This is a genomic window from Microbacterium sp. F2, from assembly GCF_052274505.1.
Lineage (GTDB): Bacteria > Actinomycetota > Actinomycetes > Actinomycetales > Microbacteriaceae > Microbacterium.
This window is the reverse complement of the sequence record NZ_JBNVBV010000006.1, coordinates 57322-114992: the sequence shown is the minus strand read 5'-3', so window position 1 is coordinate 114992 and position 57671 is coordinate 57322. Positions and strand designations below refer to the sequence as shown.

General features: G+C 65.4%; 51 protein-coding genes and 1 pseudogene (2 of these 52 only partly in view). 27 read left to right on the top strand and 25 right to left on the bottom strand.

Going from position 1 to position 57671, the window contains the following annotated elements; genetic code table 11:
• The 4 genes from ACQVDU_RS11780 to ACQVDU_RS11765 form a co-directional block, all read left to right on the top strand.
• Positions 1-247 carry the final stretch of an ABC transporter permease gene (locus ACQVDU_RS11780; protein ID WP_443477210.1) on the top strand. It extends 1055 nt beyond the left edge of the window, so 247 of the gene's 1302 nt are visible here — the last part of the coding sequence; its start codon lies off the left edge, out of view; its stop codon occupies positions 245-247.
• A 62-nt stretch (positions 248-309) separates the two neighbouring features.
• On the top strand, positions 310-711 hold the full coding sequence (locus ACQVDU_RS11775) for a cytidine deaminase (RefSeq protein ID WP_443477209.1): 402 nt from the start codon (positions 310-312) through the stop codon (positions 709-711).
• Positions 708-2006, top strand: coding sequence for a thymidine phosphorylase (locus tag ACQVDU_RS11770; protein ID WP_443477208.1), 1299 nt, complete (start codon positions 708-710; stop codon positions 2004-2006). Before ACQVDU_RS11775 ends, ACQVDU_RS11770 begins: the two co-directional genes overlap by 4 nt.
• A gap of 52 nt (positions 2007-2058) precedes the next feature.
• On the top strand, positions 2059-3174 hold the full coding sequence (locus ACQVDU_RS11765) for an adenosine deaminase (protein ID WP_443477207.1): 1116 nt from the start codon (positions 2059-2061) through the stop codon (positions 3172-3174).
• Positions 3175-3457: 283 nt separating this feature from the next.
• Here ACQVDU_RS11765 and ACQVDU_RS11760 read toward each other — a convergent pair whose 3' ends face one another.
• Together ACQVDU_RS11760 and ACQVDU_RS11755 are read right to left on the bottom strand one after the other, a co-directional pair.
• Complete coding sequence (locus ACQVDU_RS11760) at positions 3458-4315, bottom strand: type IV toxin-antitoxin system AbiEi family antitoxin domain-containing protein (RefSeq protein ID WP_443477206.1); 858 nt, start codon at positions 4313-4315, stop codon at positions 3458-3460.
• A gap of 383 nt (positions 4316-4698) precedes the next feature.
• A pseudogene (locus tag ACQVDU_RS11755) lies at positions 4699-5232 on the bottom strand (alpha/beta hydrolase); the annotation flags it as partial.
• Between ACQVDU_RS11755 and ACQVDU_RS11750 the strand changes: the two are divergent.
• A complete protein-coding gene (locus tag ACQVDU_RS11750; RefSeq protein ID WP_443477205.1) occupies positions 5233-5694 on the top strand; it encodes a hypothetical protein in 462 nt (153 codons plus the stop codon).
• Between the two features lie 97 nt (positions 5695-5791).
• On the opposite strand, the gene ACQVDU_RS11745 is transcribed toward ACQVDU_RS11750, so the two are convergent.
• On the bottom strand, positions 5792-7456 hold the full coding sequence (locus ACQVDU_RS11745; RefSeq protein ID WP_443477269.1) for a phospho-sugar mutase: 1665 nt from the start codon (positions 7454-7456) through the stop codon (positions 5792-5794).
• Entirely contained in the window at positions 7456-8289 is an 834-nt protein-coding gene (locus ACQVDU_RS11740) for a purine-nucleoside phosphorylase (RefSeq protein ID WP_443477204.1), read from the bottom strand. Before ACQVDU_RS11740 ends, ACQVDU_RS11745 begins: the two co-directional genes overlap by 1 nt.
• Before the next feature lie 62 nt (positions 8290-8351).
• On the opposite strand from ACQVDU_RS11740, the gene ACQVDU_RS11735 reads away from it, so the two are divergent.
• Positions 8352-9800 carry an NAD(P)H-quinone dehydrogenase gene (locus ACQVDU_RS11735; RefSeq protein ID WP_292711689.1) on the top strand — a complete coding sequence of 483 codons (1449 nt, stop codon included), beginning with the start codon at positions 8352-8354 and terminating at the stop codon, positions 9798-9800.
• A 20-nt stretch (positions 9801-9820) separates the two neighbouring features.
• Here ACQVDU_RS11735 and ACQVDU_RS11730 read toward each other — a convergent pair whose 3' ends face one another.
• Complete coding sequence (locus ACQVDU_RS11730; protein ID WP_443477203.1) at positions 9821-11587, bottom strand: acetyl/propionyl/methylcrotonyl-CoA carboxylase subunit alpha; 1767 nt, start codon at positions 11585-11587, stop codon at positions 9821-9823.
• A 78-nt stretch (positions 11588-11665) separates the two neighbouring features.
• Positions 11666-12334 (bottom strand): Maf family protein, encoded by a 669-nt coding sequence (locus ACQVDU_RS11725; protein WP_443477202.1) that lies wholly within the window; start codon positions 12332-12334, stop codon positions 11666-11668.
• A gap of 35 nt (positions 12335-12369) precedes the next feature.
• Here ACQVDU_RS11725 and ACQVDU_RS11720 point away from each other — a divergent pair, with 35 nt between their 5' ends.
• The 4 genes from ACQVDU_RS11720 to ACQVDU_RS11705 are packed head-to-tail and all read left to right on the top strand — an operon-like array spanning position 12370 to position 16675.
• On the top strand, positions 12370-13662 hold the full coding sequence (locus ACQVDU_RS11720) for a class I SAM-dependent RNA methyltransferase (RefSeq protein WP_443477201.1): 1293 nt from the start codon (positions 12370-12372) through the stop codon (positions 13660-13662).
• A 9-nt stretch (positions 13663-13671) separates the two neighbouring features.
• Entirely contained in the window at positions 13672-14346 is a 675-nt protein-coding gene (locus tag ACQVDU_RS11715) for a LuxR C-terminal-related transcriptional regulator (protein WP_443477200.1), read from the top strand.
• A complete protein-coding gene (locus ACQVDU_RS11710) occupies positions 14343-15602 on the top strand; it encodes a sensor histidine kinase (protein WP_443477199.1) in 1260 nt (419 codons plus the stop codon). The genes ACQVDU_RS11715 and ACQVDU_RS11710 overlap by 4 nt, the downstream gene beginning before the upstream one ends.
• Positions 15599-16675 carry a hypothetical protein gene (locus ACQVDU_RS11705; protein WP_443477198.1) on the top strand — a complete coding sequence of 359 codons (1077 nt, stop codon included), beginning with the start codon at positions 15599-15601 and terminating at the stop codon, positions 16673-16675. The genes ACQVDU_RS11710 and ACQVDU_RS11705 overlap by 4 nt, the downstream gene beginning before the upstream one ends.
• Before the next feature lie 243 nt (positions 16676-16918).
• Here ACQVDU_RS11705 and ACQVDU_RS11700 read toward each other — a convergent pair whose 3' ends face one another.
• Together ACQVDU_RS11700 and ACQVDU_RS11695 are read right to left on the bottom strand one after the other, a co-directional pair.
• Entirely contained in the window at positions 16919-17158 is a 240-nt protein-coding gene (locus ACQVDU_RS11700) for an acyl-CoA carboxylase epsilon subunit (protein ID WP_292711702.1), read from the bottom strand.
• Positions 17159-17164: 6 nt separating this feature from the next.
• Positions 17165-18754: an acyl-CoA carboxylase subunit beta gene (locus ACQVDU_RS11695; protein WP_443477197.1), complete on the bottom strand. Its 1590-nt coding sequence runs from the start codon at positions 18752-18754 to the stop codon at positions 17165-17167.
• A 229-nt stretch (positions 18755-18983) separates the two neighbouring features.
• On the opposite strand from ACQVDU_RS11695, the gene ACQVDU_RS11690 reads away from it, so the two are divergent.
• From ACQVDU_RS11690 to ACQVDU_RS11680, 3 genes are read left to right on the top strand one after another with little or no spacing between them, the layout of a single operon-like run.
• Positions 18984-19775 (top strand): biotin--[acetyl-CoA-carboxylase] ligase, encoded by a 792-nt coding sequence (locus ACQVDU_RS11690; RefSeq protein ID WP_443477196.1) that lies wholly within the window; start codon positions 18984-18986, stop codon positions 19773-19775.
• 18 nt (positions 19776-19793) lie between these two features.
• The gene (locus ACQVDU_RS11685; RefSeq protein WP_331790523.1) at positions 19794-20369 is read left to right on the top strand and encodes a PH domain-containing protein; all 576 of its coding nucleotides are present in this window, start codon (positions 19794-19796) and stop codon (positions 20367-20369) included.
• Between the two features lie 33 nt (positions 20370-20402).
• Positions 20403-21584 (top strand): 5-(carboxyamino)imidazole ribonucleotide synthase, encoded by a 1182-nt coding sequence (locus ACQVDU_RS11680; RefSeq protein ID WP_443477268.1) that lies wholly within the window; start codon positions 20403-20405, stop codon positions 21582-21584.
• Positions 21585-21611: 27 nt separating this feature from the next.
• Here ACQVDU_RS11680 and ACQVDU_RS11675 read toward each other — a convergent pair whose 3' ends face one another.
• A complete protein-coding gene (locus ACQVDU_RS11675; RefSeq protein ID WP_443477195.1) occupies positions 21612-22457 on the bottom strand; it encodes a nitroreductase family protein in 846 nt (281 codons plus the stop codon).
• 80 nt (positions 22458-22537) lie between these two features.
• Here ACQVDU_RS11675 and ACQVDU_RS11670 point away from each other — a divergent pair, with 80 nt between their 5' ends.
• The 5 genes from ACQVDU_RS11670 (at position 22538) to ACQVDU_RS11650 (ending at position 26332) form a co-directional block, all read left to right on the top strand.
• Positions 22538-22786: a ribbon-helix-helix domain-containing protein gene (locus ACQVDU_RS11670; RefSeq protein ID WP_341577856.1), complete on the top strand. Its 249-nt coding sequence runs from the start codon at positions 22538-22540 to the stop codon at positions 22784-22786.
• On the top strand, positions 22783-23205 hold the full coding sequence (locus ACQVDU_RS11665; RefSeq protein ID WP_341577857.1) for a TA system VapC family ribonuclease toxin: 423 nt from the start codon (positions 22783-22785) through the stop codon (positions 23203-23205). Before ACQVDU_RS11670 ends, ACQVDU_RS11665 begins: the two co-directional genes overlap by 4 nt.
• 111 nt (positions 23206-23316) lie before the next feature.
• On the top strand, positions 23317-23784 hold the full coding sequence (gene purE / locus ACQVDU_RS11660; protein ID WP_292712144.1) for a 5-(carboxyamino)imidazole ribonucleotide mutase: 468 nt from the start codon (positions 23317-23319) through the stop codon (positions 23782-23784).
• On the top strand, positions 23781-25250 hold the full coding sequence (locus tag ACQVDU_RS11655; protein WP_443477194.1) for an LCP family protein: 1470 nt from the start codon (positions 23781-23783) through the stop codon (positions 25248-25250). Before purE ends, ACQVDU_RS11655 begins: the two co-directional genes overlap by 4 nt.
• Positions 25247-26332, top strand: a complete 1086-nt coding sequence (locus ACQVDU_RS11650; protein ID WP_292732981.1) for a glycosyltransferase — start codon at positions 25247-25249, stop codon at positions 26330-26332. Before ACQVDU_RS11655 ends, ACQVDU_RS11650 begins: the two co-directional genes overlap by 4 nt.
• Before the next feature lie 61 nt (positions 26333-26393).
• Here the strand turns inward: ACQVDU_RS11650 and rfbD are convergent, their stop codons facing one another.
• Together rfbD and rfbB are read right to left on the bottom strand one after the other, a co-directional pair.
• On the bottom strand, positions 26394-27806 hold the full coding sequence (gene rfbD / locus ACQVDU_RS11645; protein WP_292732983.1) for a dTDP-4-dehydrorhamnose reductase: 1413 nt from the start codon (positions 27804-27806) through the stop codon (positions 26394-26396).
• Positions 27803-28801, bottom strand: a complete 999-nt coding sequence (gene rfbB / locus ACQVDU_RS11640; RefSeq protein ID WP_292732985.1) for a dTDP-glucose 4,6-dehydratase — start codon at positions 28799-28801, stop codon at positions 27803-27805. Before rfbB ends, rfbD begins: the two co-directional genes overlap by 4 nt.
• Positions 28802-28858: 57 nt before the next feature.
• Between rfbB and rfbA the strand changes: the two genes are divergently transcribed.
• Positions 28859-29731 carry a glucose-1-phosphate thymidylyltransferase RfbA gene (rfbA, locus tag ACQVDU_RS11635; RefSeq protein WP_292732987.1) on the top strand — a complete coding sequence of 291 codons (873 nt, stop codon included), beginning with the start codon at positions 28859-28861 and terminating at the stop codon, positions 29729-29731.
• Between the two features lie 78 nt (positions 29732-29809).
• Positions 29810-30727, top strand: a complete 918-nt coding sequence (locus ACQVDU_RS11630; RefSeq protein ID WP_292732989.1) for a glycosyltransferase family 2 protein — start codon at positions 29810-29812, stop codon at positions 30725-30727.
• Between the two features lie 19 nt (positions 30728-30746).
• On the opposite strand, the gene ACQVDU_RS11625 is transcribed toward ACQVDU_RS11630, so the two are convergent.
• Together ACQVDU_RS11625 and ACQVDU_RS11620 are read right to left on the bottom strand one after the other, a co-directional pair.
• Positions 30747-31490, bottom strand: a complete 744-nt coding sequence (locus tag ACQVDU_RS11625) for an ABC transporter ATP-binding protein (protein WP_292732991.1) — start codon at positions 31488-31490, stop codon at positions 30747-30749.
• Entirely contained in the window at positions 31474-32340 is an 867-nt protein-coding gene (locus ACQVDU_RS11620) for an ABC transporter permease (protein WP_292732993.1), read from the bottom strand. The genes ACQVDU_RS11625 and ACQVDU_RS11620 overlap by 17 nt, the downstream gene beginning before the upstream one ends.
• A 103-nt stretch (positions 32341-32443) precedes the next feature.
• Between ACQVDU_RS11620 and ACQVDU_RS11615 the strand changes: the two genes are divergently transcribed.
• Positions 32444-34594, top strand: coding sequence for a glycosyltransferase (locus tag ACQVDU_RS11615; RefSeq protein ID WP_292732995.1), 2151 nt, complete (start codon positions 32444-32446; stop codon positions 34592-34594).
• Positions 34595-34596: 2 nt separating this feature from the next.
• On the opposite strand, the gene ACQVDU_RS11610 is transcribed toward ACQVDU_RS11615, so the two are convergent.
• A complete protein-coding gene (locus ACQVDU_RS11610; RefSeq protein ID WP_292732997.1) occupies positions 34597-36846 on the bottom strand; it encodes a glycosyltransferase in 2250 nt (749 codons plus the stop codon).
• Between the two features lie 199 nt (positions 36847-37045).
• Here ACQVDU_RS11610 and ACQVDU_RS11605 point away from each other — a divergent pair, with 199 nt between their 5' ends.
• From ACQVDU_RS11605 to ACQVDU_RS11590, 4 genes are all read left to right on the top strand, one after another.
• Positions 37046-38422 carry a polysaccharide biosynthesis protein gene (locus tag ACQVDU_RS11605; protein WP_292732999.1) on the top strand — a complete coding sequence of 459 codons (1377 nt, stop codon included), beginning with the start codon at positions 37046-37048 and terminating at the stop codon, positions 38420-38422.
• Positions 38419-39249 (top strand): NAD-dependent epimerase/dehydratase family protein, encoded by an 831-nt coding sequence (locus ACQVDU_RS11600; protein WP_292733001.1) that lies wholly within the window; start codon positions 38419-38421, stop codon positions 39247-39249. The genes ACQVDU_RS11605 and ACQVDU_RS11600 overlap by 4 nt, the downstream gene beginning before the upstream one ends.
• A gap of 95 nt (positions 39250-39344) precedes the next feature.
• A complete protein-coding gene (locus ACQVDU_RS11595) occupies positions 39345-40007 on the top strand; it encodes a GtrA family protein (protein ID WP_292733002.1) in 663 nt (220 codons plus the stop codon).
• Positions 40008-40250: 243 nt separating this feature from the next.
• Positions 40251-41915, top strand: coding sequence for an ArnT family glycosyltransferase (locus ACQVDU_RS11590; RefSeq protein ID WP_292733004.1), 1665 nt, complete (start codon positions 40251-40253; stop codon positions 41913-41915).
• Positions 41916-42010: 95 nt separating this feature from the next.
• Here ACQVDU_RS11590 and ACQVDU_RS11585 read toward each other — a convergent pair whose 3' ends face one another.
• A complete protein-coding gene (locus ACQVDU_RS11585; protein WP_443477193.1) occupies positions 42011-44020 on the bottom strand; it encodes an LGFP repeat-containing protein in 2010 nt (669 codons plus the stop codon).
• Positions 44021-44564: 544 nt separating this feature from the next.
• Between ACQVDU_RS11585 and ACQVDU_RS11580 the strand changes: the two genes are divergently transcribed.
• Positions 44565-45503: a glycosyltransferase gene (locus ACQVDU_RS11580; protein ID WP_292733006.1), complete on the top strand. Its 939-nt coding sequence runs from the start codon at positions 44565-44567 to the stop codon at positions 45501-45503.
• A 37-nt stretch (positions 45504-45540) separates the two neighbouring features.
• Here ACQVDU_RS11580 and ACQVDU_RS11575 read toward each other — a convergent pair whose 3' ends face one another.
• Genes ACQVDU_RS11575 through ACQVDU_RS11540 form a run of 8 tightly spaced genes read right to left on the bottom strand, consistent with a single transcriptional unit; the run spans position 45541 to position 55025 of the window.
• Positions 45541-46479 (bottom strand): UDP-glucuronic acid decarboxylase family protein, encoded by a 939-nt coding sequence (locus ACQVDU_RS11575; RefSeq protein WP_292733008.1) that lies wholly within the window; start codon positions 46477-46479, stop codon positions 45541-45543.
• Between the two features lie 30 nt (positions 46480-46509).
• The gene (locus ACQVDU_RS11570; protein WP_292733010.1) at positions 46510-47391 is read right to left on the bottom strand and encodes a glycosyltransferase family 2 protein; all 882 of its coding nucleotides are present in this window, start codon (positions 47389-47391) and stop codon (positions 46510-46512) included.
• Between the two features lie 38 nt (positions 47392-47429).
• Positions 47430-48323, bottom strand: coding sequence for a glycosyltransferase (locus tag ACQVDU_RS11565; RefSeq protein WP_292733012.1), 894 nt, complete (start codon positions 48321-48323; stop codon positions 47430-47432).
• Between the two features lie 10 nt (positions 48324-48333).
• Positions 48334-49575: a lipopolysaccharide biosynthesis protein gene (locus tag ACQVDU_RS11560; protein ID WP_292800321.1), complete on the bottom strand. Its 1242-nt coding sequence runs from the start codon at positions 49573-49575 to the stop codon at positions 48334-48336.
• Positions 49572-50702 carry a glycosyltransferase family 4 protein gene (locus ACQVDU_RS11555; protein WP_292733016.1) on the bottom strand — a complete coding sequence of 377 codons (1131 nt, stop codon included), beginning with the start codon at positions 50700-50702 and terminating at the stop codon, positions 49572-49574. The genes ACQVDU_RS11560 and ACQVDU_RS11555 overlap by 4 nt, the downstream gene beginning before the upstream one ends.
• A 5-nt stretch (positions 50703-50707) precedes the next feature.
• Positions 50708-51913, bottom strand: a complete 1206-nt coding sequence (locus tag ACQVDU_RS11550) for a glycosyltransferase family 2 protein (RefSeq protein ID WP_443477192.1) — start codon at positions 51911-51913, stop codon at positions 50708-50710.
• Positions 51910-53100 (bottom strand): glycosyltransferase family 4 protein, encoded by a 1191-nt coding sequence (locus ACQVDU_RS11545; RefSeq protein WP_292733019.1) that lies wholly within the window; start codon positions 53098-53100, stop codon positions 51910-51912. The genes ACQVDU_RS11550 and ACQVDU_RS11545 overlap by 4 nt, the downstream gene beginning before the upstream one ends.
• Before the next feature lie 2 nt (positions 53101-53102).
• On the bottom strand, positions 53103-55025 hold the full coding sequence (locus ACQVDU_RS11540; RefSeq protein WP_292733021.1) for a DUF6541 family protein: 1923 nt from the start codon (positions 55023-55025) through the stop codon (positions 53103-53105).
• 168 nt (positions 55026-55193) lie between these two features.
• Between ACQVDU_RS11540 and glf the strand changes: the two genes are divergently transcribed.
• Positions 55194-56330 (top strand): UDP-galactopyranose mutase, encoded by a 1137-nt coding sequence (gene glf / locus ACQVDU_RS11535; RefSeq protein ID WP_292733023.1) that lies wholly within the window; start codon positions 55194-55196, stop codon positions 56328-56330.
• A 6-nt stretch (positions 56331-56336) separates the two neighbouring features.
• Here glf and ACQVDU_RS11530 read toward each other — a convergent pair whose 3' ends face one another.
• Entirely contained in the window at positions 56337-57314 is a 978-nt protein-coding gene (locus tag ACQVDU_RS11530) for a glycosyltransferase (RefSeq protein WP_292733025.1), read from the bottom strand.
• On the bottom strand, positions 57311-57671 hold the end of the coding sequence (locus tag ACQVDU_RS11525) for a glycosyltransferase (RefSeq protein WP_292733026.1). The gene runs 1550 nt beyond the window's last position; 361 of the gene's 1911 nt are visible here — the last part of the coding sequence; its start codon lies beyond the right edge, outside the window; it ends in the stop codon at positions 57311-57313. Before ACQVDU_RS11525 ends, ACQVDU_RS11530 begins: the two co-directional genes overlap by 4 nt.

Here is a 57671-nt window from a genome sequence, read left to right as displayed (position 1 = left end):
CGGCGCCGGCTTCATCGCGCTCGCGGCCGTCATTTTCGGCCAGTGGGACCCGATCAAGGCGACGCTCGCGGCGCTGCTGTTCGGGTTCGCGTCGAGCCTGCAGAACACCCTCAGCATCGTCGGATCGCCGGTGCCGAGCGAGTTCATGCTCATGCTGCCGTACGTCGTCACGATCTTCGTCGTCGCCGGTGTCGTCGGACGCTCGCGGGCGCCGGCAGCCGACGGAAAGCCCTACATCAAGGAATGACGGGATCAGCGCCCTCGCCACCAGCGGGGGCGCTGACACCTGCGTGAGCCGGGAGGATCCGCATGACAGACATCGATTGGGACGGGCTGCGCACCGAGGCGATCTCGGCAATGCGCCACGCCTACGCCCCGTACTCGAACTATTCGGTCGGAGCCGCTGCGCTCGTCGACGACGGACGCATCGTGGTCGGATGCAACGTCGAGAATGCCTCGTACGGCGTTGGGCTGTGCGCCGAATGCGGACTCGTCTCGGCACTGCACATGAGCGGTGGCGGCAGACTCACCGCGTTCGTGTGCGTCAACGGGCAGGAGCAGATCATCATGCCGTGCGGCCGGTGCCGACAGCTCCTCTACGAGCACTCCGCACCCGGGATGCTGCTGCACACCGTCTCGGGCATCCGCACGATCGATGAAGTGCTCCCGGATGCCTTCGGGCCCCGCGACCTCGAGGAGGTACGCGCATGACCGAGGCCCCGATGGAGCCGTTCGACGCCGTTGACGTCATCCGTATCAAGCGCGACGGAGGCGCCGTTCCCGAACCCGAACTGCGGTGGATGGTCGACGCCTACACCCGCGGATACGTCGCTGACGCGCAGATGGCAGCGTTCGCGATGGCCACGCTCCTCAACGGCATGCAGCGTGACGAGATCCGGGTCATGACCGACGCGATGATCGCCTCGGGGGAGCGGATGAGCTTCGCGGGACTCGGCAAGCCCACCGTCGACAAGCACTCGACGGGCGGGGTGGGTGACAAGATCACGCTGCCGCTCGCGCCACTGGTGGCATCCTTCGGCGTCGCCGTGCCGCAGCTGTCGGGGCGAGGCCTCGGGCACACCGGCGGAACTCTCGACAAGCTCGAGTCCATCCCGGGCTGGCGCGCGGCGCTCTCGAACGAGGAGATGACGGCGCAGCTGCGGGACGTGGGTGCCGTGATCTGCGCCGCCGGATCCGGCCTTGCTCCTGCCGACAAGAAGCTCTATGCGCTGCGCGATGTCACTGGCACCGTCGAGGCCATCCCCCTCATCGCCTCGAGCATCATGTCGAAGAAGATCGCCGAGGGCACTGACTCGCTCGTGCTGGATGTGAAGTTCGGCTCAGGTGCGTTCATGCGCGACGTGGATCGTGCCCGCGAACTCGCACGCACGATGGTGGCGCTGGGCACTGACTCCGGGGTGGCCACGACAGCGCTGCTGACCAACATGGACACGCCGCTCGGCCTTGCGATCGGCAATGCGAACGAGGTCAGGGAATCCGTCGAGGTGCTCGCAGGCGGCGGACCTGCCGACGTCGTGGAACTCACCCTCGCTCTGGCCCGAGAAATGCTCGCATTGGCGGGCCAGCCGGATGCTGACGTCGAGGCGGCGCTCGCCGATGGACGCGCCATGGACTCGTGGCGCGCGATGATCCTCGCCCAGGGCGGGGACCCGGACGCCGAGCTGCCCGCCCCGCGCGAGACGCACACCGTGACCGCGCCTCGCGCGGGGATCGTGACCCGCATGGAGGCCCTGCCGTTCGGAATCGCCGCGTGGCGGCTGGGTGCCGGTCGTGCACGCGCCGAGGACCCCGTCATCCATGCCGCGGGTATCGACCTTCACGTCAAGCCGGGCGACTCCGTGGCATCCGGCGCCCCGCTCTTCACGCTCTCGGCGCAGGATGCCGCGCGGTTCCCGCGAGCACTGGACGCGCTCGAGAACGCATGGGAGATTGGGGAGGCCGAGGTCTCGCGCACCCCCCTCGTTCTCGAACGCATCACCGCCTAAGCATCCTTCGTTCTTCCCCGCCACAGCCATCCCCCTTCTTCCAGGAGCCCTCATGTCGATCGATCAGCACGGTGACCACGTCTTGCAGGGGATGTCGATCCGCAAGCTCCCCAAGGTGTCGCTGCACGACCACCTCGACGGCGGTGTGCGGCCGGCGACGATTCTGGAGCTTGCCGACGAGGTCGGTCTTGAGGTTCCCGAAGACACCGCTGACGATCTCGCCGACTGGATCGCCGAGCGCTCCGACTCGGGCTCGCTCGTCGAGTACCTCAAGACCTTCGACCTCACCGTCGGGGTCATGCAGACCCGCGAGGGGCTCACTCGCGTTGCCCGTGAGTTCGTCGAGGACCTCGCCGCCGACGGTGTGATCTACGGCGAGGTGCGGTGGGCGCCCGAGCAGCACCTGTCGGGTGGGCTGTCGCTCGAGGAAGTCGTCGAGGCCGTACAGGACGGCATCGAGGAGGGTGAGGATGCCGCAGAGCAGGCAGGTCACGACATCCGTGTCGGGCAGCTGATCACCGCGATGCGGCACACCGACCGGTCCCTGGAGATCGCGCGGCTGGCCGTGCAGTGGCGTGAGCGCGGGGCTGTCGGGTTCGACATCGCAGGCCCCGAAGACGGATTCCTCCCCTCCCGCCACCGTGAGGCGTTCGACTACCTCGCCAGCGAGTTCTTCCCCGTCACCGTCCACGCGGGTGAGGCCGCCGGATTGGACTCGATCCGTTCGGCCCTGCTCGATGGGCGAGCGCTGCGCCTCGGCCACGGGGTGCGGATCGCTGAAGACCTCGATGTCGTCTCCCGCGCGGGTGACGAGGTGCTGGTTCAGTTCGGTGACCTTGCCCGCTGGGTGCGTGACCGCGAGATTCCGCTCGAGTTGTCGCCGACTTCGAACCTGCAGACCGGAGCGATCTCGGCGTGGGGCGAGGAGCTCGCCGATCACCCCTTCGACCTGCTCTACCAGCTGGGCTTCTCGGTGACGGTCAATGTCGACAACCGCACGATGAGCCGGACGTCGCTGACTCGTGAGCTGGCCATCCTCGCCGACGCTTTCGAGTACGGCCTCGACGACCTCGAAGTCTTCCAGCTCAACGCCGCGGCCGGTGCCTTCCTGCCGGTCGAGGAGCGCGAGGAACTCATCGAACTCATCGGCGAGGGCTTCGACCGCTAAGCGGCTGCGGCTGCGGTCGCAGGCCAGAGGTTGCGGACGAGGGTCGCTAACTCCTCAAGATCGGTCCATCATCCCCGTCGACGATGGCGTCGCGGCGGCATCCAGCCCGGATTTGCGGAGTTAGCTACCGCGACGGCGTGAACGTCGGCGAAGGCGCGACCGGTCGTGCTGACGCTGGATGGGGACGAGCGGCGACGCCTATCGCGCAGCTAACTCCTCACGAGCGGGCAAGTCATGCATCCGCAGATCTCGCGAGTCCGCAGAACCTCGTGGTCTTGCGGAGTTAGCGACGACGAGCACGAACGGGATTACCTCGCTCGATGATCGTGCGAAGCGTCGCGGTTAGCTCATCTCGGTGATGCAGGATGTCTTCCGCGATCGGCCGGATCGTCGTGTAGCCGAGAGTCGCCGCCGCTATATCGCGGCGCCGATCGCGCTTTGCAGCCTCCCAGCCCGCGTGGTGCGCTTCACTGTCGCATTCGATGATCAGCCAGCCATCGACGACGAAATCGACCCGTCCGACCCCGGCAATGTGCTGCTGCACACGAATGTCGCATCCGAGCGTGCGGAGGATGAGCCGCATGAGCGACTCGGTGCCGGACTCCGCCCGTCGATCGAGGAGCCCGCGGAGTGCTCGGTAACGCAGCGGAAGACGCGCGAAGACCTCCTGCAGTTCTGCTTCGTCGACAAGTCCCCGATGCCATGCGCTGTCGAGCGTCGCGGCGGCGGATCGCGGATCCTGGCACCGGCAGGCCTGCGCGAGGGCCTCAATCCAGGGCGTGATCGGCGAACAGCGCTGGGCTCCGGTGGCGCGCCAGTGTGCGACGACGTGGTGCGGGCGCGCTGGCAGCCGGCTCGCGCCGATGTCGAGCTGCACGTGAAGCGGCGGTTCGGATGCAATGAATATGCCTGCCTCGCGGAGCAGAGAGACGCAGTCCAGCCGACCGCCCAAGCGTGCCGCTTCGGAGAGGCATGGTGGCGCATCGACCGCGAGGTACTTGCCGCGCCTCACGCGAAGGAGCTGCCCGGAATCAACCAACAACCTGATGCGCCGTTCCGACAGGCCGTGCGCGCGGAGGTCCGACGTCTCCAGGATCTGGCGGTGGAGGGCGGGGGATGTCGCGCTCGGTGCGTTCGGCATGCGTGGAGTCAACCGTCGTGATGGGGATAACAGCCAACGGATGTCATCGCTGGGGAGACCGGCTCTCAGGAGCGACGTGGGGAGGATCGGTTCTCGCCCGGGGTGTTTGCCCGCAGGGCGTTGCCAACTCCGCAAAATGAGGGGCGCGGCCGGGGCTACCAGGCTGAAACGTCCATCGGCACGGCGAGTATGAGGAGTTGGCTGCGGCCGTGGCGTCCGGTGGGCGGATGCGCCGCTCGCCGGTCGGTGGCTGCTAACTCCTCACGATTGCCTCGGGTTAGGGCACGAGCGGACAGGAACTGCCGCTGAGGCGGCAGATGTGCGGAGTTGGCGCAGTCCCGCAGCAGCCACCGATCGATGCCGCAGTGCCCCCTGCGGGCGTGTCAATCAGCAACCTGCGTCTGGAAGACGTGGTCGATCTCGGACGTGAGGGTCTCGGTCATGTCGGTATCGGAGATGGTCGGTGTGCCGTCGCCGGGCTGCAGGCCGTAGTCACCGAATGACGAGTGCGCGGCACCCGCGATCTCGACCATGTCGGCATCCGCCGGGAGGAGCGGGCGGGCATCCGCGATCTTCTCGGGAGTCGAGAGGCCGTCGAGCTCACCGGCGAGGCTCAGCACCGGCAACCCCGACGCGCTGAGGTCGTTCGCGCAGTAGGAAGCGAACAGAATCAGCGCCTCGGCATCCTGCGTCAGCTGGCAGGCACGAACCCCGCCGAGTGAGTGGCCACCAACGGCCCAGGTGTCGACGTCCGGGGCAAGGTTCGTGAAGGCGCCAAGCGATCTGAGATCGAAGAACGCGAGGTTCAGCCACGGCTTGGTGATCACGACGGTCGTCCCCGACTCGACGATGCCCGAGAGCTTCGCGGCATAGGCCCACGGGTCGCAGCCGCGTACCTGGGAGCTCGCGCCGGGCACGTGACGATCGCGCAGACCCTTGCCGATCCGGCGATCGCAGGACAGGTCATCGCCGCGCTCGAAGAGACCTCGGCGCTGCTGACGGCCAAGCACGAGCTTCCCCTCGACGAGCTCGCCGACTATCGGGCGACGATTCTGCGTCGATTCCAGAACCCGGCGCTGCCCGACACCGTCGGGCGGGTCGGGCGCCAGCCGCTGCGCAAGCTGTCACGGCACGAGCGGTTCATCGGTCCCGCAGCCGAGGCCGCGGAGCGCGGCATGTCGGTGTCGGGCCTCTTGGCCGCGGTTGGTGCCGCGCTCGCGTTCGACGACCCGGAGGACCCGCAGTCCCAGGAGCTCCAGCAGCTGCTTCGAGACACGGATGCCGCGGCCGCTGTCACCCGGATCACCGGGCTCGGGCCGGAGCATCCGCTGTTCGTCGACGTTCTCGAGGCCGTTCACGCGCGCCAGCGCCAGCTGTGACCCGCAGCTAACTCCTCAGTTCCGCCGGCATCCCGAGCGTTCGCAGCGTCGGCAGCGGTATCCGGACCTGGATGTGAGGAGTTAGCCACGGTATGCGTCAGCCGACGGCGGCGAGCAGATCCCGGGCGCCGTCGGCGAGTGCTGCGAGTCGCTCGGATGCCGCATCCGCCGTCTCGGCCCGCACATCCAGATACACCTTGAGCTTGGGCTCGGTACCGCTCGGACGGATGATGATGCGAGACCCGTCCTCCAGCCACAGGCGCAGCACGTCGCCGGGCGGAAGGCCGTCGACTCCGTGCAGGAGGTCGTCGATCCGGTCCACCGAGATTCCGCCGACCGTCGCCGGGGGAGTTGCGCGCAGCGCCGACATCATCCTGCCGATAAGCGACAGGTCGCTTACCCGCAGCGAGATCTGGTCACTGGCGAATGCTCCGAATGTCGCGTCGAATTCGGCCAACAAGTCGGCCACCGTGCGACCGGATGCCCGAGCCTCGGCGATCATCCCGAGCATCGCGACGGCAGCCGAGATCCCGTCCTTGTCGCGCACGGTCTCGGGATTGACGAGGTACCCGAGAGCCTCCTCGAACCCGTAGATCATCCCCGGGGCGCGGGAAATCCACTTGAAACCAGTGAGCGTGGCGGCAAACCCCAGCCCGTAGTGCTCGGCGACGGCAGCCAGCCCTGGCGAGGACACCAGCGAACAGGCGAGGGTTGCGCCGGATGCCGCATCCGCCGCCCGCGCAGCCCGCCACCCGAGCAGCAGCCCGATCTGGTTTCCGGTCAGCCGGCGCCACCCCTCCGGCGCTGCCGGGTCGGGGATCGCGACAGCCAGGCGGTCGGCATCGGGGTCGTTGGCGAGGATGAACTCTGCCCCGACCTCCCGAGCCGTCTCGAAGGCGAGGTCCATCGCCCCGGGCTCCTCGGGGTTCGGGAATGACACGGTCGGGAACCGCCCGTCGGGCTCAATCTGGGCGGCCACCGGCGTCGGTGCCGGGTATCCGGCAGCATCGAGGATGCGCGCGAGCGTCTCCCACCCGACGCCGTGCATCGCGGTGTAGACCCACTGCATCCCGTCGGCTCCGGGACCCGCGGGGGCTACTGCCGCTGTTGCCTCGACGTAGGCGTCGACCACGGACTCCGGCGCGATCTCGTACCCCGCGCTGCGCGGCAGATCACGGATGTCGCCAGCAGCCACCGCATCGATGTGTGCCGCGATCTCGGTATCCGCGGGCGAAACGATCTGCGACCCGGCGTCAGCGCCGCCGAGGTACACCTTGTAGCCGTTGTCATCGGGCGGATTGTGGGACGCCGTCACCATGACACCGGCCGCGGCATCCAGATGGCGAACGGCGAACGCGAGCACAGGGGTCGGGAGCAGCCGGGGCAGCAGCACGGCATCGAACCCGGCCCCCGCGAAGATCTCGGCGGAGTCGCGAGCAAAGACATCGGAGTTACGGCGACCGTCATACCCGATGACGACGCGCGGGGTGGCATCAGCCCCTGCTCGCTCGCGCAGATACGCGGCAAGCCCTGCCGCTGCCTGTGTCACCAGGACGCGGTTCATCCGGTTCGATCCGGCTCCCAGCGCACCCCGCAGACCCGCGGTTCCAAACGCGAGGCGGGTGCCAAAGCGATCGTCGAGGTCGCCCAGCGCTGCGGCGTCACCGGCATTCGCGGCATCGAGCAGGGCGGCGATTTCTTCCCGCGTGACCGGATCGGGATCTTGCTCGAGCCAGGCCCGGGCGGTGTCGATCACCCCCATCACAGCTCGCCGATAACGCGCGCCAGCAGCGCCGAAATCACCGGCTCAGCCTCTTTGCCTGCCTCGATCACTTCCTGGTGGCTGAGCGGGGTCGTCTGGATGCCGGCAGCCATGTTCGTGATGAGTGAGAACCCGAGGATCTCCATGCCGGCTTGACGCGCGGCGATGGCCTCGAGGGCGGTCGACATCCCGACGATGTGTCCGCCGATCGTCTTTGCCATTCGGACCTCGGCCGGGGTCTCGTACTGGGGGCCGCGGAACTGGCAGTAGACGCCCTCGTCGAGAGTCGGATCCACCAACCGGGCAACGTCACGCAGTCGCAGCGAGTAGAGGTCGGTGAGGTCGATGAACGTCGCGCCCTCGAGGGGCGATGCGCCGGTGAGGTTGATGTGGTCGCTGATGAGCACGGGCTGACCCGGTTTCCATGACGGTTTAATGCCGCCAGCACCGTTTGTGAGCACCATCGTTTTCGCACCGGTCGCCGCAGCCGTGCGCACGCTGTGCACGACACGGCGCGTCCCGTGACCCTCGTAATAGTGAGTCCGTGCACCGATGACGAGCACATGCTTTCCCTTGGGGGTACGGATGCTGCGCAGCGACCCCACGTGCCCTTCCAATGCCGGCTTACTGAAGCCCGTGACATCCGTCGCCGCAATCGTCGCGACGGTCTCGCCGATGAGGTCGGCTGCCTTGCCCCAGCCGCTGCCCAGGGTCAGCGCGATGTCATGGTGCTCGACGCCGGTGAGACGAGCAATATCGGATGCAGCGGTTCGCGCGACCTCGAACGGGTCGGCGTGAGGATCATCGAGCGGGTTGCTCAGCGTGTCTGACATGCTCCTACTCTAAGAACCCGCGACTGGCGGGAACAACGGGGGCTTCCTGAAACAATGGACGCATGTCTTTGAGCTTCGAGCGCACCCAATCCGTCGCGATCATCGGCGGGGGCCCCGGCGGATACGAGGCGGCGCTTGCGGCAGCGCAGCTAGGGGCGGATGTCACGCTCGTCGAGCGGGCCGGCGTTGGGGGATCGGCGGTCATCACCGACGTCGTGCCGTCCAAGACACTCATCGCGACGGCTGACGCTGCTGTCGCTATCGCGGGCGCCGGGGAACTCGGCGTTCAACTGTTCGCCAAAGGTGGCGACGGGCGCCCTCTGAAGCCGGAAATCGCGATCAATCTCGCGCAGGTCAATAAGCGGCTGCTCGCCCTGGCGCGCCAGCAGTCCGAAGACATGCGTGCGTCCCTGCTGCAGGCGGGGGTCACGATCCTCGAGGGGCACGGTCGCGTTGAGGATGACAACGCTGTGGTCGTCTCGACGGGCCCCGGCGGCACCGACTTCGACCGCATCGAAGCCGACACCCTTGTGATCTCGGTGGGCGCCTCGCCGCGGGAGCTTCCCAGCGCCAAGCCCGACGGGGAACGCATCCTGACCTGGACGCAGCTCTACGACATGAAGACGCTGCCTGAGCATCTCATCGTCGTCGGCTCGGGTGTGACCGGCGCGGAGTTTGCCTCGGCGTACATGAACCTGGGGTCCAAGGTCACCCTCATCTCCAGCCGCGACCAGGTCCTGCCGGGCGAAGACAAGGATGCCGCTGCTGTCATCGAGAGTGTCTTTTTGCGCGGGGGGATGACGCTTCTTCCCAAGTCCCGAGCCAAGTCGGTGGTGCGCGAAGGCGACGGTGTTGTCGTGACCCTCTCGGACGGCACGCGCGTCGAGGGAAGCCACTGCCTGATGGCGGTTGGCTCGATTCCGAACACCGCGGGCATCGGCCTCGAACAGGCGGGTGTGCAACTGACCCAGAGCGGCCACATCCGCGTCAACCGAGTGGCACGAACCTCCGTCCCGAACATCTACGCCGCCGGCGACTGCACGAACTTCTTCCCGCTGGCCTCGGTCGCGGCGATGCAGGGGCGTACCGCCGTCTTCCATGCGTTCGGTGATGTCGTCATCCCGCTCGAGAAGCGCCGCATCACCGCCAACATCTTCACGGCGCCCGAGATTGCAACCGTCGGGTGGGGTGAGGAAGACATCGCCGCAGGCCTCATCGGCGGTGTCGTCCACAAGCTGCCCCTGTCGTCGAACCCCCGGGCGAAGATGATGGGGATCTCGGACGGCTTCGTCAAGCTCATCGCCCGCGAGGGCAGCGGTACGGTCGTCGGCGGCGTCATCGTCGGGCCCCGGGCCTCCGAGCTCATCTACCCGATCGCGATCGCCGTCGAGCGGCGCCTCACGGTCGACCAGGTCTCCCGGGTATTCGCCGTGTACCCGTCGCTTGCCGGCACCATCACGGATGCCGCGCGCGCAATGCACATCGTCGACCGCGACGAGCCCGAAGAATAGGCCTGAACGCGGGGGCCGTTTCAGGAGATGGTGAGCAGCGGATGCCCCGCCGACACTGTCGCCCCGGGTGTGGCATTGATCGCGCCGATCACGCCATCCTTGTGCGCCTGAATCGGCTGTTCCATCTTCATCGCCTCGAGAACGAGCACCAGGTCACCCTTGACGACCTGCTGACCGTCCTCGACGGCGATCTTCACAACCGTCGCCTGCATCGGCGCCATCACCGCATCGCCCGAGGCGCCTGACACGGCGTTGCCCGCGTGCGAGCGGCGCGACGGCGGCACAACAGCGGGGCGCCCGCGGCCGGCAGGTGCCGTCACGACGCGGTCGGGCAGGCTCACCTCGAGGCGCTTTCCGGCGACCTCGACGACCACGGTGTGTCGCGGCTCCTCCGCGCGCGGTGCGCCGATCTCGCCATCCCATGCCGGGATGTCGTTGTCGAACGCGGTCTCGATCCAGCTCGTGTAAACCCCGAACTGACCGTCCTCGGCAGTGAAGGCGGGGTCGCGCACGACCTTGCGGTGGAAGGGCAGCACTGTCGGCATCCCGGCCACCTCGAACTCGTCGAGTGCCCGCCGAGCGCGATCCAGCGCCTCGGCGCGATCGCGACCGGTCACGATGATTTTCGCGAGCAGCGAGTCGAACGCACCGCTGACGGAGTCGCCCGCTGTCACGCCCGAGTCGAGGCGGATGCCGGGACCACCGAAGGTCTTGAAGACGTGGATGTCGCCGGGCTGGGGCAGGAAGTTCCGACCCGGGTCTTCGCCGTTGATGCGGAACTCGATGGAGTGGCCGACAGTTTCGGGGTCGTCGTAGCCGAGCGCTTCGCCCTCGGCGAGGCGGAACTGTTCGCGGACGAGGTCGATCCCGGTGACCTCCTCCGAGACGGGATGCTCGACCTGGAGCCGCGTGTTCACCTCCAGGAACGAGATCGTGCCGTCGGCCCCGATGAGGAACTCACACGTGCCGGCGCCGAGGTAGCCGACCTCGCGCAGGATCGCTTTGGAGGACTCGACGAGGATGCGGTGCTGCTCGTCGCTCAGGAACGGTGCCGGCGCCTCTTCCACCAGCTTCTGGTGGCGCCGCTGCAGCGAGCAGTCACGGGTGGAGATGACGACAACAGTGCCCTCGGCATCCGCGAGGCACTGGGTTTCGACGTGACGGGGTCGGTCGAGGTACTTCTCCACGAAGCACTCGCCGCGCCCGAAGGCGGTAATCGCCTCCCGCGTCGCTGATTCGAAGAGCTCGGCAACCTCGTCGCGGGAGCGGGCGACCTTCAGGCCGCGGCCGCCGCCACCGTACGCTGCCTTGATCGCGATCGGCAACCCGTGGGTATCGACGAACGCGAGTACCTCGTCGGCCCCCGAGACGGGCCCGGGGGTGCCGGGGGCAAGCGGCGCGCCGACCTTCTCGGCGACATGGCGGGCGGTGACCTTGTCGCCGAGTGCCTCGATGGCCTCGGGAGAGGGGCCGATCCAGGTCAGGCCGGCGGCGATCACGGCACGTGCGAAATCAGCGTTCTCGGCCAGAAAGCCGTAGCCGGGGTGGACCGCGTCGGCGCCCGAACGCCGGGCGATAGAGAGGATCTTGTCGATCGAGAGGTACGTCTCGGCGCTCGTTGCGCCCTCCAGCGCGTACGCCTCGTCCGCGAGGCGGACGTGCAGTGCGTCGCGATCCTGGTCGGCGTACACCGCCACCGAGCCCTTGCCGGCGTCTCGTGCTGCTCGGATTATGCGGACGGCGATCTCGCCGCGGTTCGCTACGAGGACCTTGGCGATGTGAGGCATGGATGTCAGCCTACCGAGGCCCTCGGGTGCGAAATTGGATTGATCCGACAAGAAACCCCGATGAACGTGCAGCGAGGTCTACGGATGCTGCGCTGAATCTTCCGAGCGATTCCACAGGTCCGTCCACGCGACGCCGAGCTCTCGAACCAGTTTTCGCAGTGTCGACAGCGACATTCCGACCACTGTTGAGGGGTCGCCCTCGACGCGGGAAATGAACGGGCCACCGAGACTGTCGACCGTGAACGCGCCGGCAACAGCAAGGGGTTCGCCGGTGGCGACGTAGGCGTCGATCTCGGCATCCGTCATGTCGTCGACGAACGTCACCGACGCGCGAGCCACTGCGTGCGCTTCGATCGGAGTCTGGCCCGGGACGACGCGATACATACTGTGCCCGGAGTGCAGGATGCCGGTGCGCCCCCGCATCGCGTGCCACCGCTCAGTCGCCACTGACGGCTCATGCGGTTTGCCCAGGACCCGGCCGTCGAGCTCGAACATCGAGTCGCCGCCGATGACGAGTCCGTCGAACTCCGCGTCGTCGAGCGCGAGCCGCGCGACGACATCCAGGGCCTTGCGCCGCGCGAGCAGCAGCACATGCTCATCGGGCGGCAGCGTTCGTCCTTCCGCGGTCTCGACGGCGTGGATGACCGCGTCCTCGTCGACCTCCGGAGCCATGGTGAGCGGTTCGATACCGGCCTGGCGCAGCAGAGCGCGCCGGGCGGGAGAGGTCGATGCCAGTAGGACGCGCATCGTTCCACGGTAGCGGGCCGTGAGATCCTCGATGCATGACCGGCGAAGTGGGACAGATCGTCGACCTCGAGATCACGGATGCCGCACACGGTGGCGTGTTCGTCGGCAGGCTCGATGGTCGCGTGGTGTTCACGGCAGACGCGATCCCCGGTGAACGGGTACGCGCCCGGCTCACCGACGCCTCGAAGGCGTCATTCTGGCGCGCGGACACCGTCGAGGTGACCGACCCATCGCCCCATCGCCAGCGCCACATCTGGCCTGAAGCCGATGTCGATCGCGATCCCGCAGATCGGCCCGGGGGCGCCGAGTTCGGTCATATCGAGCTCAGCCACCAGCGCGAACTCAAGCGGCACATCCTCGCGACAGCCCTGCAGCGCACCGGCCACCTGGAGGTGCCCGTCCAGTTCGAGGGCCCGCGCGCAGCATCCGTCGGCAACCACGTCGTTGCCGAGCAGCCCGATGGCACGCGGTGGCGAACCCGGGTCTCGTTGCACGTGGACGATGACGGTCGTATGGGTGCGTACGCCGCGCGGAGCCATCGCGTCATTCCGACCGAGAGCATGCCCCTGGCGACGGCCGCGATCGAGCGGGCAGCCGCGGCGCTCGGGCGTCCGGCACCTGGGCGGGTCGACCTGGTCCAGCCCGCCGACGGCCACGTTCGTGTGCTTCCGCGCCCCGACGCCGCCGATCGACGTGGTGGCTCAGCCCGACGACACAGCGAGGTCGTGGTCGAACACGTCGGTGCCCGGCGCTTCCGCGTCGATGTCGGCGGGTTTTGGCAGGTTCACCGCCTGGCGGCATCCACCCTCACAACGGTCGTCGCCGAAGCACTCGCTGACGGTGTCGACCCGGACGGGTGGCACCTCGACCTCTACGGCGGCGTCGGTCTGTTCGGGGCGCTTCTTGGTGACCTGGCCGGCCCCGCGGCGCGTATCACCTCGGTCGAGGGGAACGAGCGGGCCACGGAGCACGCCGGCGAGAACCTCGCCGAATGGGTCGGAGCGCGAGCGGAAACGGCGCGGGTAGACCGCTGGACACGGGCACTTCGCCAGAAGATCAGCGACCGGGACCGGCAACGGCTCGCGCGCGGCACCGTCGTGCTCGACCCGCCCCGCACCGGCGCGGGTGCTGCCGTGGTCGACGATCTGGCAGCTCTGGGGCCGGCATCCATCGTCTATGTCGCGTGCGACCCGGTCGCTCTCGCCCGCGATCTCTCCCGCTTCGCCGACCATGGATACCGCGCCGACCGGGTGCGCGGCATCGACCTGTTTCCGCATTCGCATCACATGGAGGCTGTCGCACTGCTGCGACGCGATGCCGCTCGGTAGAGTGACCCCATGACGCGGGTGGCTCTGATCGATGACCATGAGTCCGTCCGCTTGGGGGTAGAGGCGGCGTGTGTGACAGACGGGGGTCCCGAGGTGGTTTTCTCGGGAAGCACTGTCACCGAGTATGTCCGCTGGAGGCGTGCCACGAGCGCTCCGCCGGTCGATGTGGTTGTGCTCGATCTCACCCTGGGCGACGGGACGACAGTACGAGAGAATGTCGGGCGACTTGTCACCGACGGGTCCAGCATCCTGGTGCACTCGGTGGCCGATCGGCCCTCGGCCGTGCGAGAAGCCCTCCTGGCCGGCGCGATCGGCGTCGTGAGCAAGGCCTCGCCGATCGACGACGTGATTTCGGCGATCCACGCCGTGGCCAACGGCGATCCGCTGAACAACGTCGAATGGGCAAGCGCCATCGAGGGTGACCGCGAGTTCGCCGACGCACAGCTGTCGGCGCGAGAACGAGACGTGCTGCGTCTGTATGCCGCCGGCTTGCCTCTGAAAGCTGTTGCGGAGCGCCTGGGCATCGCGTATTCGACGGCGAAAGAGAACATCAGCCGCGTGCGCGTCAAGTACGTCGAGGTCGGGAGATCGGCCTCGACGAAGTTCGACCTCATCCGCCGCGCACTGGAAGATGGCCTCGTCTCGGCTGACGGGTTCGCTGCCGGAGCATCGGACAAGCGATGAGCGCCGACACCCACCCCCGCGAGCGAGCGCTGGCCGCCGCGTGGGCGCAGATCCCCCTTGCCCACGATCCGACGGCGGGCCTCGGCTCGTTCACCCGGCGGCGGATCGAGCGGATGATCAGCATCGTCTTGGCGGTCGGATCGCTTGCCCTCGGTGCGCAAGCCTTCGTCGCGGCGCTGGGCTCGGTGCAGGAGCCCGAAGCTTGGCATGTGGCCTTCATGGTCGCGAACTTCGGATCGCTGGCGGCCCTGCTCGTCACCTATGTCGTGGGTCGAAGCATCGCACCCGCCGCCATCACCTTCTGCGCCGTCTTCGTCGCGACGCTCGTCGCCTGGCCCTTCGTGGTGGCGGGGCAGGACATCCCGCCGTCCGATCCACCGTGGACATGGTTCCTCGTCAGCGTGGTCACAGCCTCCTCCATCATGTTCCTGCCGTTGGTGTGGCAGATGGCGTGGACGATCTTCGTGCCCGTGCTGTTCGGGATCACCCGCTTGGCCCAGGCCGGATTCGCCGTCGATTTCTGGTGGCCGACGCTGCTGGACGTGTCCTTCGCCATCATCCTGGGTGGGGTTTTTGTGACCTTGGGGTGGATGTTCCGGTCGATCGCCGACAACGTCGACGAGTCCCGTCGCACGGCGGTGGAGACGTACACCGCTGCGGCGGTCACCGAAGCGGCTGAGAGCGAGCGCGTCGCTGTCGCCGCTCTCATGCACGACAGCGTCCTCGCAGCTCTCATCGCCTCTGAGCGTGCGCAAACCCCCCGGGAGCAGGGTCTCGCCGTGGCGATGGCGCAGGAGGCATTGACGCGACTCGCGAACGCAGAAACCGATGCGGGTCTGGGCAGCGATTCGCCACGACCTTTCGGGACGCTCGTTGAAGAAGTGGAGCGTGGTGCGCGCGGGCTCGGTGTCGATCTTGTCGTGGAACGCGCGTACGGCCATGACGCGCCCGAGATCCCCGGTCGGGTCGCGAACGCGCTGATCCTCGCGGCTATGCAGGCGATTGCCAATTCGATCGAGCACGCCGGCGGTATCGGCTTGATGGTCTGCGCGCGTCAGGAGCCTGACACCCAGCGACTGCACCTCGAGGTGCAAGACCTCGGCGACGGGTTCGATCTCGACACGGTCCCGGACGATCGACTCGGAATACGCGGATCGATCATTGCTCGGGTGGCAGCCGTCGGCGGCACCGTGCACATTACGTCCGACTCGAGCGGGACGCTCGTGCGCCTTACGTGGCAGGGGGCCCGAGCATGATCAGTGTCCGCCGCCTGCTGATCGGTTTGGCCTTCGCGTTCACGGCCTACCTTGCCGTGCGCGGGCTGTGGTGGACCGGTCCGTTCACCGAGCCACTGGTGCTCGTCGCTGCCGTCGCACTCTATGTCGTGACCACCGGCGTCGCGCTGCTGTGGGGCAACCGCGACCCCGAAGACGACGATGTGACGCCGGCCGCACCCGGATTGGCGCCGGGCGCATCATCCGACCGGATGCCGCTTGCAGCCGCGCTCATGGCGTTGGGAACGACGGTCATCGTCCCCAACGCGCTGTCGCTGGCTGTGCCGCGGGAGGCGATCGAAGAACCGTACGTCGTCTGGTATCTCGGTGGCATCGGCGCTCTGATGGTCATCGTCATGGTGAGGCGTCGCCCGATCTTCGCGTGGGTGGGCATCGGTCTCCTCGCCGCCGTCTCGTGGTACTGGCTCGGCATCCTCGATGCGCTCGAGAAGGGTCTTGTCGGCTCGATCCTGTGGGTGGGGTTGGCGCAACTGCTGGTGATGCTGACAGATCGTGCTGCCAAAGACACGGCGAAGCTCGTTGAACTGCAGCGCGCGGCATCGGCGTGGCAGGCAGCCCACACCGTGCGTCAGCGGGAGCGCCGCGTGCAGATTCAGCGAGCATTGTCGGTTGCAGGTCCGGTGCTTGCACGCACGATCGCGCAGGGCGGCGCATTGACCCCCGACGAACGCGTCGAGGCGCGACTTGCCGAAGGGAGTCTGCGCGACGAATTGCGCGGAGCTCGCCTGCTCGACGATGCGGTGCGCTACGAACTTGAGTCAGCCCGCCGCCGTGGCGCGACGGTCACGGTCCTCGACGAGGGAGGCTTGGACGGCATCGACCCCGAGAGTCTGGCAAGCATCCGCGAACGTCTGGTCGCCGCGCTGCGCTCGGCACAATCGGACCGGCTCTACATCCGCACGTCCCCGCACGAGAGCGTGGCAGTAACGGTCGTGGGTCGCTCGGATGCGGGCCGGGGCCTGAGCGACGAAGACACCGTCGACCTGTGGACCGAGATCACTCGACTCCCCGGGGAGCACGACGCTCGGGAGTGAACGTCCTCCGAAAAGGATGGTGGGGGTGGACAGATGGTCCACCCCCACCGGTGCGGACGGTTACCCGAAAACCGGCCGCGTGGCCGAACCTGGGCCGCGTCACACGAGAGGTGACGGCAGTTCAGCCGAACGCTACTGCGTTCCAGCTGTTCCAGTCTTGCCGAGTCGCAACGATTCGTCTGTAGGTATTTTGGGGGACAAAATTGGACTGCCCGCAAACCAGGCCAATTCTGTCGGCGCGGGTCAACAGGGCGTGCGGTTCCAGCCCAGTTCGCGCCGGAGCGGCTCCCGCAGTGCCCGCTGCGAGAGTGCCCAGGCCGACCGCTGAGGCTCGTCGGCGACGGCCTCGGCGTGCTCGGTGACGTAGTGCTCAGCCACGACGGCGACGACTGCCGCGATCTCTTCGGCAGTCGCGTCGCCGCGCACGATGTTGATCGGCACGGCGGGCTCGCGCTCTTCGGGCCCTGATTCTCGGGTACTCATCGCGTCCTACAGCGGGATGTTTCCGTGCTTCTTCGGCGGGAGGCTTGCGCGCTTGCCGCGCAGGGACCGCAGCGCTTTGGCGATCGACACGCGCGTCTGGGCCGGTTCGATGATCCCGTCCAGCTCGCCGCGCTCGGCGGCGAGGAACGGGGATGCCACGTTGTAGGTGTACTCGTTGGCAAGCCGCGTTCGCACGGCAGCGACATCCTCGCCGGTCTCGCTGGCCCTCTTGAGCTCGCCCCGGTACAGGATGTTCACCGCACCCTGGCCTCCCATGACCGCGATCTCGGCGGTTGGCCAGGCGAGGTTGACGTCGGCGCCGAGTTGCTTGGATCCCATGACGATGTACGCGCCGCCGTAGGCCTTGCGCAGGATCACCGTCACGAGCGGCACTGTCGCCTCGGCGTACGCGTACAGCAGCTTGGCGCCACGGCGGATCACTCCCGTCCACTCCTGGTCGGTGCCTGGAAGGTATCCCGGAACATCGACGAGGGTCACGATCGGAATGGAGAACGCATCGCAGAAGCGAACGAAGCGGCTGGCCTTCTCGCCGGCCTCGATGTTGAGGGTGCCCGCCATCTGAGAGGGTTGGTTCGCGATGATGCCGACCGTCCGTCCCTCGATCCGGCCGAAGCCGATCACGATGTTCGGGGCGAACAACGGCTGCACCTCGAGGAAATCCCCGTCGTCGACGATATGGCCGATGACGTCGTGGATGTCGTAGGGCTGATTGGCCGAGTCCGGGATGATCGCGTTCAGAGTGCGGTCGGCATCCGTCGTCTCCCACTCGAACGGGCTCTCGTACTCGGGGATCTCCGCGAGGTTGTTGTCGGGGAGGAAGCCGAGCATCGTGCGGACGTAGTCGATAGCGTCGTCTTCGTCTTCTGCAAGGTAGTGCGCGACCCCTGACCTGGTGTTGTGGGTGTAGGCGCCGCCGAGTTCTTCCATCCCGACGTCCTCGCCGGTGACGGTCTTGATCACATCGGGGCCGGTCACGAACATCTGGCTGGTCTTGTCGACCATGATGACGAAGTCAGTGAGGGCGGGGGAGTACACGGCGCCACCGGCGGCGGGGCCCATGATGATCGAGATCTGCGGGATGACACCCGACGCCCGCGTGTTGAGGCGGAAGATCTCGCCGTATTTGCCGAGGGCGACCACACCCTCCTGGATGCGCGCGCCGCCGGAATCCAGGATGCCGATGATCGGCATCCCGCAGCGGAGGGCGAGCTCCATGACCTTGATGATCTTCTCGCCGGCTACCTCGCCGAGCGATCCGCCGAAGGTCGAGAAGTCCTGTGCGTAGACCGCTACCGTGCGGCCATGGATCGTGCCGGTGCCGGTGACCACAGAGTCGCCGTAGGGGCGCGATTTGTCCATCCCGAACGCCGTCGTGCGGTGGCGCACATATTCGTCGAGCTCGGTGAAGCTGCCGGGATCGACGAGCAGCTCGATGCGCTCGCGGGCCGTGAGCTTGCCCTTGGCGTGCTGCTTCTCGCGGGCTGACTCCTCGGCGGAGACGACAGCCTCGTGGTAGCGCGCGCGCAGGTCGGCGATCTTGCCGGCCGTCGTGAACAGGTCGTTGTCGTCGGTCACGCCTCCACACTATCGGCGTGTCGCGGGAAGCCCTTGGAGACCAGCGACAACGCGCCGCGGCATCCGTTATGCCTTTCCCGATGCGGAGGCGGTGGTCATTGCCCTCCCGGAGGTAGGCGATATCCCCGGCGTAGGCCATTTGGTGGGGGAATCTGCCTACCTCCGCGATTTCTCCTACCGTGACGATTCGCGTCGGGGTGGCCGAGACCGGCGGCCCTACAGTGAACGGATGCAGGCAGTCGACTTTCCGCGGGCGGCGATCATTGCGGGCCGGCTGGATGTGGTCGCCCACACCGGGTCCACGAACGCCGATCTTCTGGTGGCGGTGGCGGGAGAGCCTGATGCCTACCCCCACCTGTCGGTGCTGATCACCGACGACCAGCGGGCAGGACGAGGGCGCCTGGATCGCACGTGGACTGCACCGGCCGGCGCTGCCCTGGCGATCTCGGTTCTTGTCCGCGTACCCGGCATCCGCACCGACCGGCGCGGGTGGGTGCCACTGATCGCCGGCGCGGCGATGACGCTCGCGATTCGGGGTGTGTTCGCGCCTCCAAACGAAGGAGACGGCTCACGCGTGGCGCTGAAGTGGCCGAACGACGTTCTCATCGACGGCGCAAAGGTCTGCGGAATCCTGTCGCAGATGGTTCCGGGGAAACCTGATGCCATCGTCGTCGGGGCGGGGGTCAATACGCGGATGACGCCCGGGCAGCTCCCCGTGTCCACGGCGACCTCGTTGGCGATCGCCCGAGCAGACGTCGACCTGGATCGCCTGCTCGCCGACTATCTGCACGGTCTCGACCGGATGCTGGAAGCTGCAGAGTCTGCCGACGGTGGCGCCGCTGTTCGCGACGAGGTTCAGCGGCTCTGCGGAACCCTGGGGCGCGAGGTTCGCGTCATACTGCCCGACGATCATGTGTTGGAGGGCCGCGCGACCGCGCTCGACGACGCAGGTCGGCTGGTCGTCACGGTGGGTGGTGAATCGGTGCCGGTCGCGGCGGGGGACGTCATCCATGTCCGCTGAGACCGCCACAATGGGGGTATGTCGCTGCAGCCGGGCACCGGGTCGTCGGGGTACTCCCTGTCGCCGAGTTCTGTCGGGCGACCGCTGGCGCCCGCGCCCGGCGTCTCGACGCCCGAACTGCTGATCGCGAAGATCCGCGGCCGACGGCCTGCGCTGATCCTGTCGGCGATCGTCCTGATCGGCGTCGCCGCAGCCGCCGGGTATTTCTACGACAACCTTCCGGCACCGTTCGAGAACTGGATGCTGCTGGCAGCAGCGGCTGTTGTCATCTTCGTGCTCGTGTTCCTGCCGTTCCTGGCGTGGCGTGCGCACGTCTACACGATCACGACGCGTCGTGTCATCGAGCGCAGCGGGCTGTTCGTAACCCGGCGGCGCGAGCTCGCGCACGTTCGCGGGTACTCGGTGCAGATGCGCCGCGGGCCTCTGCAGCGCCTGGCCGGCAGCGGCACGCTCATCCTGTCCAACGGTGTCGACGCGCCGATGCGGATGACCCGGGTTCCCCAGGTGGCGCTCGTTCACGAAGTGCTCATCGACCAGGTCGAGGTCAATCAGATCCTCGCCCACCGAGACGGTCAGGCGCCGCCCGAGTCCTGAGGCGATCCGGGCCCGCGGGCCACCGACGCCGTGATCCGGCCGGTTCGCGACAGAATGGATCCGAACGGGAGGACTGCTATGACCTATCGCGTCGGTGTGATCGGCGGCGGACAGTTGGCGCGAATGATGATCGCGCCCGCTGTCGAACTCGGCGTCGAGATCCGGGTGCTCGCCGAGCAGGAGGGGATGGCGGCAGCTCTCGCGGCATCCGCTGTCGGCGACTACCGAGACGCCGACACCGTGCTCGCGTTCGCGCGCGAGGTCGATGTCGTCACGTTCGACCACGAACACGTGCCGCAGCAGGTCCTGCGCGCGCTCGTCGACGCGGGCGTTGCCGTACACCCCGGCCCCGACGCCCTCCGCTACGCGCAAGACAAGCTGCTGATGCGCACGCGGCTGCAGGAGATGGGGATGCCGCAGCCCGACTGGGCTGCCGTCACCGGTCCCGATGAGCTCGCCGCCTTCCTCGATGCACACGGCGGTCGGGCCGTCGTGAAGACGCCTCGGGGTGGATACGACGGCAAAGGTGTGCGGGTCGTCTCGACGCCAGACGGCGCTGCCGACTGGTTCACGGCGCTCGCCGAGGATGCCGGGGGCGGCGCGCTACTGGTCGAGGAACTCGTCGAGTTCACCCGAGAGCTCGCGCAACAGGTCGCGCGCACACCATCGGGCGCGGTTCGCGCGTACCCCGTCGTCGAGACCGTGCAGCGCGACGGTGTCTGCGCCGAGGTGCTCGCGCCGGCGCCGAGCGCCAGCGCTCGCCTTGCTGCGACAGCTGCCGAGGTCGGCGAGCGGATCGCCGAGGGGCTCGGTGTCACCGGGATGCTCGCGGTGGAGCTCTTCGAAACCGCCGATGACCGCATCCTCGTGAACGAGCTTGCGATGCGCCCGCACAACAGCGGTCACTGGAGCCAGGACGGTGCAGTGACGAGCCAGTTCGAACAGCACCTGCGTGCCGTTCTCGACCTTCCGCTGGGGGATACGTCGCCTGTCGCGCCCTGGTCGGTGATGATCAACATCCTCGGCGGACCCAGCGAGGGCGGCCTGTCAGAGAGGTTCGCGGCGGCGATGGCGCAGCATCCGTCTGCCCGCATCCACACCTATGGCAAGGAGCCGCGCCCGGGACGCAAGGTCGGGCACGTCAATGCTTTCGGTGCCGATCTCGATGATGTCGTCTACGACGCGCGTGCGGCAGCCGCTTTCTTCCAGGACTGACCCGCCGGGAGATGCCGGAACGGATGCCTAGTTCGAGGGCAGGCCGCGTCCGGTGAGCCAGGCGCGCATCCGGTCGCGCCCGTTGAGCCCTTCCGCATCCTTCACGCGACGGATGACGGCCCGGCTCCATCCGGTCGGGCGGCCCTGGCTCGCGTGGTAGGCGGCGATCTCGGAGTCGTAGGCGGCGATGTCGGCATCCGTGATCGGGCTGTAGCGCTCGCGGGAATGCACGGCACCCGGCGCGAGACGCGGTTTGATCCCCGCGGTGTCGGCGGGATCGGGGTATCCGACCGCGAGGCCGAATGCGACCATCGCTCGGGCGGGGAGCCCGATCAGCTCGGCGGCGCGCTCAGGGTTGTTGCGAACCGACCCAAGGTAGCAGGTGCCGAGTCCGAGCGACTCCGCTGCCACGACGGCGTTCTGCGCGGCAAGCGCAGCATCGACGAACGCGACCAGGGTGGATTCGAGGTAGTCAGCGGCTGTATCCGACTCGCCCTCGGCCGCCGCGATCGCCGAGGCCCGGGCCCAGTCTGCGACGAACAACAGGATGACGGGAGCGTCAGCAACGAAGGTGCTCGTGCCGACCTCGTCCACGAGGGCGCGCCGGGTGGCGGCATCCCGAACCTCGACGACGCTCCACAACTGCAGGTTCGAGGAGCTGGCCGCCGACTGGGCGGCAGCGACCATCGCGGTGATCGCCTCGTCGCTGACCGGCGCGTCGGTGAAGCTGCGCACCGTGTGGTGACGCAAGAGCCCTGCCAGCGTTGCCGAGTTGAGCGCGGCCGGCTCGGTCAGCTCGGGAGCCGCAGCGCCATACCGGGCGCGCAGCAGAGCATCGATGTCGTCCGCGATGCTGACGTGTTGTTCTGTCATCAGATCCCCTATCTTGCCGAGCACCTCCTATCTTGCCGAGTGCTGAGAGGTGATGCGCGTGATGCTCTAGAATCGGCATCATGCGCACCACGCTTTCCATCGATGACGCGCTACTTTCGCGCGCCAAGAAGCGCGCAGCCGACCGGGGCGTCACCCTCGGCGCCTTTCTGGATGACGCCCTGCGTGCCTACCTCGTCGAGAAGCCAGAGACCGCGGCTGTCGTCGACCTGCCCTCTTTCGAGGCTGGCGGAGTGCTGCCGGGGGTAGACGTCAGCTCCAATCGAGCGCTCTACGACCTGCTCGATGAGGACGAGTCGGTATCCCCGTGATTCTGGTCGATGTCAACGTTTTGGTTGCTGCCAGCGCCACCCGACATCCGGACCATGAGCCGGCCAGACGTTTCCTCGTGGAGCGTCTGGCTTCGGATGAGGTGCTCGTCCCCGATGCGGTGTGGTCAGGGTTTGTACGAGTGGCCACGAGCCGTCGAGTCTTCGAGAAGCCGTTGACACTTCCCGAAGCGGCCTCCTACGCCAAAGCCATCACCCGGGCTCCGGGCTACCGGTCTGTTCCCGGCCTCACTGACGGGATCGAGCCGTTCCTCGACATGTGCGTTGCTTCCGGTGCGATCGGAAACCTTGTGTCGGATGCCTACATTGCGGCAGTCGCCCGTGCCCACGCGTGCCCGGTCGCAACTTTTGATCGTGACTTCGGTCGCTTCGAGGGCATCGACGCGATCCGCCCTTCCTGACGGATTCTCCCTTCGGGGGTGCCGTTCCGGGCAATCCCCAGCCATGCACCCTAGCCTGGTCCGGTGACCGCTGCGCTCCACAGTTCCCCCGCCCCGCTCGTCGGTGTCGTCATGGGCTCGGACTCCGACTGGCGCGTCATGAGCGATGCGTCCCAGGCGCTCACGGACTTCGGCGTGCCCCACGAGGTCGAGGTGGTCTCGGCCCACCGCACGCCCGACAAGCTCATCGCCTACGGGCGCGAGGCACGGGGCCGCGGCATCCGTGTCATCATCGCGGGAGCTGGCGGCGCCGCGCACCTGCCCGGCATGCTCGCCTCGGTCACCGCGCTGCCGGTGATCGGCGTTCCCGTGCCGCTGGCCACCCTCGACGGACTCGACTCGCTCCTGAGCATCGTGCAGATGCCCGCCGGCATCCCGGTGGCAACGGTGTCGATCGGCGGGGCCCGGAATGCGGGGCTGTTGGCAGTACGGATGCTGGGAATCGCCGACCCCGCTCACGCCGATGCCATCGAAACGTACGCGCGCGAACTCGAGGGCGTCGTCGAGGAGAAAAACCGGCGGCTCAAGGAGGCGCTGTGAGCGTCGCCAGCCCCCCTCGCATGACCGGAGCGCAGCAATCCGTGCGTCGGCCGGTGATCGAGAACCGCCCGCTTCGCTACCCCAACGCGGCATCGCGGCCGATGATGACGCGTCGAGCGTGGTGGTTGCTCATTCTGAACTTCCTGATCCCCGGATCGGCGCAGGTTCTCGCGGGAAACCGGCGTCTCGGCCGGTTCGGTCTCGGTGCGACCCTCTTCGGCTGGACGTTGATCGCGGTTTCGATCGTCACGCTCCTGCTCTGGCAGCAGGCGTTCGTCGCGATCGCCACGAACTGGTTCGTGCTGCTCGGCGTGCAGGCGCTGCTGTTCGCCTACCTGCTCCTGTGGATCATCCTCACGATCGACACCCTGCGCCTCGTGCGTCTCGTGCGCACCGGGTCGATCACGCGATTCGCTGTCGCGCTCGTCGGTGTCGGGGCTCTCGTTCTCGCCGGCAGCGGCGTGGTCTGGGCATCCGATCGGCTCGTGGGCGTGCGCGATTCGTTCGGCACGATCTTCGCGCAGTCTGGGCCGTCGGTGCCACCGTCGGACGGTTACTACAACATCCTTCTGCTCGGCGCCGACAGCGGCGAGGGTCGCGACTCGATGCGCTACGACAGCATCTCGGTCGTCTCGATCAACGCCGACACGGGAGCGGTCACCATCACCGGCATCCCGCGTGACTTGGCGCACGCACCGTTCGCTCCCGGCCCGATGCAGGACCTCTACCCGGACGGCCACACCGGTCGTGTCGATCCGACCTGCGGCTGGTCGAGCGGAATCAACCAGCTGCGCACCGAGGTCGAGGTCTGCCGCGATGGCAACGCCCTGTACCCGGATGCCGTCACCAACGGGTCTGAGCCGGCCATCGAGGCGACCAAAGACGCCGCTGAAGGCATCCTCGGGATCGAGATCCCCTATTACGTGTTCATCGACATGCACGGTTTCGCGGCACTCATCGATGCTCTCGGTGGTGTCGACATCGAGGTCGCCGAGCGCCTGCCCAAGGGTGGCGGCCCCGCCTACGACGGCCAGCCGGCCGAGGAATGGGCGATCGGGTGGATCGAGCCGGGACTGCAGCACATGGACGGCGACACCGCCCAGTGGTACGCCCGCTCGCGGTACACCACGAGCGACTGGGACCGGATGCTGCGCCAGCGCCAGCTGCAAGGAGCGATCCTCGCCCAGTTCACTCCGATGAACGTCCTGAACCGCTTCAACGACGTGCTCAGCGCGGGCACGGCGATCGTGCAGACCGACATCCCGCAGTCGATGATCCCGTACTTCGCCGAGCTGGCCCTGAAGTCGAAGGAGCAGCCGGTCACCACGATCGAGCTCACACCGAGCTCGGTCGGCGGCATCGGCGTCATCCCCGAAGAGATGTCGGCCGACGACTTCGCCTTCGTCCGCGACTATGTGCGTCAGGTGCTGCATCCTCCGACACCGACACCCACACCCGCCGCATGACCACCACGCTGAGGGTGGTGCTCGATCAGTTGGTCGTGCCCACCGATCCCGATCTCGCGATGGCGTCACGCGAACTCACGCGCGCGCTCATCGCATCCGCACCGCGAGGGTGCGAGGTCGCCGCGACCGTCCCCGCGGCCGGTGAGGATGCCCTCGGAGCGGTCAAGGCGTTGGACGGGCTCGCTCGCGTCGATGTCTCTCCCATCCCGCGCCGTGAAGCGGCGACCGCAGTGTCGCTGGGACTGCCCAGCGGGCTCGGCGCCGGCATGGTGCACTCTCCGACGCTGTTCGCGCCGCTGGTGCGTCATGACCGGGTTCACAACCACGATCAGACGGTCGTCACGATCTGGGACCTCACGCCCTGGACGCACCCGGAACGTCTGCCCAAAGCGAGCGTCGCCTGGCACCGCGCGATGCTCAAGCGAGCGCAGCGGTACGCGGATGCCGTCGTCGTACCCTTGCACGCCATGGCGGAGGAACTCAGTGAACGCACGAAGCTCGGGGATCGGCTACGCGTGATCGCCGGTGCCGCGCCGGAGGGGTTCGCCGAGCCGCGCGACGCGGTCGGACGCCGCCGTGAGCGAGGGGTGCCCGAGGGGGCCGTCGTCGTCGATGGGGCGGGGGTCACGCCGGAGGCACTGGGTGAGCTCGTCGCCGCATTGGGGCGGGAAGCGGCGGAGACGCCTGTCGTCGTTCTCGATCCTCCGCCGGGCATCGCGGAGGTCGCCGGTTCGGCCATCCTTGTTCCGGCGATGGATGCGGTCGATCGCGCAGCAGCGATGGCGTCGGCATCCGTCCTCGTGGCTCCGGGCGAGATGCCCTCCTACGGATGGCGTGTGCTGGAGGCCCTCGCCCTCGGCGTTCCCGTCGTCGCAGCAGCATCACCGGCTCAGCACGAGCTCGTGGGCGAGGGGGGAACGCTCATCGAGGGTGGAGCGGATGCCCTCGCGGCATCCGTCGTGCCGCTTCTGGGGCCGAACGCCGAACGCCGCCGCGCTGCCACGCTTGCCGCCGACCGCGGGCGGGCCTTCTCGTGGCGCGAAGCCGGCGAGCGGGTGTGGCAGCTGCATGCCGAGCTGTGAGGGTGATGCTTCCTTCGTCGATGTGTAGGGGGAGCTCGGCACCCATGCCGCGGACTTTCCGTTAGCTCAGGTAGAGCGCGAGTGACTCACGCCAATCGGGTGTGGTGAATCCGGTGGTGTGGAGTTTGGTGAGGTCGAAGGTGCTGTTGGTGGGTCGTGGCGCGACGGGGCCACTGGCATTCGCGAAGTAGTCGGTGGTGCTGACGGGCCTGACGCGTTGGGGGTCGTGGCCGGTGATGTCGTAGACGGTGCGGGCGATGTGGTACCAGGTCGTGGGCTGACCGGACCCTGTGAGGTTGTAGGTGCCGTGGGGGGCGCCGGTGTCGACGAGATGTCTAATGCCTGCGGCGATGTCGGTGGTGAAGGTGAGGCGTCCTGTTTGGTCGGCGACGACGGTGGGGTCGATCCCGCGCTCGGCGAGGGAAGCCATGGTGCGGACGAAGTTGTGCCCGTCGCCGATAACCCAGCTGGTGCGGATTATGTAGTGGCGGGGGACGGTGGCGACGATCTGGTCGCCGGCGGCCTTGGTTTGGCCGTAGACCCCAAGCGGTGCGATCGGGTCGGTCTCGGTATAGGGGGTCTGGGAGGTGCCGTCGTAGACGTAGTCGCTGGAGACGTGGACGAGGGTGATGCCGTTGTCGGTGGCGATGCGGGCGAGGTGGGTGACGGCGGTGACGTTGGCGGCCCATGCGTCGCGCCGGCCGGTGGGGGTTTCGGCGGTATCGACGGCGGTGTAGGCGGCGGCGTTGATGATGGTGTCGTAGTCTCGCCACCGACGGGCCGTCTCGAGGTCGGGACTGGTGAGGTCGAGGTCCTCGCGGGTGGCGTACTCGATGTGGGGGGCGTCGCCGAGCTCGGCGCGGAGGGAGCGGCCGAGTTGCCCGTTCGCGCCGGTGATGAGGATCCGTTTCGGACCGATCGGGGTGACGCCTGCGAGGCGGGGGTGGTTCTTGTCTTTCTCGCTGATCTGGACCTGGTCCAGGGGGATGGGCCAGTCAATGGCGGCCGCTTCGTCGGCGAGGTTGAGGAAGCTGTAGGTCGCGATGGGGGACCAGTGGTCGTTGACCAGGTAGGTGTAGGCGGTGTCGGGTTCGAGAGTTTGGTAGGAGTTCCCGACCCCGCGGGGGACGAAGATCCCTTTCGACGGGTCGAGTTCGGTGGTGTAAACGGCGCCGAAGGTGGGGCCTTCACGCAGGTCGACCCACGCGCCGAAGATCCGCCCGGTCGCGACCGAGACCCATTTGTCCCAGGGCTCGGCGTGGATCCCGCGGGTGGTGCCGACCGCATCGTTGAACGAGATGTTGTTCTGCACCGGCCCGAAATCGGGCAGGCCCAGCGCGGTCATCTTCTCCCGCTGCCAGTTCTCCTTGAACCAGCCCCGCGCGTCTCCGTGAACCGGGAGGTCGACGACGACCAGCCCCGGGATCGGGGTCTCGGTCACCTGCAGCGCCTTGCCGTACTCAGTCACGCTCACTGCCCCTTGGCGGCGTAGAACGCCTCGACGCCGACCTTGGACGGCGCCCACCAGTCCTCGTTGCTGCGGTACCAGTCGATGGTCGCGGCAAGGCCCGCTTCGAAGTCCCGGTAGCGGGGCACCCATCCCAGTTCGGTGCGCAGTTTGGTGGAGTCGATCGCGTACCGCAGGTCGTGCCCTGCTCGGTCGGTGACGTGATCGTACGCGTCAGCATCCTGACCCATCAGGGTGAGGATCAGCTCGACCACCGTCTTGTTGTCCTTCTCCCCATCCGCGCCGATCAGGTACGTCTGCCCGATCTCACCCTTCTCCAGGATCGTCAGCACCGCCGAGGAGTGATCATCGGCGTGGATCCAGTCCCGCACGTTCTGTCCAGCCCCGTACAGCTTCGGGCGGATCCCGCGGATTACGTTCGTGATCTGCCGGGGAATGAATTTCTCCACATGCTGGTACGGCCCATAGTTGTTGCTGCAGTTGCTGATGGTGGCCTGTACACCGAAGCTACGCACCCACGCCCGCACGAGCAGATCGCTCCCAGCCTTCGTCGACGAGTAGGGCGAGGAGGGGTTGTAGGGGGTGTGTTCGGTGAACCGGTCGGGATCGTCCAGTTCCAGATCGCCGTAGACCTCGTCGGTGGAGATGTGGTGGAAGCGGGTCCCGTGCTTCCGGGCAGCCTCCAACAGCGTGTACGTCCCGACGATGTTCGTATCCAAGAACGGACGCGGATCATGCAGGCTGTTGTCGTTGTGTGACTCCGCCGCGTAATGCACGACGGCGTCGGCATCCGCGACCAGCGGATCCACGACCGCAGCATCCGCGATATCACCGACGACCAGTTGCACCCGGTCTTCGGGAAGCCCCTCCAGTGACGCGCGGTTCCCCGCATACGTCAACTTGTCCAGCACCACCACCCGGTCCTCCGAGTGCCCCACGACATGATGCACGAAGTTCGACCCGATAAACCCCGCACCACCCGTAACCAGAAGCGTCCGCATCGCTCCAGGATAGAGCGCACATTTGTTGCATCTGCTGCGGTGAGCGAGACTGGAGACATGCGCGGCATCATCCTCGCGGGAGGCACCGGCTCGCGGCTGCACCCGATCACCCTCGGAGTATCGAAGCAGCTTGTCCCGATCTATGACAAGCCGATGATCTATTACCCTCTGTCGACCCTCATCCTCGCCGGTATTCGAGACATTCTGATCATCACGACCCCCCAGGACGCGGATCAGTTCCAACGCTTGCTCGGCGACGGGAGTAGGTTCGGGGTTTCACTCAGCTATCGGGCTCAGCCGTCTCCGGACGGGCTTGCCCAGGCCTTCATTCTCGGAGAAGACCATATTGGCTCCGATTCCGTCGCCTTGGTGCTGGGCGACAACATCTTCTACGGCCAGGGGATGGGGACGCGGCTCCGGCAATACAACACCCTGAGCGGCGGTGTGGTGTTCGGGTACTGGGTCGATGACCCTACCGCGTATGGGGTCGTCGAGTTTGACTCAACCGGGATCGCGGTTTCGCTCGAGGAGAAGCCGGTAGCGCCCAAGAGCAACTATGCCGTTCCCGGCCTGTATTTCTATGACAATGACGTCGTCCATATCGCGAAGGGACTGCGCCCATCGCCTCGGGGCGAACTAGAGATCACCGATGTGAACAAGGAGTACCTCGCCCGGGGCAGCCTCAAGGTCGAGATCCTGCCCCGCGGTACCGCCTGGCTGGACACAGGGACCTTCGACTCCATGAGTGAGGCGACAGACTTCATCCGCACCGTGGAACGACGCCAGGGCCTGTCGATCGGGTGTCCTGAGGAGGTGGCCTGGCGAATGGGCTTCCTCACAGATGACGAACTACGCGCACGAGCCGAGCCGCTCGTGAAGAGTGGATACGGCGTCTACCTGCTCAAGGCGCTCGATCACGGTAGACGATGACTGCCCATCGGGCGACACGGCTCGCGGGGGCGCACTCGCGCCCGGGGGCTCTGAGACAACAACAACTAGGCTGACCGAGTGAGCTCACGCGTATCGGTGATTGTTCGGACGAAAGATCGACCGTACTTCCTCGCGAGGGCGCTCGCCGATATCGCTGCTCAGTCGCACGACGAACTCGATGTTCTCGTCGTGAACGATCAGGGCGACGAAGACGCCGCTCGTGCTGTCGTCGCTTCGTCGCCGCTAGCAGGTCGCACCCGCGTGTTGGCGACGTCTTCCCCGGGTGGTCGCTGCGCTGCGGCCAACCTGGGAGTCCGTGCCGCAACAGCGGATTATGTCGTACTGCACGACGATGACGACCTTTGGCATCCGGACTTCCTCGCATCGACGGTGGCCTACCTTGACGCGCATCCCATGGAGGCCGGCGTCGTGGTGCCGACCGAGATCATCTACGAGCGTGCAGCTGATGGTGGTTGGCTCGAACAGCGGCGGGAGCCATTCTGGCCGGGGCTCTCCTCGGTGACTTTCACGGAGCTGCTCGAGATCAATCGGGCTGTACCGATCTCTGTGCTGTACCGACGTGCCATCCACGACGATGTCGGGTATTACGATGAGTCGCTCGAGACAGTCGAAGACTGGGATTTCTACCTGCGGCTGACACCACGGCACTCGCTGGGCTTTCTTGCCGGACCTCCGCTGGCTTACTGGACGCAGCGTCCCACTGCTCGCGGGAGTGACGGCAATAGCATGTTCGAGCTCGCGGGAGCGCATGAGCGTGATGACCTCGCTGTGAGGGACGCGGCGCTTCGAGCCTGGGTGGAACGAAATGGCGCTGGAATGCCTCTCTTCATTGCCAGTATCGAGAGGCGCCTGCGCGAAAGCTTTGCGCGCGAACTCTCGGAGCAACTCGACCGGCAGCGCGAGGTCCTGGTTCGAGAGATCTGGGACCGGCACCCGGTGTGGCGCCGTGTCCGCCGTGTGCTCCGGCGACGCTGAGGTCGACGCGCGAATACTCTCAGGCTCGCATCGCGGCGACGGCAAGCTTGCTGTCGCCGTCGAAGCTCACCTTGCCGTCGCGAAGAAGAATGCCGCGCGCACAGAGGCCTGACACCATATCGAGATCGTGTGACACCACGACGAGGGATTTCCCTTGCTCATGAAGTTCGCGGATACGCGCAATGCACTTCTTCTGAAACGGTTCGTCACCAACCGACAAGATCTCATCGATCAGAAGGATGTCGAGCTCTGTGTGGATCGCGACGGCGAACGCGAGGCGCAAGAACATTCCGGAAGAGTAGTGCTTGACCTCAGTGTCGATGAATCGCTCGATCTCGCTGAACGCGACGATCTCATCGAATCGCTGTTCGGTCTCACGCTTGCTCATCCCGAGGATCGCGGCGTTGAGGAAGACATTCTCCCGTCCCGAGAGGTCGGGGTGAAAACCTGCTCCGACTTCGATCAGGCCGGCGATGCGGCCACGGGTGAGGACCCGTCCGGAGTCCGGAGTGAGCACCCCCGAGATGAGCTTCAGCATCGTTGATTTGCCTGAACCGTTGAACCCGAGAAGTGCGACGGAATCGCCCTGGTCGATCGTGAACGACACCCCATCCAAAGCATGAAAATCGGTCGACACGGGCTTTCTCTTGACCGTCGCAACGAATGTCTCTTTGAGCGAGTGAGTGTGGCGAAGCCGGAAATTCTTGTGAACGTCGTCTACCACGATCGCTGCGCGCGCGTCCCGATCAGAGTTCCTGGGCAAAACGACCCTCCAGTCGCCGGAAGACCAACTGTCCGACCACCACTGTCAGCAATGAGATCAGGAGAGCGAGACCCGCAAATGTCCACAGGTCAGGAAGAAGCTGTCCATTCTCAGGGTTCAACGGGAACCAAAAGCCTGCGTGGAAGAGCTCGACAGCGACAGTGAGGGGGTTCAAGCAGTAGATCAGGAAGCCGACCTCCCCGAGTTGTGGCCGCACCATCGACCACTGATACATGACAGGTGATGCCCACATCGCACACATCACGATGATCTCGACGAAACTCTGCGCATCACGGAACGCGACATTGATGGCGCCGAAAAGGAGCCCCAGCCCGGTGGAAAGCAGCGCGACGATCAGCAGTCCACACAGAATGGCTGCGACCGCGATCGGAGAGAACTCCCAACCGATGACGAGCGCGATCGCCCAGACGACGATGACCTGGGGGATCGTGTTGATGATCGCGACGAGCATGCTCGACACGGGGAAAAGCTCCCTCGGCAAGTAGATCTTCTTGATCAGCGCAGCGTTGTCGACGATCGAGCGGGTGCCGTTCGTGAACGCCTCGGTGAAGAACGTCACGGCCGTCATACCCGCCAACAAGTACACGGGGTAGTACCCGACCGAACTGTTGAGATTCAGAAAGATGCCAAGAGCCACGAAGAAGACGGCGAACTGAATCAGCGGCTTGACGTAGGACCAGAGCCAGCCGAGGACCGACCCTCGGTAACGAATCTGCACCTCTTTGCGCACCAACAACATCAGCAGATGCCGTCGGCGCAGCACGTCGATCAGGCCGAGCCCCGTACCGGGGGGACGCAGGTCGGCGCCGGAGAGCGTTTCGTTCGTCATGGATCCCTCAGCGCGTCAGCGGAACACGCAACCACAGCATCCTAATCTGCCGTGTGAGGATCGTGGACCGCTGCGCGAAGTGGCGTGCGGCTAGCATGGTGCGGTGCCGGAAGGAGTCGATGTGCGTGTGCGTATCGAGATCGTCATTCCGGTGTGGCGGCATGGGCGAGAGGCCGTCCCGACCGTCCGCTCGCTCCTGGAGTCGGCGGAGGCAGCCTCTGCGGTGGCGCAGACATCGCTTGTGCTGGCCGTCGCGCAGTCATGCGCGGATGGGCTCCCTGCGGTGGTGCGCTCACACGCTCGTGTTGTTCTCATCGGCGATTCTGACGCCGCGGTTCTCGCGGGCCGGGGCCTCAGCCAGTCCACGGCTGACGTCGTCGGGGTCGTGGAGGCGGGTGATCTGGTCGGGGTGGATTGGCTCAGTGCTGCGGCGCGAGTCGCACGCGGTGAGGTCATCCGCCCTGAGTTCATCGTGACGTTCGGCCAGCGGACAGGAATCGGACGTCAGCCGACCTCGCATGGGATCGACCAAGTCTCGCGGCTGCTTGCGCACGTCGATGTGTGGGCCTCAATTTTCGCTGCACGCGCCGACACCGTTCGGCAGGCAGTCGCCGCCGGTGATCTGCGCGGAGGGTCTCTCGCGCTTGCTGCTGCTTTCGCCGAGGAGGGGATAGCGGTACGCACTCCGATCGGTAGCGTCGGATTCATCCGTCGATGGGGCTCGGAGCACCCTTTTTGGCGAGCCGGGCCAGTTCTCGAGAGAGTGCCGCTCCTCACCGACAAACGGTTGGCGACAGATCCGCCGCCCTTACCCGTGCGTGCCCTACGTCCCGCGCGAATTCTCCGAGTCGCCGGCCGCCTCGTCAAACCCTGGCGTGACGCACTGTCATCCTTCATGCGCCGCAGCCGCCCGCGTCCTGTGCCCACGAGCGTGCTCGCAGAATGGGCAACGCTGAACAGCATTGAACCGCTCCTTCCCTACCCGCGCAAAGATACCGGGGCATGGATCGAGCGGTGGGGTCCTCCCACGCCCCAGATCGTTCGTGAATCCAGCGCCTACCTGCGAATCATCGATGCATTACCGTCGTCGATCGACTATCTCTACTTCGCCCCATGGCTCCGGACCGGTGGCGGCGATTCCGTGCTCATTGAATACCTGTCCTCGGTGAAGCGCCAGGACCCGCAGGCGAGCGTTGTTCTGTTGACGACTGAGCCGGTCATCTCGACGCGGCTTGACCAAGTGCCCGCTGGCGTGAGCACCGTAGAACTCGCGCCATTGCTCGCGCGTGGGGTGCCGCGCGACGCATTCGTGGAATGGATCGTTCCTCAACTCATCGCTCAGTACCAACCGCATACGGTCCATGCGTTCAACAGCACGGTGGGTTTCGACGTCATCGAGCGTCATGGCCCCCGACTGAGTCAGCACTCTAACCTCTTCCTCACGAGCTTTGCGATCGATCGCAGCGAAGACGGCGAGGCTCTCTCCGTGATGTTCCTCCGGACACCCGGCTTCTTGGATCCGGTATCGAAGGTGCTCGTCGACAGCCAGAGTTATGCAACTCGTCTGGTCCACGAACACGGCTACGCGCCGGAAAAGTTCCTGGTCCAGCGCAGCGTCGTCTCGTCGGCGCGACGGTCTGCCTCCGCTCCTCGTGACGAGGCGGCCGATGTCCTGAGGGTGTTCTGGGCTGGGCGGTTCGACTTGCCCAAGCGGCTCGACATCTACGCCGCACTTGCCGCTCGGGCGGCGGAACGGAATATGCCGATCGAGTTCCACTTCTACGGACAGGAGGTCATGGGCTCCAGCGGCCTCTCCGAGTCCCTGGCTGTGCTCGACGCTGCGGGCGCTGTTCGTCACCCGCCCTACGCCTCATTTGCTGAGCTGCCACTCGAGGTCTTCGGCGCCTACGTCCTGACCAGTGAGTGGGAAGGGATTCCGTTGACCGTCCTCGAAGCGATGTGCGAAGGTATCCCTGTCGTGGGGCCGCTTGTCGGAGGTGTAGGAGAAGTTCTGAGCGACTTGACCGGCTATCCGATCGGCAGGTTCGACGACATCGAGGCGTATCTCGATGCTCTCCTGGCTATCAGGAACAACCCCCGAGATGCGAGGGGGCGTGCAGAGTTCGCGAAGGCGCGAGTCTCCGAAGAGTTCTCCGTCGGGGCCTTCGATGCTCGCCTGACCACGCTTGTCGGGTACTTCCGTGCGGTCCAGGGTTCCGAGGCTGACGCTTCGGCAGCCTCGTCCCTCAGTTAGGCCTAGGCCACGGGTTCTCGTTCGCGCCGCGCACGTGGGTGCACGAGATCCCTCTCGACGGCCGAGACGAAGGCGGCCCAGGAGTGATGTTGTTCCGCAAAAACCCGGCCTCGGCTGATCAGGCCTTCTCGAAGTCCTTCCTCGCTGACCAGCCGGGCCACTGCCCGAACGTATCCCTCAACGTCCTCGGGACCAGATGTGAGCAGGCCCGTCACACCGTCATGCACGATGTCTGGCACGCCCCCTACCCCGGACGCGATCACAGGAAGCCCCAAGAGCATGGATTGGACCAGCACGAGAGGAAGGCCTTCGTTTTCCGAAGTCAGGAGCAGCGCGTCGTAGTCAGACAGGTTGATCGCGGAGAGACCGCCCGTGTACGGTCCCCGGTAACGCACTCCGGCTCGTGCAAGATCGGCCATCAACGTGTCGCTGTTTTCGGACAGCACTCGCTTGCCCCAGACGTCGATGACTGCGTCCACGCCTGCCTGGGCCAGCCCGTGAGCGATCGCCGGAAGGACGTCGGGCCTCTTCTCGATATCGAGCCGGTGAGGCCAGAGGAGCCGGACCGTCGCGGATGGGGTCGCCGGGTGAGAGATGAGTGACCCTTGAGGAGATACTTCCGCGGGTTGACGGTGCACATGAACGGCGACGTTCGGCGTCGGCAGGGCAAGGACATCGTCGATGAGTGCCGCACTGTTGCTGTTGTCAGTAAGCACGCCTGCGATGTGGTCGAGGAAGGCCCGCTGCGCGTCATCGGTTATCGGATTTGTCGGGTAACCGTCCCCGATCTTGTCGAAAGAGAACAGCGTCGTGTGCACGTCTGTCCCGTCCGTGATCGGTGCGGCGTATGCGCTCAGCGCCTCGAGAAGATGAAAGCAGTTGACCGAGACGATGAGTCGGGGACGCAACAGCACGACAAGCTGTGCGATCAGGCGCTGGCGAATCCGTAGCGGGAGTTCCAACCAGAGTGAGTCCAGGTGCACGTAATTGAGCTCGTCAGGGATGAGGTCGTCATCAGTGCGCGACACATCGAAGGTTCCCAGAATCGTCGTGCGTCCGTGGAACTCGGAGGTCTCGTTCAGTGCTCGCGCGTAGTTCAGGGACACGAGATCAGCGCCGCCGACGCCAAGCCAGGGCACCATCACCAGGGCGTCCCCACGTTCACCGATCTGGTCGAGCGCCTTCTTCAGCACTCGTCCGTAGCCGTCATCGCACGCTTCCCATGCAACCAACCCGTCGATGGCCGAAGCGGTCCACGAAATGGCCGGCTCGTAGCTCGTCGCCTCTCGAAGCGCGGCGGCGAGCGGGGGATACTCTGAACGCAGAGGGAGCTCGGCCCGCGATACTTTCCCCCGGCGGGTTGCGGCTCTCAGCGCCCATCTAGCCGACCGGTAGATGGCGTGCTTGGCCTCCCAGCTCAGCCAGCTCGTGGCGAACCGTGCCGTCGGCAGCGCTGTTCGGTATACCCGATGCGACAGGGGTGGCACGTTTTTCGTCGCCTGCTCCTCGTTGTCCTCGTTGGGCAGTGCGTCCTCGATCTCGCTCATCGAAAACGACGGCAAGATTGACGCGGAATGCCGGTTGTTGACACCGCCGGACTCTCGTACCCGATAGAAGAAGTAGGTATCGGTTGCGACATGATGCCGCACGCCCGCCGCGGTTGTCTCGATGTTCCACAGCCAGTCCTCGGGGCCGTAGCCCGTCCCTTCCACCATGGGTCGGTATGGCGTGTCCAGTAGCACCTGCCGCTCCAGGACGCTGCATGCGGGCCAGGGATTGTGGCGTATGAGATCGAGGTAGCTGACGTCGTCGGTCACGGCGGATCTAATGTGCCAAAGGAGGGAGCGGGCGCCGAAGCTGATCACGTACTCGGGATGAACGATCATGCGTTCATCGGTCGCCTCCAGTAGCTCAAGGGCCTTCACGAGATAGTCGGAGGACACGATGTCGTCGCCGTCCACCAGCGCCACGTACTTGCCCTGCGCTGCCTGCGCCGCCGCGTTGCGCGCCGCGCCAGCGTCGCCGACGGCGACGTTAATCGCACGGCTCGGAACCGTTGCGCTTCCCCTCTTCAGCTCGCGACTGATCTGCATCTGGGTATGCGGGCTTGCGTTGTCCGCGACGATGAGAAGCTCCGCCGAATAGCCGTCGGATACGACCTTCTCCAAGCCCGCGCGTACTGACCGAATCGTTGGGCGGAGTAGTCGCCCTTCGCTGTGTGCAGTCACGATGGCCGTCAGCGTGACGGTCATTGCTCGACACCCTTCCTCTTCACCCGCGCACAGCGCAGACTCGCGCGTACGCTCCCGGCTTCCCCCTGGTACCGGCCGGCCGGATCATCCTCTCATAGCGCCGCATGAGGGAACGTCGGCGACTCCCCAGCGGGCTCCCAGGCGAGGGACACGAGGTCGATAGGATTCTCGAGTTCATACACTGAGCTGAGGGGACCGGATGTCGGGTCGACGGATACTGATCGCGGGATACGGAACGGCGGGCAGGAGCCTCGCGGAGGACGTATCCAGCGCAGGCGATTCGGTCGTCGGCTACCTCGATGACCGGCTCACGGGAGTCGAGATTCTCGGGACGCTCTCTGATGTCGAGGCAGTCGTGATCGACTACGACGTCGATGCTGTCTACTTCGCTATCCCCTCGGCCTCCGGGGACGTGGTGCGCGATTTCACGTCACGTGTCACGCGAGCGGGCGTCGAACTCGCCATCATCCCCCGCACCTATCGGATCATGTCGCGAGAGCGGGTCTCGGTATCGGATCTCACCGACGTCGATGTGCTGGATTTCGTTGGTCGCGCGCCGGTGAAGCACGACATGGTGCATGCTCGCGCGCTCATTGAGGGGCAGCGCGTCTTGGTCACCGGCGCAGGCGGGTCTATCGGGTCGCGGATTGTCTCGCAACTGGCTGCCCTCGATCCCGCCCTCGTGGTGTGTGTGGACAGGTCGGAGCCGGCCATCTTCCGGCTCGGCCAGCAGTTGGGCAGCGACCCCCGTGTCCGCGTCGAGATCGCGGACGTGCAGTCCGAGTCGCGAGTCGCTCAGCTCATGGCCGCGCACGCGCCAGATTTTGTGTTCCACGTGGCTGCTTACAAGCACGTTCCTCTCATGCAGGCCAACGCGGTCGAGGCTTTCAACAACAATGTCTGGGGCACTCTCAACGTCATGCGGCAAGCCGAGGCGCACGGCGTGAAACGGGTTGTCTATGTCTCGACCGACAAGGCGGTGCACCCGACGAACGTCATGGGAGCAACGAAGCGTATCGGAGAACTCATCGTCGCTGATCTCGGTCGCCAGAGCACATCCACGCGATTCTCCGGCGTTCGTTTCGGCAACGTCCTCGAGAGCGAGGGAAGTGTTATGCAGACCTTCCGGCAGCAACTCCAGTCTGGAAGAAACCTGACGGTCACTCATCCAGATATCACTCGCTACTTCATGACAATCGACGAAGCCGCGCAACTCGTCATCCAGACAGCTACGACCGGGCAGAACGGCGAGCTTTTCGTCCTCGATATGGGGGACCCGATCCGTGTCTTCGACCTCGCGCAGAGCTTGATCAACGCCGTCAATCCGCAACTTTCGATCGACATCGTCGGTTTGCGCCCCGGCGAGAAGATGTTCGAGGAGCTCTCGTATCAGGCAAGTTCCGTGGATGCGACAACTCATCCCAAGATCTTTGTCTTGACGGAGCACGACGATCACGGTCGGGGGGAAACGCTCGCCTGGGTCGACGAGACACTCGCTGACACGCTCCAGCACAAGATCACGGACGAGGAGCTCAGGGCTCGATTGCGAGCCTTCGGGTTCTCAGCCCTCCAATGAGCGATCTGTTGAGGGCCTCCGTATTTCCGAGCACGCTTCTTGTCGGTGCTAATGGCCCGATTGGACGAGCCGTGTCACGCCTTTCCGGGGTTCACGATCTCCCCGTTGTGGCGACAAGCAGAAGCGGATCATTGGCCGTTGACGTGTCGATCCCCGCTCAGGTGGAGGCGATCCTTCGGAGCGTGCGTCCCGAGGCGCTCGTCTATCTTGTGCGGGCACCGAGAGGGGCAAGCGACCGGCAGATCGACACCGCCGTGGAGCAGATGCTTCGGGTTGCCTCACTTGCAGTCCAGGCAGGTGTGAGCCGCTTCGTTCTGGCATCCTCTGCTGCTGTCTACGGTGATCGTCATCGAGCGCCCAGGAGAGAATCGGATCCCACCGAAGGCGTGTCGGCTTACGCAACAGAGAAGATCACGGCGGAGCGTCAGCTCGAGGAGTTCGCGCTCGATCGCGGCCTATCTGCCGCTAGCGCTCGCATCTTCAACGTTTTCGGACCTGGCTGTCGGGATTCTCTCCTCAACGCGCTGGTCGAAGGGCCGCCCCCTGTTCTGGCCGTGACGCCGCACTTCGTTCGTGATTATGTGCATGTCGACGACGTCGCGAGCGCGCTGCTCCTCGCCGCCCAGCGGGATGACGTCATCGGTGCGGTGAACATCGGCAGCGGCAGGGGAGTGGACAACTCCCAGTTGGCCGCGGCGTGTCCGGATCGCTACATGGACGGCGACGCCTCGATCCGGTCGTTCAGTGTCGCGGACCCCTCGCGTGCACGCGACGAACTCGGGTGGCGCGTCAAGGCAGATCCGTTCGCTTTCGTGCGCTGCGACTAGGTGCGGGAACAAGAGCCGGCTGCGGATGGATCGGCGGCCCGCCGACAGCTGCTGCAGGTGCCCTCAAAACGAGTCGGGTATCATCAACCGGTGACATGTCGACACGGATTCCACGGGGCTCGGGAGCGTGCCGTGAGCTCTTACCGCCGTCGTACCGTCACCAGATCGCTGTCGGTGTCGTCGCTGTGCCGATAAATAGGCTAGCTGCCGGTGCAGCATCAGTGACTACGCCCGCGCGACGGGAATCTTCGCGTCGATCAGCCCGCCTCTTGGGACAGTTCATTCGGTTCCTCGGGGTTGGGGTTGTGTCCTTTGCGGTCGACTACGGCTTGTATGTGCTGCTGTTGACCTGGCTCCAGTACCTCGTTGCCAGCAGTATCTCGTTCACAATCTCACTGATCCTCAACTATGTCCTCACCTTAAAGTTCGTGTTTGTTGCTCGTCCGGGCCGGAATATTCCCAAAGAGTTTGCATACTTTCTTGGCCTCAACGTCATCGCGCTCGGATTGAACCAGGCGATCCTTCTTTTCGCAGTCGAACTGCTCGACTTCTCCGAGCTCGGGGGAAAGATCGTCGCCACGGCGGTTGTCGTCGTCTACAACTTCATCTCCCGGAAGATGCTCATCGAACGGTCGTCTCGACGCATACTTCTGCGCGAGAGGAGCAATGAAGGGCCTGGCAATGTGGAGTCGGTCGGCCTTGATCTCGAACCCCAGGTAGGCGATAAACAGTCCGCCGAGCCAACCAGTCCACAATGAGATGCCGAGCATCATCGATATTCCTGCCCCTGCCGATCGTCCGCGCCTCATTCCCACCACCCGAACGGCCTCACAATCGTGCGGCCAGGAGAAGTCAGAAGTTGCCGCTCTATGAATAGTCCTCAGCCCACAGCACTGCCCGCAAAAGCAGCTCCGCGCCTGCGTTTGGGTCCTCTCCGTCATGGCGGCCTACTCGGGGTGATAATCGTAACGCTCGGGTATCTCGCCCTCTCCATTCCTCGAATGGGCGATTTGTACGTGATTGATGAGGCGGTGTTTCCGTATGTCGCTGATGGCATCCTGAAGAACGGTGCGCCCTTTTACTACAACGGGGAACTGAGACCTGCCGACTTCGGCCTCTGGCACCCACCTCTATACGACTATCTGTTGGCCGGGTTTGTCGGCGTCTTCGGGTTCTCTCCTGTGTCCGTGCGCGCATTCGGACTCGTCTGTGTAATCGCGTCGATGTATGTGCTTTTCCTGGTTCTGCGACGCATCATGCCCAACGCGCCACAGCTCGCTTACGTCACGCTTGCCGCTCTCGTTCTTCTTAGCCCCCAGATCATCAGCGGCGCACTCGTTCCCGACATCGATGGATCGTTCGGGGTACTTGTCGTGGTTTTGGGGCTCTGGCTTGCGACCGCCGTCAAGCAGGATGCGCTATCGGTGCGGATGCTCCTCCTGCTCGTCGCTTTTGCGACACTCACCGTCGCGACGAAGTTCACGATCAGCGGCTTTGTCGCTCTCATCATCGGTGTCGCCGCGCTCCTTTCGTCATCCCAGCGTTGGATCAAGGCCATCGCAGTCGTTGGAAGCTTCGCGGCAGGAACACTCTTGTCCCTCGCGCTGCTCGTCATCACCGGCGCACTCATCGGTTTTGATGCGCGTCTGCCGTTCGACTACCTCTTTGAGTCGCTGAGTTCGCGAACGCCAGGGCGTGGTGGAGTCTCCGGCGCAATTGCCACTCTCTTTGAAGGTCCGGGTGCGACGCTCGTTTGGATTGGGCCAGCCTTGCTCGTCGCGGCGATGGTTGCCGCGGTCGCTATCCCTGTACTCAGAGTTCCCGCAGTCGATGCGCGGCTTGTCGTGTTGAGTGCGGCCTCGGGCGTCGTGATCTTGATCGGCTACGCCTTCATCTCCGCCAGCCCCTTCCAGTTCCCGAAGTACACCCCGATTGCGGTCCCTGCACTCGCGCTGGCGGCGACAACGCTCGTCAGCTTGGTGCCGCGTCGCGCATTCGAGGGTCTTCGCTCGGCACCGGGTCGCATCATCGGCGGCCTCCACATCATTGTCATCTTCGGCGGCGCCATCGGCATGTTCTTCCTCGCGACGAGGAACGAGAAGATTCACGGGCGCACGCTCGCGGATCTCGCGTTCCTCTCGCTGTGGTGTTTCGTCGCCGTCACCATTGTGACTGTCGCCGCGCTTCTGCTCGTGCGGCTCAATAGCCGTGAGCGGCCGAAGATTTCTATTGCCTCGATTGTGGCGTCCGGTGCAGTCATCGCACTCTTGCTGACACCGGTAATGGCGCAGGTTACCGCAGCTGCGGTCAACGTTCTGTCACCCTACGCAACACGCTATTACTACGGCGAGCGGGGCATGGATCGCTTCGTCAGAGAAGCGGAGCAGTTGGTTCCCGGGGGAACGCAGATCATCGGCCCCAAGGACATCGGGTTCCAGATCGATCGACGGTTCTACGAGGACGCGCTTCTTTTCGCTTCGCCAGTGGATGAGTTCCGGAGCTTCGTTGAAGACGAACGGATTCCCTTCGTCGTGACTCGCAAGAAGCACGACTACTCCGAGGCCGTCTATCCTGAGTATTTCGACGTGGTCCGCGAGTATTACGAGCCCGTCATTGACTCGCCAGACATGGATTTCGTGCTCTGGAAGCTGAAAGCCGGAGCCTAAGCCAGCGTCAACGCGTCTCGTTTCGCAACGTGTGCGGGGTGGTGAGAGCCGGCCCGTGCATTCTGCGCCACGGTCGTCCCACGGAGTGACCGATCCTAGTCTTTGCTGCCTTGCCCGTTGGTGACGGTGATGACTCCGCCTTGGAATTGTTGCGTGTAGTTGCCGTTGGTGGGGTTGGCGGAGGGGGCGCTGGTGGGGTAACCGAGGATGTTGTATTCGCGTCCCCAGTCTGACCAGACGCGGACGACCTCGCGGGGTAGCGCGAAGGTGCCTGCGTTGCTTTGGACGATCCATCCGCCGTCGTAGGGGCGGTAGCAGTTGCCGCCGTTGAGGGTGCATAGGGGGCCGGCTGATTGAGTAGCGCCGAGCCAGGTGTTGGCCAACGCGGTACCGACCCAGGGATCGGTCGAGGAGGTGAGTCTGCCTTGCCCGTTGGTGACGGTGATGACTCCGCCTTGGAATTGTTGCGTGTAGTTGCCGTTGGTGGGGTTGGCGGAGGGGGCGCTGGTGGGGTAACCGAGGATGTTGTATTCGCGTCCCCAGTCTGACCAGACGCGGACGACCTCGCGGGGTAGCGCGAAGGTGCCTGCGTTGCTTTGGACGATCCATCCGCCGTCGTAGGGGCGGTAGCAGTTGCCGCCGTTGAGGGTGCATAGGGGGCCGGCTGATTGAGTAGCGCCGAGCCAGGTGTTGGCCAACGCGGTACCGACCCAGGGATCGGTCGAGGAGGTGAGTCTGCCTTGCCCGTTGGTGACGGTGATGACTCCGCCTTGGAATTGTTGCGTGTAGTTGTCCCAATTCGTGGGTGTGGGGTCAGAGGTCGGCATTCCGAGAATGTTGAGCTCGCGTCCCCAGTTGGACCATGTCGTCACGCTCGAATTTGGCACGACACGAATCCCGATATCGTCGTGCGACACGACCCACCCCCCTTCGAAGACCTGTATGCAGAACCTGGAGGAGCTGCACTGCGCATCGGTGAGAGGCAGGCCGAGCGGACCGTACTCCCTGCCCCAGTAGCCCCAGACTGTTCGGACATCCGTGGCGACCAGGCGCACACCGATCCGATCGTTAGAGACGAGCCAGCCCCCTGCGAACTCCTGGCGACACGCGTCCTGCATGTCCGCGCACGACCGGGCAGATGCCGGGAACCCCAGGGGGCCGAACTCTCGCCCATAGTTTCCCCATGTGGTCGTATACGCATTTGTCACAGCAAAGACGCCTGACGGTCCCCGTGCGATCATCCCTCCCTCGAAGGACTGCACACAGCCTTCCGAGGAGCAGCTGACTGCGGAACGCGGGTGACCCAGCCAGGCTCGGTTGGCGGCATATACGTCCGCAAACTCTGCTGGTACACCAAAACCTTGAGTCGAGCCGAACCAGTCCGTGAAGTAGTTGAAGAAGTTCCGATTGCCATAGCTCGAGCAGGCGTCACCGAGGCCGTACCCGGCCGAGAGAGCAGCTTGATTCGGCTGGTAAGGCGTGTAGTAGTAAAGATTGGCCGTCGCCTGGTTCTCGATGAAGACTGGGCCTCGGCCACATGAGGCATTCGGGTGGTAGAGCACGTTCCAGGTGCGTCCAGGCGAATACCACGTGAAGAAGTTACTTGTACCCGGCGGGTTGGCGTAGCGCTTGAGCTGCCACGCGCCACCGTGCACTTGGTTGAAGAGGCCGTAGTAGCGGACGTCGCATGCCGCGGTATCTGGGCATCCTTGGCCCATAGCGGCCTGGTAAGCCCACGAACTTGGCGCAGTCGAAGTAACCAGTCCCTGCTCCTTCTGGAGCATCACCAGGATCACCTGCGGATTGATCCCGCAGGCTTGCGCGACCTTATAGATCACCCGAGAAGCGCGTTCGACTTCACCTCCGGCGTAGGCGCCGCACATTGCATCTGAAGCGATCGAACGGGTTTGCACATAGTAGTCCTTCAAGCACGTGTAGCCCGATCTACATGTAGCCACCTTGCTCTCGAGGAACGACTGAATCTGCGCCTCGGACATCGTGCCCGCGTTGAAGAAGACCGCGTCGCTGATGATGTTTCCCGGTTTGAACTGGCTGAGATCGGCCGTCTTCGCAATCGCTGACGTCGGACCAATATCGCTTGACATGCGGACGCTGCCGTTCGCCTCTGCGCCACTAGACGCACTGGCACCCGTGACGAGTGCCGCCCCAACCAGCAGCGGCGCGGCAATAAGAGCCCATGCGCGGCTTATCCTCCATCGGAGAAGCGTCGGGCTGGATCTCACTACGCGCGCCATCGTCCTATTGTCCCCGACGTGGCCCCAGCGGACGTCGTCGGCGGCTGCGTGTTTTATGCTGCTCGGGTCGCCGGACATCGAGGCTTGTTCTCGTTCCTCTCCTTCGCCGCTCGGACGTCTCGGTCTTCTGGAGCGAATGGTTCGGGGACCGAGATGTCGCACCTAGACTTGGTCCGTGATTCGCGCGACGCCTAATACTCTTGCTCACCGTGGTTCGAGCTGGCATCGGATGGTTCGGCGAGGCCAGGGCACTCCGTGCAGAGCGGCGTTCCACCCGGGAGGCGCCGTCTCTAGGGACAGAGGCTAGTCCGTGTCTATCGCGCCCAACTCGCGAGTCGTTTCGGCGGGAACGCGTGTAGCTCCTCTTGCCCTCTGGGGTGCGGTACTTGCGGCTGTGGGACTGTTCGTCTTCACGGTAGCTTCGTTGATCAACGTGCCAATCAGGCTCGCTTTTCCGGTTGCCGACGGTTTCTTCCGTGACGTTGTGTGGATGTCCGGCGCGCCCCTCACTCTCGGTACCGTTCTCATCCTCGCGGATTTTCTTCTCTTCTATCGTCGGCGCCGCCAGGGGCATGAGCTATCGCGCGACACTGTAGATCGCTCTGCGGTCACGGTAGTGCTCACGGCATACAACGATGAGGCGAGTATCGCTAACGCCGTTTCGGACTTCCTCGCGAACCCTCTCACGAAGCGGGTGGTGGTCGTCGACAACAACAGCGCCGACGGCACGGCCCGTGCTGCAGCGAATGCGGGTGCGACCGTCGTCGTTGAGGAAAAGCCAGGATATGGTCGTTGCGTATACCGAGCGCTGAGCGAAGGGGCGAGCTACACCGACACGGAGCTCGTCGCACTGTGCGAAGGCGACATGACCTTTCGAGCCTCCGATCTGGAGAAGCTCCTTGCATATATTCCGCACGGTGATGTCGTAAACGGTACGCGTATCGTGGAACAACTGCGCGAGAAGGTCACGCAACTCACCACATTCATGTTCTGGGGCAACTTCATCGGTGGAAAGTTTCTTGAGTTCAAGCACCTTGGCAGAGGCACAGTCACTGACCTCGGCACGACCTACAAGCTCTGCCGCTCCGCCTTCCTTAGAGACCATCTCGCAGACTACGACCCGAGCGTCAATCTTGAGTTCAACGCTCACTTTCTCGATGTCACACTCAAGAATGGCTTCAAGCTGGTAGAGGCGCCCATCACTTTTCACGCGCGAGAGGGTGAATCGAAGGGCGGCAATGTGTCGAATTCGAGAGCCACTCGCGTAGGTCTCAAGATGCTTACGGGTCTGCTGATCTCATGGAGGTTGGTGCGTACCCGGGACCCTCGGTGAGCTCACACGTAGCTAGACGCGGGCGTGAAACAACGCGTCAGGCGACGACACCGCGAAAGTAGTCGACTGTCTGGGTGAGGCCGCGACGCAATTCCACGGTGGGTTCCCAGCCGAGCTCGCGGCGAGCAAGGGTGATGTCGGGCTGCCGCTGCTTCGGGTCGTCCTGGGGCAGCGGGCGGTGTTCGATGCCGGAAGAACTGCCGGTGATCTCGAGTACGGTCTGCGCGAGCTCGAGCATGGTGAACTCGCCCGGGTTGCCGACGTTGATCGGGCCCGTCACGTCGTGTCCCGTGTTCATGAGGCGCACCATGCCGTCGACGAGGTCGTCCACGAAGCAGAACGACCGCGTCTGCGAGCCGTCGCCGTAAATCGTGATGGGCTCGCCACGCAACGCCTGCACGATGAAGTTCGAGACCACACGGCCGTCGTTGGGGTGCATGCGAGGCCCGTAGGTGTTGAAGATGCGAATGACCTTGATGTCGAGGTCGTGCTGACGGCGGTAGTCGAAGAACAGCGTCTCGGCCGCTCGCTTACCCTCGTCGTAGCAGGAACGCGGGCCAATGGGATTGACGTTGCCCCAGTACTCCTCGACCTGCGGATGCACGGCCGGGTCCCCGTAGACCTCCGAGGTCGAGGCCTGGAGGATCGGTACGCGTAGCCGCTTGGCCAGCCCCAGCATGTTGATGGCGCCCATCACGCTGGTCTTGGTCGTCTGCACGGGATCGTGCTGATAGTGCACGGGCGAGGCGGGGCAAGCCAGGTTGTAGATCTGGTCGACTTCGAGGTACAGCGGGAAGGTCACGTCATGACGAATGACCTCGAACCGAGGATTGGGGAAGAGGTGTTCGACGTTGCGGCGACTGCCCGTGAAGAAGTTGTCGACGCAGATGACCTCGTGTCCCTCGTCGAGCAGACGCTCGCTGAGATGGGATCCGATGAAGCCTGCGCCACCGGTGATCAGAACTCTCGATGACACCGCCACAGCCTAGCATCGGTGCCCTGCGCGTCAGCGGGTGGTCGAGACCATCCTCCGCTGCCCAAACGTGCGGCCCAGCGCGCCTTCGAGGCGTCCGGCGAACATGGGCCACCCGTCGCTGACTCGCACCGGCCTCGGATTGCGGATGCCGTAGAGCAGTCCGGCTCCGACGAAGGCGGCGCGCCACCAGAGCGGGTACCCATGCACGCTCACCGCCCGACCTGTTCCTCTGCCGTATGCCCGCAGCTTTCGGCGACGTTCGGTGTCGGTGAGGCCGAAGGCTGTCGAGATGCCGTCCACGTGGACGGCGCGGTCGACCCAAACGAAGGAGTCGACGACGGCAGGGCGGGTCTGCATCACCCGCAGCAGCAGGTCGGTACCTTCCGCGACCTGCCACGGGGTGTCGGCGCCCGGTCCGATGCTCTCGTCGAAGCCGCCGACCTCATCGAAGAGTGACCTCTTCATGAGGATGCCCATCTCGATGACGCTCCACACGTTGAAGATGTCGAGTCGGGTGCCCGGGTCGGGAAGAGTCGTCTTGGGCCCTCGCTCGTCCCATGACGTGAACCCGCCCACCAGGAAGCCCGGGGCGGAGACCACTCCGCGGAGCGACGTAATCGTCCCGCGTGGATAGCTCGTGTTGTCGTTGGGAAATGTCACCACGAACTCGCCCGGCGGAAGCGCCGCGACGCCGGCGTTACGTCCGCGCGACGCCCCGCGTTCGGACGTCGTAACAGTGACAGGTAGGCCGCGCCTGGCGTATTCGTCTGCCAGTATCGCCACTGCTTCGTGGTTACCCTGCGCGACGAAAACGACCTGGTCGTTCGGTGTCAACTGCCCATCGAGAGAAGCGAGCAGGGCGCGGAGGGCGTCGATACGCCCGAGCGTGGTGACGATGAGCCCAAGATTCACGATCTCCATTCTGCCTGGGGGTCCGTGCTGTGTGTCCGTCACGGGAGTTGCTCGAACGCAAGGTACGCCGGGTCCGGTGCGTGTCTACCCAAGCGCCATCCCGCGAGCACGTACCTCGCGCCTCGCACGTCACCCGATAGTGCTGTGACGGCGGCCTTGGTGGCGAGGCGAGCAAGGCCGAACGCCGTGGTCCGACCACCACGGAGGGTGAGAAAGTGCCGGAACGCCTGGCTCGCGTAGGCCAGAACCCGCGAGCCTGCACGCGCGTGAGACGACGACACGGCGTGAACCAAGCGTGCCTCCGCAACTTCGGCGAACCCGACCTCGGCGTCGGCCAGTCGAAACCCGTACTCAACGTCCTCCCAATACATGAAAAAGCGCTCGTCGAGCATTCCGGCTCTCGAGATCGTCTCTCTTCTGAGGAGCACGCACGCCCATGTCAGGAAATCCGGCCGCTCTCCCGACCGCGGCTGTCGGATACTCCAGGTCCAACGGTTGAGCACTCCGCCTGCCGAGAAGAATCTGCCTTCGGGAGTGACGATACGCGGCCCGACGATTCCGAGCGATGAGTCTCGATCGAGTGCATCGCTCAACTTCGCGAGGTCATCGGGGTCGAGGGTTGCGTCATTGTTGATCACCAGCAGTCTCTCGATCGCAGAGTCTTCGAGGAGATCTCGCATACCGGTGTTCACGCCCACCGCGAATCCCGTGTTCGACGCCAGCTCATGGAAGGACAGCCGCGGATCGGCGCTGAAAAAGGAAGCGATGCGCCCGTCCGCTTCGTTGTCGACGACCACGATTCGGGCGACGTGAGGGCTGCGGAGCAGCCGGTCAACACATTCACGCGTCTGCGCGCGGTCGCGCCATGTGAGAACGACCGCACCGATAGCGGGGCGGGGTGCGGGCGAAGAGCCATCGCTTGGCTTCGTCATCTGTGCGATCTCACTTTCCTACAGGCGGGGTCTCATGCCATGCCCTGACGGCCGCTGCGCACGGAGCCCAGAGCAGCAGGGTGGACAATCCTTCGGTGACGGCGTAGCCGATCGCCGCGCCGATGGGGCCGATCGTGATGGCCAGTGCGATCATCACAGGTATGCCGACTGCGCTCGCGATGAGTGAGGCGCGAACGACCACCCGCGTTTGGCCCGCGGGAAAAAGTACGTGGCGCATCATCGACGTGCGCAGCGAGAGGAAGGCGAACACCAGCCCCATGGTCGCGAGGATCGCGTAGCCGGCTGCTGCCGCCTCCCCGAAGAGGATGAGGCTGGCCCAGTGTCCGAGAACAGCGAGCGCGACGCCACCCACGAGTCCGAACCCTCCGTGTGCGGCGAGGGCAATGCGGACGCGACGAGCGCGCTCGCGCCCACTGACTTCACCCACCCAACTCTGGAGCGCACTGGCGAGGGTGAAGGGGAGGATGCTGCCGAGCTTGAACATCTTGTCGGCGGACGCGAACCCCGCGGCCGCCTCGGGTGCAGCAGTGACATTCACGAGGGGGGCGGGAACGCTCGAGTACGCGCTCTGCGTCGCGTCGTTCAGGGCCACCGGGAAGCCGCTCCGCAAGAGACTCGGAATCTCGCGGAGCGAGGGCCAGGATCCCGGCTCCTTTCGCAGTAGTCGCCACGTGAACACCGCCGTTCCCACAAGGGTTACGAGGATCCCGGCGATGGGGTAGACCTCGACGAATCCCGTCGCGGCGATGACTACGGAAGCGGCGATGGTCACGATGAGGCGCGGGAGTGCGTCGTAGAAGATGATGGTGCGTGGGTCACCGACGCCCGCGCAGTACCAGGTGAACGACAACGCGATCACAGCGCCTTGGGTGCCCATCAGGACGGTGAGCCATTCCGCGCCAGGTGAAGCGATAAACCAGCAGATGATCGCGAGCGCGGGAATCGCTACCGTTGCGATGAGGAGGCGGACGGCGATCGATTCGCGGTACAAACGAGCCCGATGAGCGTCGTCGAGCGCAACCGATACGAGTGCCGGTCCGATCGCTGCCCATCCGTAGCCGACGACGATGGCGATGAATGTCCCGACAGCCTCGCCGGCGATGGCGCTGGCCCATCCGCCAGGGCCAGCCGTTCTCGAGACGAGAGGCAGCACCACCAGCGGTGATATCGCTGACAGCGCCGGCGGGAGCATAAATCCGAAGAGGCGCCTGCGCATGCTGAGGCTGCTCATCGTCTCGATCCGCGCCGGGACCGGTCGAGTGCATCAGCCAAGGCCTGCGCAGTGGCCTGAGCGGCGCTCTCCCAGGTGAATCTTGCGGCCCACGTGAGCGCTGCCTCGCGATTGTCCGTATCCCATGGAGTGCCGAGAGTGCGCTGGATCGCATCGGCAAGCGAGCGGGGCTCGCCGACTGGTACGTAGCTCGCGACGCCGCCGCCTACCTCTCGAAGCACGGGAATGTCGCTCGCGATGACGGGGACGCCTCGACGCAACGCGTCCAGCACAGGTAACCCGAATCCTTCTGCTCTCGACGGGCAGACGTACACGGCCGCCACCTGGTAAAGGGCTTCGAGCTGGTCGCGTGTCACCCAGCCGGGAAGGATCACGTCATCGTCAAGTCCTCGCCGAGTCACCTCCGGAGCCAAGGGGTCAGGGAGCTTGCTTCCTGCGATGACTGAAACTGGCCGATCCTTGGGGTGGATACGACTCAGGGCGTCCAGGAGACCTTCCAAATTCTTATGTGGAAGGCGACTGCCTGTGCTCAAGAGGACCGACCGGTCCCGAGGAATACGCAGATCGGCGATCGCTGCCCAGGGGTCAGCGACGGGGCGGGGTGCCTCGCTGCCGTTATGGGCGATGCGAATGCGATCGTCGGGGACGCCCAATAGGTTGTGGATGCTGGCCGCAGCCGCATGAGAGACCGTGAGAACGAGGTCAGCGGTGCGCGCTGAGCGGGTCATCAGCCATGACGTCGCCGCGCGCTGCGCGCGTTCCCGGCGACTGCCGGGCACTTCGTCATAGATCGCATCGTGCACGGTGACAACCCGCGGGACACCGTGGACGATCGGCCCGAAGTTCGCCGGCGCCCAGACCAGGTCAGCGCCGTTGCGCCTTGCAAAGGTATCGGTAGCGACGATCGCGCCTGCTGCCCAGCTCGCCGGGCCAGCGCCGACCCACCCGAGCGTATGAACACGTCCAGGGAAGAATTCGCGCACGTGTTCGGTTCCCGCGCGACCGGTGAGCGCGGCGAACTCGATCCCCGGCAGAAGCCTCGGAAGTCGAGGCAGCAGTTCGCGCGCGTAGGTTTCGGTCCCTCCCCTCAGGCCGGTGAAGCCGAGCAGATCGACGAGGATTCGCACGCCGTTCAGCTCTCGATCACGGCATCCGGACGTTGCTCGCGTCGTGGAGTCGTCAGGACGCCCGAGAAGAAGCTCATCATGATCGTCTGGAAACCGAGGATCATGCCCAGGGCGCTGGGGATGGCGATCCGCACGACCTCAGCAGCGTCCTGCGGCCCGAAGTCGAGGCTGCCCCAACGGATGACCTGCGCGATACCTATCCCCACGCCCAGCACGAAGAGCGCCACACCGACAAGCAGCCCCCGCTCCGCCGTCCATCGGGCGGCCACTCCCCGAAACTGCGCACTCGTCGGGAGGAAGGCCTCCTGGGTCGCGTAGAGCTTGGTGAGCCAGAAGAACAGGAGCGACTGGTATCCGATGACGCACAGGGCGCTGGCGTAGACCATCGTCGTGACATCGAACCCGATGCCGCCAATGCGGACACCGCCGAATGAGAGCACGCCCACGGCGATCGCTCCGAGGAAGAACGCCACCAGCCCGGGGTAGACGAACAGCCACCGCGGCGCGAAGATCAGCAGGAACCGCAGGTGTCGCCATCCGTCGTGCCAACTCCGCAGGTGGGGCGGGCGAGAGCGGCCGTCCTTCTTCAACGTTGTGGGCACTTCTTCGATGCGGTACTTGGGGCGCGCGAGGGTCGACTTGACGACCATTTCGGAGGCGAATTCCATCCCGGTCGTCTGAAGATCGAGATCCCGGATGCTGTCACGGTTGAACCCGCGCAGCCCGCAGTGGAAGTCGCCGATGTTCGGGCGGAAGAAGAGCTGGCCGATTCCCGAGAGCACCGGATTGCCCAGGTATTTGTGCAACGGGGGCATCGCCCCGGGAGCTATTCCGCCACGGAATCGGTTGCCCATCACGAGGTCGGCGCCGTCCCGGAGCCGATCGACGAACGGCTGCAGGTTCTCGAAATCGTAGCTGTCGTCAGCGTCGCCCATGATGATGTATCGACCGCGGGCGTTCTCGATGCCGTTGATGAGCGCCGCACCGTATCCCCGCCGAGGGGCGTGGGACACGCGCGCGCCCAGGCGCCGCGCAATCTCTTGGGAGCCGTCTGTGCTGCCGTTGTCAGAGATGAGCACCTCGCCGGCGATGCCCGACCCCTCGAGAAAGCCCTGCGCCTTGCGTATGCAGACCTCGAGCGTCTCGGCCTCGTTGAGGCACGGCATGAGGATCGTCAGCTCGAGTTCGGCTGCGTCGTTCGTCGCGGTCACGGGAGGTGTCCTTCGTTCGGGTGGCTGGGGGCGGGGTGTCCGTCGATCGCCGCCACGATGGCATCCATCGTCCGGGAGATCGTGCGGGTCTGTACCGCATCCTGGTACCACTGGTAGGTCGAGTCTCGCAGCCGATCGCCGTCGCGTACGCACGCGACGATCGCTGCTGCCAGATCGTCGGCAGCGTCGGATGCGGCGACGTAGCCGTTGACGCCGTCATCCACGAGTTCTGTCGCTGCGTTTCCCTCGTCGGCGACAAGCACGACGGGCGTACCGTGGGCTGCCGCCTCGACGACGACCAGGCCGTAGCCTTCGCGGCGGGACGGGTTTGTCAAACACGCGGCTGTTGCCATGAGATCGGTGAGTTCTTCCTGCTCGATAAAGCCGGGCATCCGCGTCCATGCGCTGCCACCGACGCGGCCTACCTCTGCGCGGACCTGTTCCGTCGTGGCTCCCTCGCCGAGGATCACGAGTTCGAGGTCGGGAACCGCCGTTCGGGCTGCCGCAACCGCCGCGGGGAGAGACTCGACGCGTTTGTCGGCGATGTGACGGCCCGCGTAGAGCACGAACGGGGGCTGTGTCGCATGCCTGGGCGGACTACTCGCTGTGGTGCCGTCGATGAGGCCGGGGCTGACAAGCAGTGTGCCGCGGAAGTCTTCGCCACGGAGGCGATTTGCGCTCAGTTGCGAGTGACAGGTCGCAATTGGTGTCATCGCGATGGCGACGCGCTGCAGCAGCCAAGCGATCGTGCCCATGACCACGCCGGAGTAGGCGATCCACTGCGCCCGCCCCCATACTTCGAGATAGTCCACGATCAGAGGTGTTCGTGAGCCGATGAGGGCAAGCCGCGCCGCGAAGACGTTGAGCACGGGCAGGCCGCTGACGATGACCGCGCGCGTGCTGCGCCGTCGGCGCCGGAGCGCCCCGAACACGCCTGTGGCAAATCGCAGTGCCGCGCCGCTGCGTCGCACGCCCGCGTCGTCGTAAAGACGAAGCCGACCGGTGATCGCCTCGATGCGGTACGGAGCCTCTGGTGCCGGACCCTCCCATTGGCGCGCGGTGAGGTACTCGACGTGCTCGCCGCGCGTGATGAGGTCGCGGGCGAACGCGTCGTATTGGCGCTCGCCGCCGCCCTTGGTGAGGGGGTAGAGACAGTCGAAGACTATGGCGATATCGCGTCGTGTCATGCTCAACAACCCACGACCTGGAACAGTCGCGCGTCGCCCTGCGAGTCGACCAGTTCGAGGTGCTCGCCGGGAGCCAGATTCTGGATCCCGGCGTACGCCTGCGCGCCTTCGGCGCTGTCGAGAATGTCGCGATCGCCGAAATCGAGGACATAGTCGACCCCCAGCGCGCGGATGCTGCCACACACGCGCGGGTCTTCGTCGATGTCGCGAAGGTGGGCGTCGAGGTACAACTCGTCGTCGCTCCGCGTGCCGAACACGTGCATCTCTGTAACGTCCCGCCCCGCGATGGCCAGAGCGAGGGAGGCACCCGTGCGAGGGCTGCCCGCGATCAAGGCATCCTCGGGGACCTCGTCGCCGAGGCGCTCGAGCAGTGCGCGCTCGTCCGGGCTCAGCAGGAGAGAATCCGGAGTCGAGGAGTAGGCCTCCCTGACCTGCGAAAGCGCACCGCGTACATTGCCGGCAGCAGCCACCGACAGGGTGAAGACGACGAGGACCGCGACGATCGCTGCGCCTCGCGCGCTCCGGCTCCAGGACCACGAACGCATCAGGTCGCCGAGGCGATCGGCAAGATATGCGCCCCCGAGTGCCGCGAGCGGGATCATTCCCATGGGGAGCATGGCGGCCAGGCGATTGGCGTCGTTGTACCAGGGATTGGTCAGAGCTTCCCGGAGGAAGAACTCGCGGGGCGTGCCCGATGCAATGACGAAGAGGAACACGGTGACAGCGAACGGTACGGCGACGACGAACAATGACGGGCGCCGAACGATCGCGACCACCGCGGCACCCAGAAGAACCGCGGCGACGAAGGCCGGCGCGAAACCTCTCGGCGCCGCGAGAAGTCCCTCGCCGAACGCCTGGGCGGCGGATTGCCATCGGTCCCAGCCGGAATGCTCCGCGGACGTCCGGCCGGCGATCCACAGGATCAGCCCGAATGCGAGCAATGCGGCGGCGCCGACACCAGAGCGCACGGATGCGCGAAGCGTGCGCACGTGCAGGGCGTGCTGCAGCAGCTGGATCAGCACCAGGGGAGTGGACAGCGCGTATGCGACCAGCAGCGCGTTCGGATGGGCGAGGAACGCGCCGCCGGCAAGGAGCAGGAGCAATGCCACGTCGCGCAGGAGCAGCGGGCGGGGACTTCGGCCGAGCCGTATTGCGACGGCGATGACCGCGGGAGCGACCGCGTACCCGGTTGCATTGGGGTAGAGCACACCCCAGTTGAAGAACAGCGCCGGGAAGGCGCCGAACCCCGTGGACAAGACCGCTGCAGAGACGGCCACCGCCGCGCGTTCCCCGGCAAGGGTGAGGGCGAGCCCGGTCACGGATGCGGGCCAAAGAAGCGCCGATACGGCGATGTTTGCGACGTTCACCGCGACGGGCACCGTCGCGCTGGTGGTCACGGACACCAGGGACGCGAGGGCGTGCCAGGCATTCGGATAGAACGCGATGTCGGACGTGGCGCCGATGTTGAACGCCGACGCGTTGGCGGTTTCGACGGCGTACCGAACGCTGTTGAGATGAACGATGTTGTCGAATCGCTGAGCGATGTTGTCGGGGTCCGCGAACGCCCACACCAGCTGTGCAGAGATGACGACGAACGCCGTTGCCAGTGCGCCGACAGTCCACCACACGAGGTGTGGCGTGTCGGCGGGGCTTGCGAGCCCTCGGGCAAGTCGACGCAGACCGAACGCGACAGCGCCAATGAGGATCGTGAGCGCGAGAACGGGGAGAAACGACCATCGCATGCCCACCAGAGGAGCGAGTACGGCAGCCGCGGCGATGACGGCCGCCGAGGTCGCTGGTACGAGCAGTAGCGTCTTGGCGTTTCGGATTCCCCAGCCGGCGGCGACAATGACCGCCCCGGGGAGGATCAGCGCGAGTACCGCCACCGTGAACGGCGCGATCGCAGCCGACCAGCTCTCGATCATGTGCCTGATCGCCCCTTCGTTCGGTCAACGCATCATGGTAGTAGATGCGTCAGTTCACTCCCTGCGCAGCCGCTGAGGAGCCCAGGAGCACGGCGCCGGTAGACTGCCGGGGTTGACCGCGCACCGAGCCGCCGATGCGCGGCTCCCCGATCGAAAGTCTGATCCACCATGGACCTTCTCGTTGTCGGCTCGGGCTTCTTCGGTCTCACGATCGCTGAGCGCGCCGCGAGCGCCGGCCGTCGCGTGACGGTGATCGACCGCCGACCGCATATCGGCGGCAACGCTTACAGCGAGGCCGAAGCATCCACCGGGATCGAAGTCCACCGGTACGGCGCCCACCTTTTCCACACCTCGAACGCGACAGTGTGGGAGTACGTCAACCGATTCACGGCATTCACGCCCTACGTGCACCGTGTGTACACGAACCACGGCGGAGTCGTCTATCCCCTGCCGATCAACCTGGGCACGATCAACCAGTTCTTCGGAGCCGCCTACTCTCCAGCCGAAGCGCGGGCGCTGATCACCGAACAGGCGGGGGAGTTCGACCCGAAGGCGGCCCGTAACCTCGAAGAGCGCGCCATCGGCCTGATCGGGAGGCCGCTGTACGAGGCATTCATCCGCGACTACACCGCAAAGCAGTGGCAAACCGATCCGACCGAGCTGCCCGCCGAGGTCATCAGCCGCCTGCCGGTGCGCTACACGTACGACAACCGCTACTTCAACGACACCTGGGAGGGTCTCCCGGTGGACGGCTACACCTCCTGGCTCGAGCGGATGGCCGACCACCCGAACATCGAGGTGAAACTCGACACCGACTTCTTCGATGAGACACAGCCTCTGAACAAGTCGGCCACCGTCGGGCAGGTCCCCATCGTGTACACCGGCCCCATCGACCGGTACTTCGACTTCGCGGCTGGTGAGCTGTCGTGGCGAACCCTCGACTTCGAGGAAGAGGTCCTCGGCGTAGCCGATTTCCAGGGCACCCCGGTCATGAACTACGCCGACGCGGACGTCCCGTACACGCGCATCCACGAGTTCAAGCACTTCCACCCCGAGCGCGCCGATCGCCACCCCACCGACCGAACCGTCATCATGCGGGAGTACTCGCGGTTCGCCACCCGAGACGACGAGCCCTACTACCCGGTCAACACCCCCGAGGATCGGTCGGGACTGTTGTCCTATCGGGAACTGCAGAAGGGCGAGGCGGGGGTCCACTTCGGCGGACGCCTCGGGACATACCAGTACCTCGACATGCACATGGCCATCGGCTCGGCCCTGACGATGTGGAACAACACGCTCGCCTGAGCGGACTCAGGGTGTCGTCGTCTGCCGTTCCAGCGCGGGCATCGGCATCCACCCCCGGTCTCGACTAATCTCCCGGCCGTCGCGCAGTCCACGGAACAGGTGGCTGGTGCCGCGAACCGTGCGTTCGACGACGACCAGTCGGATCAGCTCCTTCGCGAATGTCAGTGCCGTGCCGACAGCGAACGGAAGCGGGCGGTAGAAGTCGTTCGCTCGGTAGTACTGCTTGATAAGGGCGCGGTTGCGCATGATGTAGTACCGGTAGGAGTCGCTCGAGGCGTTCATGTGGCGCACGCCCATATCCCACTGCTTGATCTCGCGGGTGCGACGCAGCACGAACTCGTTCACGATGACCGATGTCGTGACCCGAGATGCCAGCCAGCCATATACCTGATCGTCCCAATAGATGAAGAACCTCGGGTCTGGCAACCCGATCTGACGGACGATGTCGCGGTGGATGAACATTCCTTCGAAGCACCCGGAGTTCATCTCCTTGTACCCCGAGCCGTCGAATTCAGCGGGCGCAAATGGGATCGGGATCCCCATTCGCTCGGCGATGCGGTACTGCCAATAGAACTCGCTGCCGTCGAAGTCGTAGCGGCGACCCTGGATCGAGCGGAAACGCTCCGACCACCGGCCCATCTTCGCCAGTCCGTCGGGGATGACTTCGACGTCGTCATCCATGAGCCAGATCCACTCGGACCCCAGTTCATAAGCCGTCTGCATCCCAGCGCTGAATCCTCCGGACCCCCCGGTATTGGTTTCGAGTCGGCGATAGACCAGTTCGGTGCCAAGACGGTCGCGGAAGGATTCCACGACCTCGGTGGTGTCGTCGGACGATGCGTTGTCGATGACCACGACGCGACCGGGCTTCGGATCCATCTCGCTGATGCTGGTCAGCAGCCGAGCGAGCAATCCGGAACGGTTGAACGTCACAGCGACGATGGTGGCGGTAAGCGGATCGAATGCCGCGGGCGTCGGCGTCATCGCTCCTCCTCGAATGCGGCGCGCCACGCCTCGGGCGATGTGAGCCGAGTCAGCTCTCTGCGGTACTGCTCAGCCAGTTTCGGCCACCGTCGTCGGAGTTGGCGGTGCAGCCGCAGAGACTCGCGGAGCTTGCGTCGATACTGGTCGCGGTCGCGGGTGTAGATGTTCTTGCCGCGGCCATCGGCGGAACTCACGAGGGCGCTGTCATAGACGGGAACGCGCCACCAGTGCGCGTCGAGCTTGCCGAACTCCACTTCGGGCTGTGCGAGGTTTGCTGCATCGGGCCGGTGAATCCAGTGAGAGACGAGGGTCTTGAGCGTGAACCATCGCAGACGCACACCGGTCGGGCTATCGAAC

Bases quoted from the DNA above. Each gene is read 5' to 3' on its own strand.
- ACQVDU_RS11540 (WP_292733021.1), bottom strand. From the start codon at position 55,025: ATGATCGAGAGCTGGTCGGCTGCGATCGCGCCGTTCACGGTGGCGGTA.
- purE (WP_292712144.1), top strand. From the start codon at position 23,317: ATGGGCTCGGACTCCGACTGGCGCGTCATGAGCGATGCGTCCCAGGCG.
- ACQVDU_RS11770 (WP_443477208.1), top strand. From the start codon at position 708: ATGACCGAGGCCCCGATGGAGCCGTTCGACGCCGTTGACGTCATCCGT.
- ACQVDU_RS11605 (WP_292732999.1), top strand. From the start codon at position 37,046: ATGTCGGGTCGACGGATACTGATCGCGGGATACGGAACGGCGGGCAGG.
- ACQVDU_RS11590 (WP_292733004.1), top strand. From the start codon at position 40,251: ATGGGCGATTTGTACGTGATTGATGAGGCGGTGTTTCCGTATGTCGCT.
- ACQVDU_RS11565 (WP_292733012.1), bottom strand. From the start codon at position 48,323: ATGACGAAGCCAAGCGATGGCTCTTCGCCCGCACCCCGCCCCGCTATC.
- ACQVDU_RS11610 (WP_292732997.1), bottom strand. From the start codon at position 36,846: ATGACCGTCACGCTGACGGCCATCGTGACTGCACACAGCGAAGGGCGA.
- ACQVDU_RS11700 (WP_292711702.1), bottom strand. From the start codon at position 17,158: ATGAGTACCCGAGAATCAGGGCCCGAAGAGCGCGAGCCCGCCGTGCCG.
- ACQVDU_RS11730 (WP_443477203.1), bottom strand. From the start codon at position 11,587: ATGCCTCACATCGCCAAGGTCCTCGTAGCGAACCGCGGCGAGATCGCC.
- ACQVDU_RS11670 (WP_341577856.1), top strand. From the start codon at position 22,538: ATGCGCACCACGCTTTCCATCGATGACGCGCTACTTTCGCGCGCCAAG.
- ACQVDU_RS11545 (WP_292733019.1), bottom strand. From the start codon at position 53,100: ATGACACGACGCGATATCGCCATAGTCTTCGACTGTCTCTACCCCCTC.
- ACQVDU_RS11600 (WP_292733001.1), top strand. From the start codon at position 38,419: ATGAGCGATCTGTTGAGGGCCTCCGTATTTCCGAGCACGCTTCTTGTC.
- ACQVDU_RS11720 (WP_443477201.1), top strand. From the start codon at position 12,370: ATGACCGGCGAAGTGGGACAGATCGTCGACCTCGAGATCACGGATGCC.
- ACQVDU_RS11775 (WP_443477209.1), top strand. From the start codon at position 310: ATGACAGACATCGATTGGGACGGGCTGCGCACCGAGGCGATCTCGGCA.
- ACQVDU_RS11740 (WP_443477204.1), bottom strand. From the start codon at position 8,289: ATGTCAGACACGCTGAGCAACCCGCTCGATGATCCTCACGCCGACCCG.
- ACQVDU_RS11745 (WP_443477269.1), bottom strand. From the start codon at position 7,456: ATGGGGGTGATCGACACCGCCCGGGCCTGGCTCGAGCAAGATCCCGAT.
- ACQVDU_RS11675 (WP_443477195.1), bottom strand. From the start codon at position 22,457: ATGACAGAACAACACGTCAGCATCGCGGACGACATCGATGCTCTGCTG.
- ACQVDU_RS11530 (WP_292733025.1), bottom strand. From the start codon at position 57,314: ATGACGCCGACGCCCGCGGCATTCGATCCGCTTACCGCCACCATCGTC.
- ACQVDU_RS11685 (WP_331790523.1), top strand. From the start codon at position 19,794: ATGTCGCTGCAGCCGGGCACCGGGTCGTCGGGGTACTCCCTGTCGCCG.
- ACQVDU_RS11705 (WP_443477198.1), top strand. From the start codon at position 15,599: ATGATCAGTGTCCGCCGCCTGCTGATCGGTTTGGCCTTCGCGTTCACG.
- ACQVDU_RS11585 (WP_443477193.1), bottom strand. From the start codon at position 44,020: ATGTCAAGCGATATTGGTCCGACGTCAGCGATTGCGAAGACGGCCGAT.
- ACQVDU_RS11765 (WP_443477207.1), top strand. From the start codon at position 2,059: ATGTCGATCGATCAGCACGGTGACCACGTCTTGCAGGGGATGTCGATC.
- ACQVDU_RS11710 (WP_443477199.1), top strand. From the start codon at position 14,343: ATGAGCGCCGACACCCACCCCCGCGAGCGAGCGCTGGCCGCCGCGTGG.
- rfbB (WP_292732985.1), bottom strand. From the start codon at position 28,801: ATGCGGACGCTTCTGGTTACGGGTGGTGCGGGGTTTATCGGGTCGAAC.
- ACQVDU_RS11690 (WP_443477196.1), top strand. From the start codon at position 18,984: ATGCAGGCAGTCGACTTTCCGCGGGCGGCGATCATTGCGGGCCGGCTG.
- ACQVDU_RS11595 (WP_292733002.1), top strand. From the start codon at position 39,345: ATGTCGACACGGATTCCACGGGGCTCGGGAGCGTGCCGTGAGCTCTTA.
- glf (WP_292733023.1), top strand. From the start codon at position 55,194: ATGGACCTTCTCGTTGTCGGCTCGGGCTTCTTCGGTCTCACGATCGCT.
- ACQVDU_RS11620 (WP_292732993.1), bottom strand. From the start codon at position 32,340: ATGACGAACGAAACGCTCTCCGGCGCCGACCTGCGTCCCCCCGGTACG.
- ACQVDU_RS11560 (WP_292800321.1), bottom strand. From the start codon at position 49,575: ATGAGCAGCCTCAGCATGCGCAGGCGCCTCTTCGGATTTATGCTCCCG.
- ACQVDU_RS11725 (WP_443477202.1), bottom strand. From the start codon at position 12,334: ATGCGCGTCCTACTGGCATCGACCTCTCCCGCCCGGCGCGCTCTGCTG.
- ACQVDU_RS11760 (WP_443477206.1), bottom strand. From the start codon at position 4,315: ATGCCGAACGCACCGAGCGCGACATCCCCCGCCCTCCACCGCCAGATC.
- rfbA (WP_292732987.1), top strand. From the start codon at position 28,859: ATGCGCGGCATCATCCTCGCGGGAGGCACCGGCTCGCGGCTGCACCCG.
- ACQVDU_RS11650 (WP_292732981.1), top strand. From the start codon at position 25,247: ATGACCACCACGCTGAGGGTGGTGCTCGATCAGTTGGTCGTGCCCACC.
- ACQVDU_RS11735 (WP_292711689.1), top strand. From the start codon at position 8,352: ATGTCTTTGAGCTTCGAGCGCACCCAATCCGTCGCGATCATCGGCGGG.
- ACQVDU_RS11715 (WP_443477200.1), top strand. From the start codon at position 13,672: ATGACGCGGGTGGCTCTGATCGATGACCATGAGTCCGTCCGCTTGGGG.